Source organism: Actinacidiphila sp. bgisy145, assembly GCF_057708125.1.
Map to the genome: position 1 here is coordinate 1 of NZ_JBYIRL010000052.1, position 52,833 is coordinate 52,833.

Below are 52,833 nucleotides of genomic sequence, written 5' to 3' on the forward strand. Positions count from 1 at the left end.
GGTCGACGCCCGCAACGGCGTCGTCGAACAGACCCGCCGCCACGCCGCCGTCGCCGCACTGCTGCGCGTGCCGCACGTCGTCCTCGCCGTCAACAAGATGGACCTCGTCGACCACGCCGAACCCGTGTTCGCCGCCATCGCCGAGGAGTTCACCGCCTACGCCGACTCCCTCGGCATCCCGGACGTCACCGCCATCCCGATCTCCGCCCTCGCCGGGGACAACGTGGTCGAGCCGTCGGCGAACATGGACTGGTACGGCGGACCGACCGTCCTGGAGCACCTGGAGACCGTGCAGGTCGGCCACGACCCGGCGCCCGGCCCGGCCCGGCTGCCGGTGCAGTACGTGATCCGGCCGCAGACCGCCGAGCACCCCGACTACCGCGGCTACGCCGGGCAGATCGCCTCGGGAGCGTTCGCGGTCGGCGAGGAGGTCACGGTGCTGCCCTCCGGCCGCACCTCCCGTATCCGCGGCATCGACCTGCTGGGCACCCCCGTGGACACCGCGCGCGCACCCCAGTCGGTGACGCTGCTGCTCACCGACGACGTGGACGTCTCCCGCGGCGACCTGATCGCGCCGACCGCCCACGCCCCCGCCACCACCCAGGACATCACCGCCACCGCCTGCCACGTCGCCGACCGGCCGCTCACCGTCGGCCGGCGGGTGCTGCTCAAGCACGGCACCCGCATCGTCAAGGCGGTCGTCCGGGACATCCCCTCCCGGCTCCGCCTCGACGACCTCGCGCCGCACCCCGCCCCCGGCCGCCTGGCCGCCAACGACATCGGCCAGGTCGTGCTGCACACCGCCGAACCCCTGCCGCTCGACTCCTACGCCGCCTCGCGCCACACCGGCTCCTTCATCCTGCTCGACCCCCACGACGGCACCACCCTCACCGCATGCATGACCGGCCCCACGCAGGTGGCGGGCCGTCAACCGGCTCTCGACCGCCGCTAGAGACGCCGCTGGCACGCTCGTCGGGGACTGCGACAGAAGGGGGCCGGTGCGGATGGCTGACAACGGCGGGCGGGCTACGGCGATCGCGGGCGGCCGCGCACCGGCGGGGGCGGGACACGGCGCCGTACCGGCCGCGGGCCCGAAAGGCGCCGGCTCCGGCGGCCCGGACCTGCCGGCCGTCGAGAACCTGCCGGCGCAGCGGCTGCCGGTACGGGCCCTGTCGCCCGAACTGCGGCTGCGCCAGGGCGGGGTGGACCCCGCGCACGTCCAACTCCTCGCCGACGCCGCCGACCACGCGGAGCTGCCGCCGATCCTGGTGCGCAGGAACGGCTGGGGCGTCATCGACGGCCTGCACCGGCTGGAGGCCGCCAAGCTCCGCGGCGACCGCAGCATCTCCGCGTGCTTCGTGGAGTGCACCGACGCCGAGGCGCTGGTCCTGGCGATGCGCGCGAACAGCGCGCACGGGCTGCCGCTGTCGCGCGCGGACCGGATGGCCGGTGCCGCGCGCGTGCTCGCCGCCCACCCCGACTGGTCCGACCGCGCCATCGCCCGGCTCACCGGGCTGAGCGGCAAGACCGTCGCGGCGCTGCGCGGCCGGACGGCCGGCGCCGCGCCGCCCGGCGGCAAGCGGCTCGGCCGGGACGGGCGGCTGCGCTCGGTGGTGGCCGGGGAGGGCCGGCGAAGGGCCGCGGCCTACCTGCGGGACCATCCGGACGCCACGCTGCGGGAGGTCGCCCGGGAGACGGACGTGTCCGTCGGCACCGTCCACGACGTCAGGACCCGGCTGCGCGGCGGGGCACCGCCCGAGCCCGACGGGGGCCGGGCGCCCGCCGGCCCGCCGGATTCCGCGTCGGCCGCGCCCTACGCGGACCGCGCCCCGCACCCGGCGGACCCGGCGGAGGCGGCGGAGGCGGCGGACCCTGCGGAAGCACCGGACCGCGCCGCCGTACCGCTCGTACGCGCCCTGCCCGACCCGGACGTGTCCCGGGAGCGCTGCCGGGAGCCCGCCGGCATCCCGCTGGGCTGGGCGGCGGTGTCCGCCAAGGTGGCCAGCGACCCGTGCGTGCGCTACACCGAGGGCGGCAAGGAGTTCCTCCAGTGGATGGCCTTCCACGCGTCCGACCCGGACCGGTGGCAGGAGCTGATCGGCGCGGTGCCGCCGCACTGGCTCGGGGTGATCGCGCCGATCGCCGAGAGCATCAGCAAGGAGTGGAGCCAGTTCGCCGAGCGGCTCAGGAGCCGGCAGGAAGCGGTGTGAGGAGCGCGGCGCGGCCGGGCTCCGGCAAACCGGAAGGGGAATCCCACACGATGACGCTCCCCCCGCGGCGCGGCCGCGCGACGGCGGTGACGTCCGCGGTCGACGCGTTCCTCGCACAGCCGCACACGGCCGTGCTGACCACGCTGAGACCGGACGGCTCGCCCCACCTGGCACCGGTGCGGTTCACCTGGGACCCCCGGGCCCGGCTCGCCCGCGTCCTGACGGTGCGCACCACCCGCAAGGTCAGGAACGTGCTGGCCGCGCCCGGCGCCCGGGTCGGGCTCTGCCAGGTGGACGGCTTCCGCTGGGTCACCCTGGAGGGCAGCGCCCAGGTGCTCGACGCCCCGGAGCGCGTCGCCGAGGGGGTGCGCCGCTACGCGGAGCGCTACTGGTCGGCGCCGCCCGCCCCGCCGGGCCGGGTGGTCGTCGAGATCGCGGTGGACCGGGTGCTGAGCCTCAACTGCTGAGCTCCGCCCGGCAGGTGGGAAACGTCCCGCCTGCCGGGCGGCGCCGGTCTCAGCGAGCGGGCGGGACCGGGCTGCCCTGCCGCCAGACCAGGTCGAACGACAGGCGGGTGAGCTTCCAGCCGGCCGGGGTGCGGCGCGCCCGGCCGGCCACCGACGTGCCGGTGACGAACAGCGCGGCGTGCTCGTCGCCGGGGTGGTGAACGTGGGTGGAGACCAGCGCGGCGCGCAGCGTCGCCTGCGCGCCGGAACAGTCCACCACCGCCGGTGAATTCAGGTGCTGGGTGCGGGCGAATTTCTCCAGCGCGTGGCGGTGCCATTCCGCGAGCCCCACTATTCCCTCGTAGGTGCTCATCGGAAAGGAGACGACGGCGTCGGCGGTGAACAGTCCGTGCGCCCACGGGTCGTCGAGTTCTCCGCTGTCGAGCGCCACCAGGTAGCGGTCGAGCAGCGCGCCCACCGCGGCGGCGTCGGCGGTTTCCGGTGCGAATTTCTCCACGTGAGTCGAGGTCATGCCTGAGGATGGTCCGCCGCGACCGGTCCGACCAAGTGTGCCTGCGAAGATCTGACATTGGCGGCGCAATTCTGTAGTGGCGTGCAGAAGACCTGTCCTGAACTCCCTTTACCGCCCGATGCGGCGCTCCCCATACTCATGGGGACATCAACCAGAAGAGGGCGGATGGGCGACGATGGACAATTATGACGCGGACGTGATCGTCGTGGGCGCCGGTCCTACCGGACTGATGCTCGCCGGTGAACTCGGGCTGCACGGAATTTCCGTGGCCGTGCTCGACCGGCTCGCCGAACCGATGCGGCAGTCACGTGCGCTCGGCTTCTCCGCGCGCACCATCGAGGAGTTCGGGCAGCGCGGGCTGCTGGCCCGGCTCGGCGGGGTGGACGTCATCCCGGTCGGCCACTTCGGCGGTGTCCCGCTCGACTACCGGGTGCTGCCCGGCGGCTCCTACGGTGCGCGCGGCATCCCGCAGTCCCGCACCGAGGCCGTGCTCGCGGGCTGGGCGGCCGAACAGGGCGCGGTCACGCACCGCTCCGTGGAGGTCACCGGCCTGGAGCAGGACGCGGACGGCGTCACCGTGCACACCTCGGGCGGCGGCGCCTTCGACGGCGGGCGGCTGCGCGCACGGTACGTGGTGGGCTGCGACGGCGCCCGCAGCACCGTACGCCGCTGCGCCGGGATCGACTTCCCCGGCACGGAGCCGACGGTGGAGCTGCGCTTCGCCGACATCTCCGGGGTGCCGCTGCGGCCCCGGTTCTCCGGCGAGCGCGTCCCCGGCGGCATGGTCATGGTGCTGCCGCTCGGCCCGGACCGCTGCCGGATCATCTACTACGACCGCGACGAGCCGCTGCGCGCGAGCCGCGAGCCGATCACGTTCGCGGAGGTCGCCGCCGCCTTCCTGAAACTGTCGGGCGAGGACATCGGCGCGGCCGAGCCGTCGTGGGTCAGCTCGACCACCGACATCAGCCGGCAGGCCGCGCAGTACCGGCGCGGCCGGGTGTTCGTGGCGGGCGACGCCGCGCACGTCCACCTGCCGATCGGCGCCCAGGGCATGAGCGCGGGCGTCCAGGACGCGGTGAACCTCGGCTGGAAGCTGGCGCTCGTCCTGGCCGGGCAGGCCCCGGACGGGCTGCTCGACACGTATCACGCCGAGCGGCACCCGGTCGGCGCCCGCATCCTGACCAACACCCTGGCCCAGCGCACCCTTTACCTCGGCGGCGAGGAGATCACCCCGCTGACCGACGTCTTCGCCGAACTCAGCCGGTTCGAGTCGGTGCAGCGCAGCCTCGTCGGCATGGTCACCGGCCTCGACATCCGGCACGACGTCGGGCCGGGCGGCCACCCGCTGCTCGGCCGGCGGCTCCCGGACGGCGAGCTGACCGGCGAACCGGGCGGCGGCGGGCCGCGGACGAGCGTGCACGAACTGCTGCACACCGGCCGGGGCGTGCTGCTCGACCTCGGCGGCGACGGCACCCTGCCGACCGCGGCCAAGCCGTGGGCGGACCGCGTCGACACCGTACGGGCCGAGGGCGCCGCGCACCTGCCCGACGTCGAGGCCCTGCTGCTGCGGCCGGACGGCTACGTCGCGTGGGTCGCGCCCGACCAGGACGGCAGCGCGCTGCCCGAGGCCCTGGAGCGCTGGTTCGGCCCCGGCGCCTGAGCCGGCCGGCCCTGCCCACGCCTCCCCACGCCTCCCCACGCCCGCCCGCACCTTCCCGTTCTTCGACTGTTCCTCCCTTCTCCCAGGAAGTGACCACGCCATGCCCCGAATCTCCCCTGCCGACGACTACCTGACCGTGCTGAACCTCTTCTCCACCGACGAGCCGGCGAAGCAGGACACGCTGCTCCAGGAGATGAGCAAGATCGTCAACGCCGCGGCCTACGAGGGCTGGATCTCCTCCACGGTGCACGCCGGGCAGGAGAGCCCCGGCACCGCCAACTTCATCCAGTGGCGCAGCGGCGAGGACCTGGAGAAGCGGTACGCGGGCGAGGAGTTCAAGCACCGCACGATGCCGGTCTTCCAGGAGATCACCACCTCGATCCGGCTGCTCCAGTGCCGGATCGTCTACACCCACCGGCACCCGGCGCAGGGCGCGACCACCGAGATCTCGCCCGACCGCGACGACTACACCGTGATCGAGATCTTCAAGGTCGCCGAGGGCGACCACGAGGACCTGGTCACCGAGTTGGGCGAGGGCCGCGCCTGGCTGGCCGACGTGCCCGGCTACCGCTCGCACAGCGTCTTCAAGGGGCTGCGGGCCCGCTTCCTGGACGGTCCCTTCGCCGTCGTCTACTCGCAGTGGGACGGCAAGGACGCCTACGACGCTTTCCGCGCGGCGCCTGAGGCGGAGAAGTCCGAGGCCCGGCTGAAGTCCGAGGCGCGCGTGGCGGCGCTGACGACCGAGAGCGACTGGAACGGCTACCGCGTGGTGCAGACGCGCGCGGCCGGCGAGTAGCACCGGCGCTTCCCGGCGCCGCTCCCCCGGCGCCGCTCCCCCGCCGGGACCGGGCCGCACCCGTCCGGTCCCGGCGGCGGCCCGCCCCGCGCACCCCGCGCACCCCACCCGCACCCCCGCGCACCCCGTGAACGCCCAGAAACGCCCAGAAACGCCCAGAAACGTCCCGTGCCGACCGCAAGGAGCCAGGTATGCACAGCACGCTGATCGTGGCCCGGATGGCCATCGAGTCCAGCCGCGATGTCGCGCGGCTGTTCGGCGAGTTCGACGAGACCGACATGCCCCACCGGATGGGGACCCGGCGCAGGCAGCTCTTCGCCTACCGCGGGCTGTACTTCCACCTCCAGGACTTCGCGTCGGACGACGGCGGCCCGCGGATCGAGGCGGCCAAGGACGACCCGCGGTTCGTCGGGATCAGCGCGGACCTGAAGCCCTTCATCGGCGCCTACGACCCGGCGACCTGGCGCTCCCCCGCCGACGCCATGGCCACGCGCTTCTACCACTGGCAGGCCGGCGCATGACGGGGCGTCGGGTCGTCATCACCGGGCTGGAGGTGCTCGCCCCGGGCGGCCTGGGCCGGGCGGACTTCTGGGCGCTGATCAGCGAGGGGCGCACCGCCACCCGCGGCATCACCTTCTTCGACCCGTCGCCGTTCCGCTCCCGGGTGGCGGCCGAGGCCGACTTCGACGGGCTGGCGTACGGGCTCAGCCCGCAGGAGGTGCGGCGGATGGACCGCGCCGCGCAGTTCGCCGTGGTCACCGCGCGCGGCGCGGTCGCCGACAGCGGCGCCGAGCCGGCGGCGCTGGCGCCGCACCGGGTCGGGGTGGTCGTCGGCAGCGCGGTGGGCGCGACCATGGGGCTCGACGAGGAGTACCGCGTGGTCAGCGACGGCGGCCGGCTGGACCTGGTCGACCACCGCTACGCCGTGCCGCACCTGTACGACTACCTGGCGCCGAGTTCCTTCGCCGCCGAGGTGGCGTGGGCGGTGGGCGCCGAGGGGCCGGCGACGGTGGTCTCCACCGGGTGCACCTCGGGTATCGACGCCGTGGGCTACGGCGTGGAGCTGGTGCGCGAGGGCGCCGTGGACGTCATGGTGGCCGGGGCCGCGGACGCCCCGATCTCGCCGATCACGATGGCGTGCTTCGACGCGATCAAGGCGACCACCCCGCGGCACGACGACCCGGAGCACGCCTCGCGCCCCTTCGACGGCACCCGCAACGGCTTCGTGCTCGGCGAGGGTTCGGCGTTCTTCGTACTGGAGGAGCTGGAGCACGCCCGGCGGCGCGGCGCGCACGTGTACGCCGAGGTCGCCGGCTACGCCACCCGCTCCAACGCCTACCACATGACCGGGTTGCGCAAGGACGGCGCGGAGATGGCCGAGGCGATCCGGGTCGCGCTGGAGGAGGCGAGGACCGCGCCGGAGGACATCGACTACGTCAACGCGCACGGCTCCGGCACCCGGCAGAACGACCGGCACGAGACCGCCGCGTTCAAGAAGAGCCTGGGCGCGCACGCGTACCGCACGCCGATCAGCTCGATCAAGTCGATGGTGGGCCACTCGCTGGGCGCCATCGGCTCCATCGAGATCGCCGCGTGCGCGCTGGCGATGGAGCACGACGTGGTGCCGCCCACCGCCAACCTGCACACCCCCGACCCGGAGTGCGACCTGGACTATGTGCCGCTGACGGCACGCGAGCAGCCGGTCGGCTCGGTGCTGACGGTGGGCAGCGGCTTCGGCGGGTTCCAGAGCGCCATGGTGCTCACCGGCGCGCGAAGGAGCACCGTATGACGTCGGTCGTGGTCACCGGGATGGGCGTCGCCGCCCCGAACGGGCTGGGCGCCGCGGACTACTGGGCGGCCACCCGCGGCGGGAAGAGCGGCATCGGCCGCATCACGCGGTTCGACCCGTCGGGCTACCCGGCGCAGCTGGCCGGGGAGATACCGGGCTTCGAGGCCGCCGACCACCTGCCGGGCCGGCTGCTGCCGCAGACCGACCGGGTCACCCGGCTGTCGCTGGCGGCGGCGGACTGGGCGCTGGCGGACGCCGGGGTGGACCCGGCGTCGTTCGACCCGCTGGACATGGGGGTGGTGACCGCCAGCCACGCGGGCGGCTTCGAGTTCGGCCAGGGCGAGCTGCGCAAACTGTGGTCGCGGGGCAGCCAGTTCGTCTCGGCCTACCAGTCGTTCGCCTGGTTCTACGCGGTCAACAGCGGCCAGATCTCCATCCGGCACGGGATGAAGGGGCCCAGCGGGGTCGTGGTGAGCGACCAGGCCGGCGGCCTGGACGCGCTGGCGCAGGCCAGACGGCTGGTGCGCAAGGGCACGCCGCTGGTGGTGAGCGGCGCGGTGGACGCGTCGCTGTGCCCGTGGGGCTGGGTGGCGCAGCTGGCCGGCGGGCGGCTGGCCACCAGTGACGAACCCACCCGCGCGTACACGCCGTTCGACCGCGACGCGCACGGCTATGTGCCGGGCGAGGGCGGGGCGATCCTGGTCCTGGAGTCCGCCGCGGCGGCCGCGGCGCGCGGCGCGCGGGTGTACGGCGAGATCGCCGGGTATGGCACGACGTTCGACCCGCCGCCCGGCAGCGGCCGGGGCCCCACCCTGCGCACCGCGATCGGTGTCGCGCTTCAGGACGCGGGCACCGCGCCGGGCGAGGTGGACGTGGTCTTCGCCGACGGCGCGGGTGTGCCGGAGCTGGACCGCGCCGAGGCCGAGGCGATCAGCGCGGTCTTCGGGTCCGGCGCGGTCCCGGTGACCGTGCCCAAGACGATGACCGGCCGGCTGTACTCCGGCGCCGGGCCGCTGGACGTCGCCTGCGCGCTGCTGGCCATCCGCGCCGGGGTCATCCCGCCCACCGTCCATGTGGACCCCTGCCCGCAGTACGACCTGGACCTGGTGCTGCACCAGCCGCGGGCCGCGCGGCTGCGCACCGCACTGGTGGTGGCCCGCGGCCACGGCGGCTTCAACTCCGCCGTGGTGGTGCGCGCCGCGGCCTGAGCGGCCGGGCCGCCGGCCCTGCCACCCCGAGACGAAGGAGACATATCGACATGACGGACCGCCAGTTCACCTTCGAGGACCTCAAGCACATCCTCCTGAAGGCCGCCGGCGCCGAGGAGGGCCTCGACCTGGACGAGGACATCCTCGACACCACCTTCGAGGAGCTGGGCTACGAGTCGCTGGCGCTGCTGGAGACGGGCGGCTGCATCGAGCGCGAGTACGGCATCGCGCTCGACGACGAGATCCTCACCGACGCCCTGACCCCCCGCGAGCTGATCAGCACCGTCAACGAGCTGCTGGCCGCCGGCCGCGCCGCCTGAGAGGACCCACGCCATGGCACAGTCCACTTCCCGTGTCGCGCTCGTCTCGGGTGCCACCAGCGGCATCGGCCTGGCGACCGCCCGGCTGCTGGCCGCGCAGGGGCACCGGGTGTTCCTCGGCGCGCGTACCGGCTCCGACGTCGAGACGACCGTCAAGTCCCTGCGCGCCGACGGCTGGGAGGCCGCCGGCCAGGTGCTCGACGTCCGCGACGGCGCCTCGGTCGCCGCCTTCGTACAGGCCGCGGTCGACACCTACGGCCGGATCGACGTGCTGGTCAACAACGCCGGCCGGTCCGGCGGCGGGGTCACCGCGGAGATCGCCGACGACCTGTGGCACGACGTCATCGACACCAACCTCACCAGCGTCTTCCGGATGAGCCGCGAGGTGCTGACCACCGGCGGCATGCGGGAGCGCGGCCACGGCCGCATCATCAACGTCGCCTCCACCGCGGGCAAGCAGGGCGTCGTGCTGGGCGCCCCGTACTCCGCCTCCAAGCACGGCGTCGTCGGCTTCACCAAGGCGCTCGGCAACGAGCTGGCGCCCACCGGCATCACCGTCAACGCGGTCTGCCCGGGATACGTGGAGACGCCCATGGCGCAGCGGGTCCGGCAGGGGTACGCCGCCGCCTACGCCACCAGCGAGGAGGCGATCCTGGCGAAGTTCCAGGCGAAGATCCCGCTCGGCCGCTACAGCACCCCCGAGGAGGTCGCCGGCCTCATCGGCTACCTGGCCTCCGACACCGCCGCCTCCATCACCTCGCAGGCGCTCAACGTCTGCGGCGGCCTCGGCAACTTCTGACCACCGTCCGGACAGCGGACGAGGACCGGACAAGGAGCAGTGCCCGTGACGACACGCGAGGTCGAGCACGAGACCACCATCGCCGCGCCCGCGGCCACCGTCTACCGGCTGCTGGCGGACGTGCGCCACTGGCCGCAGATCTTCCCGCCCACCATCCACGTCGAGCAGGAGGACACCGGCCACGGCACCGAGCGCATCCGCATCTGGGCCACCGCGAACGGCGAGGCCAAGAACTGGACGTCGCGCCGCACCCTGGACCCCGACGCGCTGCGCATCACCTTCCGGCAGGAGGTCAGCACCCCGCCGGTGGCCGCGATGGGCGGCACCTGGATCGTCGAGCCGCTGGACGGGGCCGCCGCGCGGGTCCGGCTGCTGCACGACTACCGGGCGGTCGGCGACGACCCGGAGTCGCTGCGGTGGATCGACCGGGCGGTGGACACCAACAGCACCTCGGAGCTGGCCGCGCTGAAGGAGAACGTCGAGCGGGTGCACGCCGCCGAGGCACAGGACCTGGTCTTCTCCTTCACCGACACCGTCGAGGTCGAGGGCGCCGCCAAGGACGTCTTCGACTTCGTCAACGACGCCGCCCGGTGGCCCGAGCGGCTGCCGCACGTGGCCACCGTCCGCTTCGGCGAGCCCTCCCCGGGGTTGCAGACCCTGGAGATGGACACCCGCGCCAAGGACGGCTCGGTGCACACCACCAAGTCCTACCGGGTGGCGTTCGCACCGGACCGGATCGCGTACAAGCAGGTCACGCTGCCCGCGCTGATGACGCTGCACACCGGCCTGTGGACGTTCACCGACACCGGCCGGGGCACCACCGAGGCCGGCTCGCAGCACACGGTGTCGATCAACACCGCCAACATCGCCGCGATCCTGGGCGCGCAGGCCACCGTCGCGGACGCCCGGGCCTACGTGCACGACGCGCTGAGCACCAACAGCCGCGCCACGCTGGGCCACGCCAAGGACTACGCGGAACGGAAGAGCTGAGATGGCCGCCCCGCGCACGACGCGGACCGAGGTCATCGTGGTGGGCGCCGGGCCGGCCGGCCTGATGCTCTCCGCCGAACTGGCCCTGCGCGGCGTGCGGGTGGCCGTCGTCGAGCAGCGCCACCGGCCCAGCACCGAGTCGCGGGCCTCGACGCTGCACGCCCGCACCATGGAGATCCTCGACAGCCGCGGCCTGCTGCCGGACCTCGGCACCCCGCCGAACGAGCCGCGCGGCCACTTCGGTGGGGTGCCGCTGGACCTGACGCTGCCCTCGCCGTATCCGGGCCAGTGGAAGGTGCCGCAGACCAGGACCGAGTCGGTGCTGGAGGAGTGGGCGCTGTCGCTGGGCGCCGACATCCGCTGCGGGCACCGGCTGCGGCTGATCGACCTGGCCCAGGACCCGGACGCGGTCGAGGTGGAGGCCGTCGGGCGCGACGGGCGGCCGGTGCGGCTGCGCGGCAGCCACCTGGTCGCCTGCGACGGGCAGGACTCCACCGTGCGGCAGCTGACCGGGGCGGACTTCCCCGGCCACGGCGCCGCCCGCGAACTGCTGCGCGCCGACGTCGACGGCCTCGACATCCCCGACCGGCGCTTCCAGCGGCTGCCGCGCGGCCTGGCCATCGCCGCCCGCCGGGCCGACGGCGTGACCCGGGTGATGGTGCACGAGTTCGGCAGCGCGGCCCGCACCCGCACCGGCCCGGTGCGGTACGAGGAGGTCGCCGCGGCCTGGCAGCGGGTCACCGGCGAGGACATCGGGGGCGGCAAGCCGCTGTGGGTCAACCACTTCGACGACGAGAGCAGGCTGCTGGCCCAGTACCGGCACGGCCGGGTGCTGTACGCGGGCGACGCCGCGCACCGGCAGATGCCCACCGGCGGACAGGCCCTCAACCTCGGCCTCCAGGACGCCTTCAACCTCGGCTGGAAACTCGCCGCCACCGTCCGCGGCGAGGCGCCCGCGGGGCTGCTCGACACCTACCACCTGGAACGCCACGCCGTCGGCGCCGCCGTGCTCGGCAACATCCGTGCTCAGGTGGCGCTGCTGCTGGGTGGGGCGGAGGTGGAGCCGGTGCGCGCGGTGCTGGCCGAACTGCTCGCCGAGGAGCCGGCGCGCGCCCGGCTCGCCGGGATGGTCAGCGGCCTCGACATCCGCTACGCCACTTGCGGCGGCGGCCATCCGCTGGTCGGCGCGCGGCTGCCGTACGCCCGGCTGCGGGTCGGCGGCGCCGTGTGCACCACCTTCGAACTGCTCAGGTCCGGGCGGGGACTGCTGCTCGGCCTGGGGGCGCCGCCGCCGGCCGCCGGGGCGCGCTGGGACGACCGGGTCGACCTCGTCACGGCCGAGCCGGCGCGGGACGAGCAGGGCACCTGGGACGGGGTCGCGGCCGTGGCGGTGCGCCCGGACGGCCACGTCGTGTGGGTCGGCGGCGCACAGGACGGCGACGGCAACGGGGACGGCGACGGCTTGGACGCCGCGCTCGGCCGCTGGTTCGGCGCGCCCCGCCGCCCGCACGTGCGCCCCCGTGCGGGCGCGGCCGTCAGGGCCGTGTCCGACACCTAGCGTCGTCCCGCCCAAAGGGCGGGGGCCGACGGGGCCCGGTGCTCCCCCCATGGCCTCCGGCTTGGGAGGTCCCCCCGATCGCAAGGCGGAGGGTGGGGGTCCCTCCCAGGCGAGGCTCTGGGGAACAGAGCGCAGCGGGCCGTACCGACGGCCAGCAACGCCGGCGGCACCTTTCGCCGGAGGCAGGGGGAGAGCGTGCCTGCCGGCCCCCGCCGGCCGGGGGCGCTCCCATGCCCCTGGCCATGGGGGCGGGATGTGCCGGACCCGGCCCAGCACCGCACCGACCGGAGCGGGAACGGACGAGAAGAGGGAGGACAGCCATGGCACAGTCCGTGGTGGACACCGACGTCGTCGTGGTCGGCGCCGGACCGACAGGGCTGATGCTCGCGGGCGAACTGCGCCTGGGCGGCGCCCGCGTCATCGTCATCGACAAGCTGGCCGAGCCGTCCGGCCAGTCCCGGGGGCTGGGCTTCACCGCCCGCGCCATGGAGGTGTTCGACCAGCGCGGGCTGCTGCCGGCCTTCGGACAGGGCGAGACGCTCGCGACCAGCCCCATGGGGCACTTCGGCGGCGTGCAGTTCGACTACACCGCCCTGCCGGGCGCCCACTTCGGCGCCCGCGGCATCCCCCAGAACGAGACCGAGGCCGTTTTGGAGGCGTGGGCGCGCGCGCTCGGCGCGGACATCCGGCGCGGCTGGGAGGTCACCGGCCTGGCCGACGGCTTCCTCGACGGCGACACCGTCGAGGCGCTCGTCAGCACCCCGCAGGGCGCCGGCCGGCTGCGCGCCTCCTACCTCGTGGGCTGCGACGGGGGGCAGAGCCGGGTCCGCAAGGCGGCCGGCTTCGACTTCCCCGGGCTGCCCGCCACCCGCGCGATGTACCTGGCCGACGTCGTCGGCTGCGGGCTGCGCCCCCGGTTTTTGGGCGAACGCCTCCCGCACGGCATGGTGATGGCCGCGCCGCTGAAGGAGGGCGTCGACCGGATCATCGTCTGCCCGCACGGCACCCCGGCCCGCGAGCGTGCCGACGACGTCACCTTCGCCGAGGTCGCCGCCGCCTGGCAGCGCATCACCGGCGAGGACATCAGCGGCGGCAGCGCCGAGTGGGTCAGCTCCTTCAGCGACGCCAGCCGGCTGGCCGGGCAGTACCGGCGCGGCCGGGTGCTGCTGGCCGGGGACGCCGCGCACGTCCATCTCCCGGCCGGCGGCCAGGGGTTGAGCACGGGGGTGCAGGACGCGGCCAACCTCGGCTGGAAGCTCGCCGCCACCGTCCGCGGCACCGCGCCGGCCGGCCTGCTCGACAGCTACCACGACGAGCGGCACGCGGTCGGCGAGCGGCTGATGATGAACACCCACGCACAGGGCGTCGTCTTCCTCGGCGGCGAGCAGTCGGACTCGCTGCGCGCGCTGTTCACCGAACTGCTCGCGCACGAGGCGGTCCGGCAGCACCTGGCCGGGATCGTCAGCCACCTCGACATCCGCTACGACCTCGGCGACGCCCCCGACGATCCCGGCGGCCCGGGCGGCCCCGGCGGCATCGCGGCGGACGGCACCGGAGAGGCGCACCCGCCGCACCCGCTGCTCGGGCGCCGGCTGCCCAAGCGGCCGCTGAGCGGGGCCGGCGGCGAGAGCGACACCTTCCGCCCGCTGCGCCCGGGGCGGGGCGTGCTGTTCGACCTGGCCGACAGCGCCGTACTGCGTGCCGCCGCCGCTGCCTGGTCCGACCGCGTCGACGTGGTGACCGCCGCCGCCAAACCGGTCGAGGGCACCGCGGACCCGCTGGCCGGGCTGGCGGCGGTGCTGGTCCGCCCGGACGGGCACGTGGCGTGGACCGGCGAGGGCGCGCCCGACGGGCTGGCGGCCGCGCTCGGCCGCTGGTTCGGCGCCGGGCGCGCCGCGTAGTGGCCGCGGCCGGCCCGGTCCGGCCCGTCGTCCTGGAAGGCGCCGGGGTCACGCTGTCCGGGCTGCTGGGCGAACCGTCCGGCGCCCCCAGGGCGCTGGTCGTGGCGGTGCACGGCGGCGGCATGACCGCGGGCTACTTCGACACCCGGGTACGGCCGGGCCTGTCGCTGCTGCGGCTCGGGGCGGACCTGGGGTATGCGGTGCTCGCGGTGGACCGGCCCGGCTACGGCAGGTCGGCCGGGGCGCTCCCGGCGGGGATGGGGGTGGCCGAGCAGGCCGCGGTGCTGCGGGCGGCCGTCGCCGGATACACCCGCACCCACCCGGTGGGCGCCGGGGTGCTGCTGCTGGGCCACTCCTTCGGCGCCAAGCCGGCGCTGGCGTGGGCGGCCGGTGCCGAGGACGGCGACCGCCTGCTGGGCGTGGACGTCTCGGGCTGCGGCCTGCGGTACGCCGCGCCCGGCGGGGCGGCGGTGCCGTTCACCGGCCCGGGCGGGCGGCGGCTGAGCTGGGGGCCGCTGCGGCTCTACCCGCCGGGCGCCTTCCGGGCCTGCGCGGGCCTTCTCGCCCCGATGCCGGCCCGGGAGGCGGCCGAACTCGCCGGCTGGCCCGCGTCCTTGGCGCGGCTGGCGCCGCGGGTACGGGTACCGGTGCGCTTCACCTTCGCCGAGCACGAGCTGCTGTGGCGGCACCAGGACGCGGACCTGGCCGAACTCGCGGCGGCGTTCGGCGCGGCCGGGCGGGTGCTGGTGGACCGGCAGCCGGGCGCGGGCCACAACATCAGCCTGGGCTGGGCGGCCCGCGCCTACCACCTGCGGGCGCTGGCCTTCGCCGAGGAGTGCCTGCTCCCGGCCGCGGCACAGCGCCCGTAGGACCGCGGGGCCGTGCGCCCGTGGGACCCCGGGAGCGGCGCACCGCCCAGCCGAAGTCGACCGGTGGGCCGGTAGGCGGCGAGCGGTGTCAGTCGCCCAGCACCACGATGTCCAGCTCCTGGAGCCGGTCGGGGTCGCCCACCAGGTCGATGGCGGTGATCAGGCCGTCGGTGATGGTGAAGTCGAACGCCACGACCACCCGCTTCTTCGCCTTCCACACCGCGCCCACGCTGGTGTCGATGAGCGCCACCCGGGCGGCCTCGGCGCCGCCGGAGAAGATGCCCGCCACACCGCGGGCGCCGTGCGTCATCGGGGCGGCGCCGATCCGTACGGCGGTGTCGTCGGCGTGCATGGTGACGTCCGGCGCGAGCAGCGTCAGCAGCCGGTCGAAATCGCCGCTGCGCGCGGCGGTCAGGAAGGCGTCCACCACCTCGTGCTGGCGGCGCAGGTCGTGCATCGGGGAGGCCCCGTGCACCCGCCGCCGGGCCCGGCTGGCCAGCTGCCGGGTCGCTCCCGGGCTACGCCCGATGACCTGGGCGATGTCCGCGAACGGCACCGCGAACATGTCGTGCAGCACGAACGCGAGCCGCTCGTCGGGGTCGAGCGTGTCGAGGATCACCGACAGCGCCAGGCCGACCGAGTCGGCGAGCACCGCCTCCTGCTCGGGGTCGGCGTTCTCCTCGGTGGGCACCGGCGCGGCCGCCTCGGTGTGCTCCTCGAAGAACTCCTCGCGGCGGCTGCGGGCCCGCAGCATGTCCAGGCAGACCCGGCCGACGACCGTGGTCAGCCAGCCGTCCAGGTTCTCCACCGCGTCCGCGTCGCTGCGGTGCAGCCTGATCCACGCCTCCTGCACGGCGTCCTCAGCCTCGTCGGTGGAGCCGAGCATGCGCTGCGCCACCGCGTGCAGCCGGGGGCGCTTCTCCTCGAAGGCGCGCGCGAGCTCGTCGTTGTCGTCCATGGCCACCGTCGTTCCCCTTCGCCGTCCGCCGGTGCGTGACCGCCGCCGGGTCCATCTTCGCGCCCGGGGCCCGCACAACTGTGACGAACGGGGCCGTCCGCGTGTGACGGGCCCCGCTCCGCCGCCGGCGCGGTGTCACACTCGCCCGCCGCCGCTCGTCGTAGAAGTGGCGCACGCCGCCGAGCGTGCGCCGCTTGCGTTCCCGTAGAAAGGGATGAACATGGAAGCGCGCCTGACCAACCCCGCGGTGGTCCTCAACGCCACACAGCCCATCCAGGACCTGTACAAGGCGATCTACTCCGGCGGTGTGCCGAAGACGACCCTCGACCTGGTGCACCTGCGGGCCAGCCAGATCAACGGGTGCGGCCCGTGCGTCGACTCCGGCTCGCGCGGCGCCCGCAAGGGCGGTGAGACCGAGGAGCGACTGTTCGCGGTCGCCGCCTGGCGGGAGACGCCGTACTTCACCGAGGCCGAGCGGGCCGCGCTGGCGCTGGCCGAGCACGCGACCCGGCTGTCGGACCGCGGCGACCAGGTGCCGGACGAGATCTGGGACGCGGCCGCCGAGCACTTCGACGAGAAGGGGCTGTCCGCCCTGGTCCTGATGATCGCGCTGACCAACTTCTTCAACCGCCTGAACGTCACCACCAAGCAGGTGGCCGGCGACTGGGGCTGAGCGGCCCGGCACGACGTGGGCCCGGTCCGCCGCGGGGCGGACCGGGCCCTCGCCACGCAGGGGGGTGGTCAGCTGGTGCGCGGGCGGCGGGACGGGGCGAGGTTCAGCCGCCAGGACACCCCGAACCGGTCGGTCAGCCACGCGAACCGGGCGCTGAACTCGTAGGCGTCGGCCGGCATGATGACCTCGCCCTTCTCCGCCAGGGCGTCGTGGTAGCGGTCGAACTCCGCCGCGGTGTCGCACTGCACGTAGATCGCGGTCGCGGGCGAGAAGGCGTACGCGTCCCAGGACGCCAGTTCGTAGCCCTTCGCGCCGGGCGGCGGCATGTTGGTGCACATGAACGACTGGCCGCCGAGCGTGAACAGCGCGTGCTGGAGCACGCCCTCCGGCCAGCCGGCCTCCCCGGCGCGGGCCCGCACCACCCGGTGCACCGCGGAGTTCTCGAACAGCGAGGTGTAGAAGTCGAGGGCTTCCTCGGCGTCGTTCCTAAACGCCAGGAACATCATGAGCTTGGGCGCCGCAGTCAGGGGCATCGCGGGTGCTCCTCTTCGTCGTCGGTTCCCTGCCGGTCGGCCGGGCCGCGCGCGGCCGGGGCCGGTCGCCGCGGCGCGCCGCCACGGCGACGGTAGCCGCGCCGCGCGGTGTTCAACCGGCGCCCGCGGCGGTTGAACACGCCGGTCGAGCCCGCCACCACCGAAGCTCCGCGCGTGGTCCAGACGGCACCGCAAGCATGTGTCGACATCAGTGACGGACACCTCGAAGTGACCCGGAGGGTGAGTGCCCGTGAGCGAGAACGCACTGCCGGCGGACCGGTCCGCCCGATCCGAGCGGATCGCCGCGCGGACTCGCAGCAGCAACTGGCGGAAGCCGCCGCGCCGTATCGAGACCACCGAGTGCATCACCTGCGACAGTTGTCTGCGCGGCTGTCCGGCGGAGTTCGGCGCCATCGTGGACCGCGGCCTGGACGTGGTGATCATCCCGGAGCTGTGCTCGGGCTGCCCCGCCTGCGTGCTGGAGTGCCCGGTGGACTGCATCTACGTCGACGAGGACTGGAAGCCGTCCGACGACAGCCTGTGGAACCTCGTCGAGTTCCCCGCGGCGACCCGGTGAGCGGGTCGCCGGAGCGCGGCAGCCGCCGCGCGGCCAACGCGAGGAAGCGGATCAGCCGCCGCCCCAGCCGGCTCGGCACGCCCGCGGGCGCCGCCGCCGGCCCGGACCGGACACGCGAGGCGGCCGCGGGCTTCCCCGGGCTGCTCGGCCGGGTGTGGGAGCGGGCGCGGACGGCGGCCGGCCCGCGGGCGGCGGTGGAGGTCCTGCTCGGCCTCGACGGGCACGTGCCGCCGGACGTCCAGCTGCGGGCGCTGAGCACCTCCGACGAGGCCGCGGTCATGGCCCTGTGGGGGCTGACCTGGCGGACGCCCGACCCGGACGCCCCGGACGCCCCGACCGTCCCCGTCCCCGCCACCGCCACCGACGCGGAGACCGACACCGGCAACGGCACCGGCACCGGCACCGGCACCGGCGCTGCCGCCGACGAGCCGGTCTTCCTCGGCGAGTTGGGCCTGACCAAGGGCGGCCGGGTGGTGCTGCGCGCCCCGGCGCAGGGGCCGCTCGACCGCTCCGAACTGGTCGGCGGGGTGCTGCGGGTGCCGTGGTCGCGGCAGGCCGCCGACGCCTACCAGGACCGGCTGGACCGGGCCGCCGTCCGCACCGCCCGGACCCTGGCGGACTGCCGCGGCTGGCTGGACCGGCAGGGCGGCAAGGGCCGTGACGAACTGGTCGAGCAGGCGAGGGAGGCGGCCCTGCGCACCGCCCCGTTCGTGCTGTACCAGGACGACCGCAGGTACACCAACTTCCGCGACCAGAACACCATCACCGGCAAGACCCTGTGGCCGGGCCACCCCGACTGCGTGCTCAGCGGCCTGAAGGGCCTGCCGCTGGAGCTGTGGTCGGACAGCGACGTGCAGATGCTGATCGCGCTGACGCTGCTGATCCGCTCGGCCGGCTTCGGCCGCGTCGAGGAGGCCAACGGCACCCAGCTCGGCCTGGACCACGTCGCGGCGATGCTGGAGCGGGTCCGGGTGGCCTACGAAGCCGTCCCCGGCGGCACACCCGTCGCCGCGGCCGCCTCGCACCGGGTGGCGGACCTGGCCGCGCTCGCCGAGGCGCTGGGCGCCCGCCGCCGCCAACTGCTCGGCACCGCACGGCTCTACCGCGAGATCCACGGCCCGCTGATGCACAAGATCGAGCGCGTGGGCGCCGACACCGACGCGGTGCGCGAGCGCGACGCGCGGCTGGCCGCCCGCCTGGCCGGGCGGCTGCCGCTGGCCGGCGCGAGCCTCGGCGAGCTGGGCCTGCCCGGCGGGGCGGGCCCGCTGTGGCTGGCCGAACCGCACGGCTCCTTCGCCACCGGCCTGGAGTCGCTGCTGTACGAGACGGTGGCCGCCTGCGCCGAGGAGTTCCGTGCCGACTTCGCGATGAGCCGCGGGATGCGGTCGCTGCCCGACCTCGTGGAGCGGATGCGCGAGGAGCGCTGGGCGGAGATCTGCGACTGGGACATCACCCGCTACTTCTGCTGCGTGGTGCCGCGGGAGCAGGCCCGCGCCCACTTCGGCGGCTCGGCCGCGACGCTCGCGGACGCGGCCTGGGCGATGTCCTCGCGCATGCAGTACAACTCCTGGCACTTCGTGCCCGGCAACCTCCCCCGGGACCCGGCGGTGGTGGCCCGCGACCACTTCGTGCCGCCCACCGTTCCCGACGTCGCGTTCTTCTCCGACCAGCACCACCACGGGCACGTCACCAACAAGGTCCGCTTCTCCATCCGCTCGCCGCAGGCGGTCGAGGTGGGCGGCCGGGTCTTCAACGGCTTCATCGACCTGCGGCTGCTGCGCTGCGCGGGCGCCCCGTTCGACGAGGAGGACCTGCTGGTCGCCCACCGGGTGTCGGGCCTGCTCGCCCGCGCGACCGGACTGGCCGCCCGACTCGTCGCGAAGGGCGTGCCGTTGGCGGTGACGTCCTTCGACGCCGGGTGGCACTGGCGGACGATCGCCGGCCCGGCCGGCAGCGGCGCCGCGCTGTCCGACCCCGCGGGCGCCGTCCGATGACCGCCGCCGAGGCGTTCGGCGCCCTCAAGGACCGGCTGCGCAGGGGCGAGACCACCGTCGTGGAGCACGTCGGCTCGGTCCTGGCGGCCGCGCACGAGCGCGACACCCTGGGCGCGTTCGTCGCGGTGGCCGGGCAGGAGGCGCTACGCGCCGCCGAGGCCGCCGACCTGCGCATCGCCGAGCGCGGCGCCGACGCCTGGACGGGGGCGCCGCTGCTGGGCGTCACGGTCTCGGTGAAGGACCTGCTCCAGACCCGCGACCTGCCCACCGCCCGCGGCTCCTTCCTGGCCAACCGGCGGGAGCGCGCCGACGCCCCGGCCGTCGCGCGGCTGCGGGCGGCGGGCGCGATCGTCATCGGCAAGACGACCACCTCCGAGTACGGCTGGAGCGCGTCGACGGTCAGCCGGGTCGCGCCGCCGACCGGCAACCCGTACGACCCGGCGCGGACGGCCGGCGGCTCCAGCGGCGGCGCGGCGGCGGCGGTGGCCACCGGGCTCGGCGACGGCGCGCTCGGCACCGACGGGGCCGGCTCGGTCCGCATCCCCGCGGCGTTCTGCGGCGTGGTCGGCTACAAGCCGTCGTACGGGCTGATCCCCTACGTGCCCGGCTGCGCGGACCGGCTGTCCCACCAGGGCACGCTGGCCCGCGGGGTGGCCGAGGCCGCCGCGCTGGCCGCCGCGGCCGGCGGCCCGCACCCCGGCGACCCCGACTCCGGGCTCGGCTCGATCGAGGCGCCCCCGCGGGGCGCCGCCCGGCGCGTCGGCTGGATCGAGTGGGACGGCACCAGCGACGAGGTCCGCCGGGTCGCGGAGCGGGCCCGGTCCGCGCTGGCCGAACTGGGCTACCTCGTCGAGCCGGTGGAGGTGCGGTGCACCGACCTGTACCCGGCCCTGGTCGACATCCTGGCCGCCGCCGAGGCGGCCGGCACGGCGGCGCGGGACGAGGAGCTGTGCGACCCGGGCCGGCTGGAGGTGGTCCGCTACGGGCGGCGCCTGACCGGCGCGGCGGTGCTGCGCGCCGAGGAGGTGCGGCAGCGCACCCGGGTCCGGCTGCGCGCGGTCATGGCCCGCCACGAGCTGCTGGCCATGGCCACGGTGCCCGTCGAGCCGTTCGAGGCGGGCGCCATCGCGCCGACGTGGGCCGCCGACCCCCGTGACCTGCTGTGGCTGGCGTGGTCGCCGGCCACCTACCCGTTCAACCTGACCGGTCAGCCCGCCCTCACCCTGCCGGCCGGGCTGACCCGCGCCGGGCTGCCGGTCGGTGTCCAGCTCGTCGGCGCCTTCGGGGCCGACGAGCCGGTGATCGAGGCGGCCCGCCGGCTGGAGTCGGCCCTCGGACAGCTCCCCCCGCCCCGCGCGCCGCACGAACTGGTGGCCGCCACCGAAAGGACCCTGTGAACCGTGTACACCCGGTCTTGGCGCTCCGTGTCCGCCGAGGACAGCGTCGGAAGCCCGTGCTTCGTCGCCGCCCACGGGCTGTGGAGCGATGAGCAGTCCGCCGTCGCCGAACGGATCGAGGCCCGCCTCGGGGAGGTCGACCTCGTCCGGCTGGTCTTCCCCGACCCGCACGGCCTGGCCCGGTCCAAGACGCTCACCGCGGACGCCTTCCGCTCGGTGCTGCGCCACGGCATGAACTTCAGCCCCGGGCCCTTCGTCTTCGACACCGGCCACGCGGTCGCGGTGGACTTCCTCGGCGAGCCCGGCATCGGCGTGGCGGAGATCGCCGGCGCGGGCAACTTCATCCTGGTGCCCGACCCGCTGACCTTCCAGCTGCTGCCCGGCGACGGGCCGCGCACGGCCTGGGTGATCGGCGACGAGTACCTGCGCGACGGCACCCCGCACCCGCTGTCCTCGCGGGCGGTGCTGCGCCGCACGCAGGCCGCGTACGCCGAGCAGGGGTATGCGCCGGTGGTCGGGCTGGAGGTCGAGTGGTACCTCACCCGCCTGCTCGACGGCGCCCCGGGCAACGCGGGCAACGGGTTCGGCCGCCAGGGCGAGGCGCCGCGCGCCGCGGCCGTCAACGCCGGCTACCAGTTCAACCTGGACGCCCGCTACGACTCCGTCGCCCCGATCACCGACCCGCTCGCGCTGCACCTGCTCGAACTGGGGCTGCCGCTGCGCTCGGTGGAGCACGAGTCGGGCCCCGGCCAGGTCGAGTGCACCTTCAGCCCGATGTCCGCGCTCGACACCGCCGACGCGATGCTGCTGTTCCGCACCGCCACCAAGCGGTTCTGCGCGCGGCGCGGCCACCACGCCTCCTTCATGTCACTGCCGCTGCTGGACTCCTTCGACCCCAGCGGCTGGCACCTGCACCAGTCCGTGCGGGAGACCGCGACCGGCCGGGGCCTGTTCGCCGCCGAGGGCCCGGCCGGCGACCTGTCGCCGCAGACCAAGGCGTACGCGGACGGGCTGCTGGCCTGGAGCCGGGAGCTGTTCCTGCTGTCGGTGCCCACGGTCAACGGCTACCGGCGGCTCGGCCCGCGCCATACCCTGGCGCCCACCCGGGTCGACTGGAACCGGGAGGACCGCAGCGCCATGCTGCGCATGGTCGGCGGCGGCGCCGGCGCGCACATCGAGAACCGCGGCGCGGAGCCGTGCGCCAACCCGTACCTGGCCATCGCCGGGCAGCTGTTCGCGGGCCTGGAGGGGCTGGCCGGCACGGCCGACACCGGGCGCGTGCCCCGGGCGGCGGGCGCGGCGCCGGAGCTGGTGCCGCAGTCGCTGGCCGAGTCGCTGGCCGCCTTCCGCGCCGGCCGCGCCGAGCGGCTGCTCGGCGACCCGCTCAAGGCGTGCCTGGTCAAGCTCAAGGAGAGCGAGCTGCGGCGCTTCACCAGCTGGTGCGCGGCGACCGGTTCGGCCGGGGACGAGGTCACGCCGTGGGAGCAGCGCGAGTACTTCGAGGTGTACTGACCCGCCCGCACGTCCCCCGCACAGGCCCCCGCCAAGGGCCCCTGCGACGCCGCCGGCAACACCGCCTGCAAGACCCCCACCGGCCGTTCGAGCCCGACGCCCCACGGAGACGAGGTCGTGCCATGATCCCCCGTTACACCCTGCCCGAGATGTCGGACCTGTTCACCGACCAGGCCCGGTACGCGACCTGGGTCCGCGTCGAGATTCTCGCGACCGAGGCGCAGGTGCGGCTCGGCCGGGTGCCGCAGGACGCGCTGGCGGACATCCGCGCGGCGCGGGTGCCGCGCGCCGACCGGGTCGCGGAGTTCGAGAAGGAACGCGACCACGAGGTGCTCTCCTTCCTCGCGGCGTACTGCGAGGACATGCCGGCGTCCTCGGCCCGCTGGGTGCACCTCGGCATGACCAGCTACGACCTGGTGGACACCGCGCTCGGCCACACCCTGGCGCGGGCCACCGACCTGCTGGCGGCGGCCGGGCGGCGGCTGCGCGGGGTGCTGGTGGACCGGGCGCTGGAGCACTGGGACACGCTGATGATCGGCCGCACCCACGGGGTGCACGCCGAGCCGACCACCTTCGGCCACAAGCTCGCCGGCCACGCCTTCGCCGTCGACCGGTCGCTGCGGCGGCTGGCCGCGGCCCGGGAGGCCGTCGCGGTGGGGACGGTCTCCGGGGCGGTGGGCACCTACGCACTCATCGACCCGGCCGTGGAGGCCCACGTCTGCCAGGCGCTGGGCCTGGGCATCGAGCCCGCCCCCAGCCAGGTCGTCGCCCGCGACCGGCACGCCCAACTGCTCCAGGCGGTGGCGGCGCTGGGGGCGTGCGTGGAGCAGATCGCCCTGGAGCTGCGGCTGTTGCAGCGCACCGAGGTCGCCGAGGTGGAGGAGGGGCGGGCGGCGGCCTACCAGGGGTCCAGCGCCATGCCGCACAAGCGCAACCCCACCACCAGCGAGCGGCTGTGTGGCCTGGCCCGGCTGCTGCGCGGCTACGCCACCGCGGCGCTGGAGAACGTCGCCCTGTGGCACGAACGCGACCTGGCCCACCAGTCCGTGGAGCGGGTCATCCTGCCCGACAGCCTGTCGGTCGGCCACTTCCAGGCGACCCGGGCCGCGGAGCTGGTGGCCGGGCTGGAGGTGCACGCCGACCGGATGCGGGCGGCCGTCGACCGCACCGGCGGGCTCGTCCACAGCTCCGCGGTCCTCTACGACCTCCTCGGCGAGGGCGCCGACCGGGAGCGGGCCTACCGCTCGGCGCAGGCCGCGGCGAACCGTACGGCCGCCACCGGCCGGCCGTTCGCCGACACCCTGGCCGAGGAGGGCATCACCCTGCGGGACGCGCCGCGCCCCGAGCGCTTCCTGACCCATCATGACGTCATACGCCGGCGATTGGAGAAGCTGAATGAGCGGGACGACTGAACCGACCTGGAAGACCGAGCGGGTCGAGGGAGGCGACCTGGACCTGGACGAGGTGCTGGCGGTCTACCACTCCTCGGGCCTGGGCGAGCGGCGGCCGGTCGGCGACCGGGAGCGGATGGCCGCGATGGTGCGGCAGGCGAACCTCGTGGTGGTGGTCCGGGACGCCGACGGCGCGCTGATCGGCATCGCCCGCAGTGTCTCGGACTTCTCCTACGTCACCTACCTGTCGGACATCGCAGTTGCGGGCTCCCACCAGCGCGGCGGAGTGGGCCTGGCGCTGATGGAGGAGACCCGGCGGCAGGCCCCGGACGCAAAGGTGGTGCTGCTGTCGGCGCCCGCCGCGGTCGGCTACTACCCGCGGGTCGGCTTCACCCGGCACGACTCGGCGTGGGTCCTGAGCCCCGGGCAGCCGCTGTCGGCCTCCCGTCCGGAGTCGGCCGCGCAGCCGGCCACCCGTCCGTAGCCGCGCCCGCCCGGCCGACGGGACGGACCGGCCGCACCACCGCGGACCAGTGGACCAGTGGAGCACACCCCAGGGGGAAGGCATGCGTCAGACACCGTCACGGGCCCTGCTGGAACCCCACGGGCCCCTCCTCGCGGCCGGGCCCGTGGCCGTACCGGCGGCCGGGCCCGCGCCGGCGGCTCCCGCACCGGCCGGGCAGCGCGTCCTGGTGGTGGACGCGGACGCCGACCGCGCCGGGTCGCTCACCGCCCAACTGCGGCGCCACGGCCACGACCCGGTCGGCGTCGGCCACGGCAGCGCCGCCCTCACCGCGTACGAGGACGTCGAGATGGTGCTGCTCGACCTCGACCTGCCCGACCTCGACGGGCTGGAGGTCTGCCGCGCCCTGCGCGCGGTCAGCCGGGTGCCGATCATCATCGTCACCTCCCGCCGCTCCGAGCTGGACTGCGTGCTCGGGCTGCACGCGGGCGCCGACGACTACGTCACCAAGCCGTACGGGCTGCGGGAGTTGATGGCGCGGATGGAGGCGGTGCTGCGGCGCACCCGGTGGGAGCCGGCCGCGGCCCGGGACATCCGGCACGGGCGGCTGCACATCGACGTCGACTCGCGCGAGGTCAGCGTGGACGAGGAGCCGGTGGCGCTGACCCGCAAGGAGTTCGACCTGCTGTACCTGCTGGCGTCCCAACCGGACACGGTCATCCCGCGCAAGCAGCTGCTCCAGCAGGTGTGGGGCGACTCCTGGTCGCGCCGCACCATCGACACGCACGTCAGCAGCCTGCGCGGCAAACTCGGCGGCAGCGGCTGGGTGGTGACGGTGCGCGGGGTCGGCTTCCGACTCGGCACGGGCTGAGGCCCGGCCGGGTCCACCACGTGCACCGGCCCCGCGGCCTCAAGAAGAGGCCGCGGGGCCGGCTGCGTGCCGTGCGGGCTCAGCGTACGGACGCCTCCACCACCGACAGCGCCGACGCGGTCTGCACCACGCGCTCCAGCGTGAACCCGGCCTTGGCCAGCAACTCCGCGTACTGGGCGCGGGTGCGTTCCTTGCCGCCGACCAGCAGCATCAGCCACAGGTCGGTGAGCTTGCCGGCGTGCGGGCTGTTGCGCCGGTCGGGGACGACCATCTCCATCACCAGCAGCCGCCCGCCGGGGTTCATCGCCTTGCGCACGTTGGTGAGGATCTCCAGGGCCTGCGGCTCGGGCCAGTCGTGCACGATGTGCTTGAGCAGGTAGGCGTCACCGCCCGGCGGCACCGGGTCGAACAGGCCGCCGTCGGCGACGGCGCAGCGCTCGGACAGGCCCTGATCGGCCAGGAAGGCGGCGGCGCCGTTGGTGCCCACCCGCGGGTCGGACAGGATGCCGCGCGCCGAGGGCACCTTCTTCAGCACCCCGGCGAGCAGGTCGCCGCGGCCGCCGCAGAAGTCGACCACGGTGCCGAAGCGGCTGAAGTCGTAGGCGGCGAGCAGCGGTTCGGTCTCCGTGGCCGACATCGCCCCCATCCCGGCGGTGAAGACCGCCCCGTACTCGGGGTTGGCTTCCAGGTAGTCGAACGCGCCCATGCCGCGCAGCTTGGGCAGGCTGGGCTCACCCGTGCGCACCGCGTCGACCAGGCAGCCCCAGTCCTCCCAGTGGATGGGGTGGCCCATCAGCAGCGCGATGCCGCGCATCGACATCGGCGCGTCCTCGACCAGGGCCCGCGCCATCGGGGTGAGCGCGAACCGGCCGTCCTTCAGCTCGGTGAACACGTGGTAGCTCGCCAGCAGCCGCAGCACCCGGTGCAGGGTGTCGGCTTCGGCGCCAGTCCGCCGCGCCAGCTCCTCCGGCCGCAGCGGGCCACCGGTCAGGGCCTCCGCGACCCGCAACTCGGCGGCCACGTAGAGGGCTTGACTGACCATCGCGCCCTGCACCAGCTCCAGCAGGGCGAACGGCGGCGGTGCGATCTTGCGGGTCAGGCCCTGGAGGGCCGAGCGCACGCCTTCGACGGCGCGGACGACACGGGCGGGCGGCAGGGGCGGCATGGAATCCTCCGGCGGGGGCGATGGGATGCGGCAGGTGCGGCGGGCGGGCGCGGTGGCGCCGGCCCGGGTCGTACGGCACGGCGGGCGGGGGCAGGCGGAAGCGTGGGGGCTCGGTCGTGGCAGGGGCCGCGGGGTCACTGGCGGAGGGCCTGGTCGACCAGGGGGCCGGCGACGCCGGTGTACTGCTCGGGGTCGAGCAGTCCGGCCAGCTCGCCGCGGGTCAGGACGCCGCCGACCGCGGGCTGTTCGGCCAGTACGTCGCCGAGCGGGCGTCCGGTGCGCCGGGCGGCCAGGGCGGCCGCGGTGAGCAGGTCCCGGGCGGCGGCCCTGCCGAGCAGCGGCGCGAGGTGGGCCGCGAGGCGCTCGGAGACGATCTGCCCGGCGGTGGCGTCGAGGTTGGCGCGCATCCGCGCCGGGTGCACGCTCAAGCCCGCGGACAGCTCGGCGGCGGCGCGGGCGGCGCCGCCGGTCAGCCGCAGGCACTCGCGCAGCGGCTGCCACTCGGCGTGCCACAGCCCGGCCGAGCGCTCGTCCTCGGCCGACATGCACTGCGCCAGGACCGAGCTGAGCGCGGGCACCTGCACCGCGGCCGACCGGATGAGCGTCGCCAGCACCGGGTTGGCCTTGTGCGGCATCGCCGACGACGCGCCGCGCCCCGCGCCGCCGGGCTCGGTGGCCTCGCCGACCTCGGTGCGCGCCATCACCTGGACGTCCGCGGCCATCTTGCCCAGCGCGCCCGCGGTGTGGGCCAGGGCCGCGCCCAGGTCGGCGATCGGGGTGCGCAGCGCGTGCCAGGGCAGCACCGGCCGCGCGAGACCCGTCTCCGCGGCGAAGGCGTCCGTGAGGGCGCCCAGGGAGCCGAGCGAGCCGGCGCCGCCGTCGGCAGGCGCTCCCCCGCCGCCCGCCCGCGCCATGGCCGCGTACTGGAGGTAGCCCGCCAGCGTGCCGGCCGCACCGCCCAGGGAGACCGGCAGCCCGTGGTCGGCCACCGCCTCCAGGCGCGCGACGGAGTCCAGCACGAGCTGCCGCCACCCCGCGGCCTTCAGCCCGAAGGTGGTCGGCACCGCGTGCAGGGCGAGTGTCCGGCCGGGCATCGCGGTGTCCCGGTGCGCGGCCGCCAGCCGCGCCAGCGCGCCGGCCGCGGCCCGTAGGTCCGCCAGCACCAGGCGCAGCGCCCGTGCCGAGACCAGCATGGCGCCGGTGTCGAGGATGTCCTGGCTGGTGGACCCGCGGTGCACGTACTCCGCGGCTTCGGGCGCCCGCCGTGCGACCTCGGCGGTCAGCGCGGCCACCAGGCCGACCACCGGGTTTGCGGTGCCGCGTGCGGCCAGGGCGAGCCGGCGTACGTCGAACAGCTCGGCCCGGGCCGCGGCCGTGATCGCCTCGGCGGCGGCCGCCGGCACCGTGCCGCACCGGGCCTGCGCCCGGACCAGTGCGGCTTCCGCGTCCAGCATCGCCTGGAGCCAGGCGGTGTCACCGACCGCGGCCTCCACGGCGGTGCCCACGCGGACCGGGGAGAGCAGCCCGGAGTCCGGCTGCACAGCGGGGATCTGCTCCCGCGGCGCTACGGGGGCGGCGGGTTCCGTGCCGGGGTGCGCCGAACCGGCGCGCGCTGTGCTCACTGGTGCACCTCTTCCGTACGGGCGGCGGCCGGAGCAGCGGGGTCCGGCAGGACGGGCGGCGCGGGAACGGGCGATGCGGGAACGGGCGGCGCGGTGGACGGCGGCACCGGCGGCGCGGACAGCGCGAGGACGGTGCCCGCGATCGCGTCGGAGTCCTCCAGCGTCACGGACCCGACCCCGGGCCGTATCCCGGCGGCCGTGACCCAGTGCACGGACTCGGTGGGCACGCCGTAGGCGAAGCGCCGCGGGTGCGCGGTGCCGTCGGCGCGCAGCAGGTGGTAGGGGCGGGGGGAGACGGCCAGGCCGCCGGTCTCGTAGTCGCCGCCGTCCCGCCCGGGGATGCGGTAGGGGCGGCACTGCCCGGCGGCCAGCAGTCCCCGCAGCAGCGGGTCCTCCGTGCGGCGCAGGTCGGCGTCGCACAGCCGGGCCTCGATCAGCGCGGCGGCCCGGACCCGTACGCCGGGGATCTCGGCCGAGGTCGCGACGAAGCCCGCGCCGCGCACGCCGTCCCCCGGGTCGGGCGCCACCCGCATGCCGGGGCCGGTCAGTTCGAGCACGCCGGCGTCCAGCAGCGCGATCATCTCCTCCACCCGGCGGGCGGGCGGGCCGATGGACAGGTAGGCGTTCAGGGGCGTGTACCAGGCGGCCAGCTCGTCGCGGTAGGAGGCGCCGTCGAGGCCGCCGTGGTCGACGGCGAGCCGGATCTCGTTGCGCAGGTCCCGCAGTACGTCCAGGGCGGCCTTCAGTGGCCCGCGCACATTGCCGCGGCGCGCCTCGGCCACGTCCCGCACGAGGTGCGCGCGCAGCCAGCCGCGGAAGTCGGCGAGGTCGGCGAAGGCCCGGGTGCCGTACGGGCGGGTGATCGCCGCCCAGTCCCAGCGCTGTTCGGGCCCGATCCCGGCGGCGTCGAGCACGGCGTCCTCCGCCGCGCCCGGCGCGGCCCGCAGGAAGGCCGCGGCGAACCCCGCGGCGGCGCCTCCGCGGGCACCGTCACCCTCACCCTCCCGCGCGGCGAGCAGCGCCTCGTAGTAGACGGCGCGCACCTCCTTGGAGATCAGCGGCCACAGGTCGGTGCCGAAACGCAAGGGTGCCGTGCCCGGCGCGCGCAGCCGCGCGACGTGTTCGGCGGTCAGCAGCCGCGGGGTGTGCCGGCCGTGCGCGCCCTTCTCGTTCTCGCCCCGCGCGTGGTACGGGACGCCGCGCCGCGAACCGGCGTACATCCGCGGCTCCCGGCCCGAGGGCCGGTAGACCAGCCGGCCCTCGGCCCGCTCGAAGCGCCCGCCGCGGCCGTGGGTGAACAGCGCCATGTAGTCGAAGAAGTTCAGGCCGAGCCCGCGCAGCAGCACCGGCTCGCCCGGCGCGACGCCCGACAGGTCCACGTCGGCGGGGTTGGCGGGGCCGATGTGCAGCAGGCCGTTGCGGGCGGCGAAGTCCGCCAGGGCGCGCTGCGGTCCGTCCGGCCCGGCGGGCACGTGGCCCTGGGCGAGCACCACCGCGGACAGCGCCGTCAGCCGGGTGCCGTCCGCCAGCGACACGCGCTGCGGCCCGTACGGGGCGGGCGGGCCGTGCGCCGCCGGCTCGTCCTCCAGGGCCACCGCGCGCACCCGGTGCACCCGGATCGCCACGTGCGCGGGGGCGCCCGCCACGATCCGGTGGAAGGCCCAGGCCAGGTAGTGGCCGTACAGCGCGCGGGTGGGATACGTGTCCGGGTCCAGCGCGCGGGCCTCGGCCACCACCCTCGCGGCGGTGGGGGTGGCCGGTCCGGGCGGGAGCGTGCCGAGGCCCAGCGCCCTGGCCCACGCGTACAGGCTCGGCCCCTCCTCCAGCGGGCCGCGCATGTGCACGCTCTGGTCGGTGTAGACCGTGACCTGCGAGGCCACGGTGTTCATCAGCAGGTGCGGCGACTGCGCCGGGCGCCACACCCGCCCCGCGCCGGCCGGCTCCGGGTCGACCACGTGCACGGTCACCCGGTCCCACCGCGGGGACTTGCGCTCCTGGGCGCACAGCCGCTCCAGTACGGACAGCCCGCGCGGTCCGGCCCCGACGAGGCACACCCGCGTGTGCCGGCCGCTCACCAAGGCGCTCGGCCCGGCGCCGCGTCGTGCCCCGAAACACCCGTCGGCATGGTCGCGTTCTCCCTTGTCCCGGGGGGAGGCCGGGGGAACTCCCGCCGGCCCGCGGGCCGCGTCCTGCGGCCCGCTCCACCCTCCCGACCCCCCGGGGAGCACCACTCGACCAGCACTCGCGTCCCGCCTGAGACCCCGCGACCGGCTGCGCCGCCCCGGACCCCGGACACGAGTCCGGCCCCGACCGCCGGTGCCCGCGTTTCGCCTGCACCGCCGCCGGAACACCTGCATTTCCGCTAGAACAAAGGCATGACCGCGATCACGATCCGGGATGTCCCGGACGGCACCGTCAACGTCCTGAAGGTCCGTGCGGCACAGGCGGGCATACCGCTCGAGGCGTACGCGCTGGAACTCCTCACCAGGGAGGCCGCCAAGCCCACCCTCGCGGAAATGGCCGCCCGACTGGAGCGCGAAACCCGCACCGCGCTCAGTACGGCCGATGTCCTCGACGCCCTCGGGCACGGGCGGGAACAGCGTTGATCGCCGTCGACGCCTCCGGCCCCGTGCACGTCCTCCTCGATCACGGCACGACCGGAACCGCGATCCGCGAACGGGCGGCCCGCGGCCGCCGGGGCGGCAAGCCGAGGATCACCGGCGAGGAGGCGCAGCGGCGCGGCCCGCTGCCGGGTCGAGACGTTCCAGCAGTCCGCCCGCGCCTGACCGGGCGGCGGCGGGCCGCGGCCGGCCCGGGGGCGCTCAGCGGCGGCGCTGGTCGGGGCGCAGGTCGAAGTCGCCGTAGCTGTTGTCCGCGGGGTTGACGGTGACGCCGGGCGCCACGATCTCATCGATGCGGTCGAGGACGTCGGCGGGCAGGGTGGCGTCGGCGGCGGGCAGGAAGGCGTCGAGCTGCTCCATGGTGCGCGGCCCGATGATCGCGGAGGTGACGCCGGGGTGCTGGAGCACGAAGGCGACGGCCAGCTCGATCAGGGTCAGGCCGCTGGACTCGGCGAGCAGCGCGAGCTGCTCGACAGCGTCGAGCTTGCGCTGGTTGGCGGGGCTGGCCAGGTCGAAGCGGGCCCCGGGCCGCGCCGCGGAGGCCGGACCGGAGGTGGCGTCCTTGCGGTAGCGGCCGGAGAGCCAGCCGCCGGCGAGCGGGCTGTAGGTCAGCGTGCCCATGCCGTGGCGGCGCACGGTGGGCAGCACGTCCTCCTCGATGCCGCGGACCAGGATCGAGTACGGCGGCTGCTCGGTGACGAACCGCTCCAGGCGGCGTTCACGGGAGGCCCACTGCGCCTCGACGATCTGCGAGCCGGTGTAGGACGAGGAGCCGAGATAGCGGATCTTGCCCTGCCGGACGAGGTCGGTCAGCGCGCCCAGCGTCTCGGCGACGTCGGTGTCGGGGCTGGGGCGGTGGACCTGGTAGAGGTCGATGTGGTCGGTGCCCAGCCGCCGCAGGGAGTCCTCCACCTCGCGGATGATCCAGCGCCGTGAGCCGCCGCGCCGGTTGGGGTCGTCCTGGCTCATCGGCATGAAGAACTTGGTGGCCAGGACCACGTCCGCACGGCGGTCCTTCAGCGCCTTCCCGACGATCTCCTCCGAGACGCCGCCGGAGTAGACGTCCGCGGTGTCGACGAAGTTGATCCCGGCGTCCAGGGCGCGGTGGATGATCCGGACGGAGTCGGCCTGGTCCTCGTTGCCCCAGGGGCCGAACATCATGGCGCCGAGGCAGAGCGGGCTGACCTGGACGCCGGTGCGGCCGAGCGGTCGGTAGTGCATGGGGTGGTCTCCTCGTGGTTCAGGTGTCCCGGGCCGGGACGGCGGTGCCGGCGCCCGCCCAGGCGGCGAGCAGCCCCAGCGCCTCCCGTTCCGGCGAGTCCGGTTCGGGGGTGTAGGCGTTCAGCCGCAGGCCCGGGTCGGACGGCAGGTCCAGCGCCTCGTAGGGCAGGGCGAGGTCGCCGACCAGCGGGTGGTGCAGGCGCTTCAGGCCGCTGCGGTGGAACTTCACGTCGTGGCGGGCCCAGCGCCGGGCGAACTCGTCGCTCCTGGTGGTGAGTTCGCCGACCAGATCGGTCAGCGCCCGGTCGTGGGGCGCCCGGCCGGTCTCGGTGCGTAGGAAGGCCACGGAGTCGTCGGCGGCCTTCTCCCAGTCGGGCCAGAAGTCCCGCCCGGCCGGGTCGAGGAACAGGAAGCGCGAGGTGTTGACCGGGCCGCACCGGGCGAAGAGCGGGGAGTCGAAGACCGGTGCGTACAGGGCCCGGCCCAGGGCGTTGGCGGCGACGACGTCGAAACGCGCGTTGCGCACGTACGCCGGTACGCCGGTCATCGAGTCGAGCAGCCGCAGGATGGTGGGGCGGACGCGCGAGAGCGGTGGCGGACGGGCGGCGGCCGGACGGGGTGGCGGCGCGGGCCAGGTCGTACAGGTGGGCGCGCTCGGCCTCGTCGAGTCGCAGCGCGTGCGCGAGCGCCTCCAGTACGGAGTCGGAGACGCCGCCGAGGTTGCCGCGCTCCAGGCGCACGTAGTAGTCGACGCTCATTCCGGCGAGCAGCGCGACCTCCTCCCGGCGCAGTCCCGCGACCCGCCGGGTCCCGCCGCCGTGGACCGGCAGCCCGGCCTGTCCGGGGGTGATCCGGGCGCGGCGGGTGCTGAGGAACTCGCGGACCTCGGCGGCCAGGTTCTCCTTGGGCACGGGGCTCCTCGTGGTGGGCGGGTTCGGCGGTACCTGGCGACGTCGACGGTACGGCCGGTTGCTGCGGGTATCGGCCGGTTCGACGGGTTCGGCCGGCTCCTCCACCGTAGATCCGGCGCCCGGGCCCTGCGAGGTACTGCCGTTACCTGGAAGAGCAGTGACTCCCACCCCGGGGCGGGTGCGCGGTTGGCTGGAGGAGTCCGGGGCACCCGCACGGCGCGAGCACCACGCAGGCACCACCGAGCGCGCCCCGAGACCGCCCCCGAGACCGCCCCGCCGTGCCCCGCCTCCCACCCCGGGCCCCGGGCGCCCGCGACGAAAGGACCGCGTGATGGAGTACCTCACCCTCAACAACGGCGTCCGGATGCCCGCCCTCGGGCTCGGCGTCTTCCAGACCCCGCCCGAGGAGACCCGGGCCGCGGTCGCCGCCGCGCTCGACCTCGGCTACCGCCACATCGACACCGCCGCCGCCTACGGCAACGAACACGAGGTCGGGCAGGCCCTCCGCGACTCCGGTGTGCCGCGCGGGGAACTGTTCGTCGAGACGAAGATCTGGATCAGCGACTACGGCTACGACGAGACGCTGCACGGCTTCGACAAGAGCGCCGCCAAGCTCGGGCTGGACCGGATCGACCTGCTGATCCTGCACCAGGCCCTGCCGTCGGACTTCGAGCGGACCACGGCCGCCTACCGCGCCCTGGAGACGCTGCTGGCCGACGGCCGGGTCCGGGCGATCGGCGTCAGCAACTTCATGGTGGAGCACCTGACCGCGCTGCTCGATGCGACCTCGGTGGTCCCCGCGGTGAACCAGCTGGAGATCCACCCGTACTTCCAGCAGCGCGCCGTGCTGGACTTCGACGACGCGCACGGCATCGTCAACCAGGCGTGGTCGCCCATCGGCGGGATCACGTTCTACCCCGGCTACGGCGAGGACCGCCGCAGTGTCCTCCAGGACCCGGTGGTGACGCGCATCGCCGCGGAGCACGGCCGGAGCCCGGCCCAGGTGCTGCTGCGCTGGGGGCTCCAGCAGGGCCGCTCGGTCATCCCGAAGTCCACCCGGCGGGAGCGGATCGCGGAGAACATCGACGTCTTCGGCTTCTCCCTCGACGCCGGGCAGCTCGCCGCCCTCGACGGGCTCGAGACCGGCCGGCGCGGCGGCCCCGAGCCGGCGGACGTCACGCTCGCCACGTACGGGCGCGCCATCCCCGAGGCGGCCTGAGCGCCGCCCCCGCCCCGGAGGGCCGACCGGCCCTGCGGAGGGGGCCGACCGGCCCCCCGGGGCGGCACCACCGGACCGCTGCGCCGCTGGCGGCGGGCGAGTTCGATGGGCCGCAGGGGCGGTGAGAGGAGGAAGGCTCGTGGCAGCACACAGCGCTTCCGGCGCGCACGGCCCTGCTCCGGACCGGCTCCGGCGCCGCATCGCCGAACGCCAGCGCCAACTGGGCGTCAGCGACGCGGTACTGGCGAAGCGGGCCCGGATGTCGCCGCACTACCTGCGCCAACTGGCCGCGGTCGGCTTGGACTTCGACCCGGACGGGCTGCGCCGGGTCGCCGCCGCGCTGGGCATGACCTTCCAGGACCTGATCGACGACCGCACCGACATCCCGCCCGGGCAGCCAGGCCCCGGGGAGCGCCCTGTGCTCATCCGCCTGACCGGCACCGAGTGCTGGGACCGGGTGGGCCCGCACGGTGTGGGCCGTGTGGTGCTGCCGGCCGAACCGGCGCCCGTCGCCTATCCGGTGAACTACGCCGTCGACGCGGAGACCGTCGTCTACCGGACCGCGCGGGAGGGCGAGGCCGCGCCCGGGGAGGGCACAGTCGTCTCGTTCGAGGTGGACCGGATCGACGAGGAGACCAGCCAGGGCTGGAGCGTCCTGCTCACCGGCCAGGCCGAACGCGTCGGCGCCGCCGAGTCCCGCCACCTCGCCGAGGAGGAGCTGATCCGGCCCTGGGCCGGCGGCGACCGCCCGCAGTGGGTGCGTATCCACCCCGACCGCGTCACGGGGCGCCGCATCGGGGCGCTGTGAGCCGGTCGCGCCGCGGCGGCCCGCCCTCCCGCCCGCCGGCCGGGTGGACCTGGGCCTACGAAGGCTACGATCCGGCGCGGGAGCGGCTGCGTGAGGCGCTGTGCACGCTCGGCAACGGCTACTTCGCGACCCGTGGCGCGGCCGCGGAGTCGGCCGCGGACGACGTCCACTACCCAGGCACGTATGCGGCGGGCTGTTACAACCGCCTCTCGTCGCAGGTGGCGGGCCGCGAGGTCGACAACGAGGACATGGTCAACCTGCCGAACTGGCTGCCGCTGCGGGTCCGTGTGCCGGGTGGGCCGTGGTTCGGCCCCGACACGTGCGCGGTGGCGGCGTACACGCAGGTGGTGGACATGCGCCGGGCCACCATGACCCGCCGGATGCGGCTGCGCGGCCCGGACGGCCGGGAGGTCGCGGTGACCGAGACGCGCATCGTCCACATGCACGACCCGCATCTGGCCGCCCAGCGCGTGCAGGTCACCGCGGACTGGGCGGGCGAGGTCGAGATCGAGGCGGGCCTGGACGGACACGTCGCCAATGACGGCGTCGAGCGGTACCGCGCGCTGGCGGGCCGGCATCTTGTCGACCTGCGGGCGGGCGTTCCCGGGCCGGACACGGTGACGCTGAGCTGCCGGACGTCCTCCTCGGGCATCGGCGTCGCCATGGCCTGCCGCGTCCGTGTGGAGGGCGCACCGGCGGGTGCGGCGGACCGGGCCGCCGGCGAGGGGCGTGCGATGCTGCGGCTGACCGTGCCGGTCCGCGCCGGGCGGCCGGTCACCGTGGAGAAGACGGTGGCCCTGCACACCACGCGGGACCCGGCGATCGGCAACCCGGCGGACGCGGCGCTCGCCCGCGCCGGGCAGGCCCCGGACTTCGCGGCACTCCTCGACTCCCACACCACCGCGTGGAAGCGGCTGTGGGAGCGGGCAGCGCTGGAGGCGCCGGGCCGGGCCGGTCACGTGCTGCGGCTGCACCTCTTCCACATCCTCCAGACGCTGTCCCCGCACACCGCGGTCCTGGACGTCGGTGTGCCCGCCCGCGGGCTGCACGGGGAGGCGTACCGGGGGCACATCTTCTGGGACGAGCTGTTCGTCCTGCCCTTCCTGAGCCTGCACCTGCCGGAGGTCGCCCGCGCGCTCCTGCTCTACCGGTACCGCCGGCTGGGAGCGGCCTGCCGCAGCGCGGCGGACGCCGGGCGGAAAGGCGCCATGTATCCGTGGCAGAGCGGGAGCGACGGACGCGAGGAGACCCAGCGCCTGCACCTCAACCCCCGGTCCGGACGCTGGCTGCCGGACAACTCCCGGCTCCAGCACCATGTCGACTCCGCGGTGGCGTACAACATATGGCAGTACTACCGGGCCACCGGCGACGCGGCGTTCCTGCACGGGCAGGGCGCCGAGATGCTCTTCGAGATCGCCCGGTTCTGGGCGGACACCGCGCGCTTCGACCCGTCGTACGGCCGCTACCGCATCGAGCGGATCGTCGGCCCGGACGAGTACCACGACGCCTATCCGGGCGCGGTCGAGCCCGGGGTGGACGACAACGCGTACACGAACGTCACGGCCGCGTGGGTGCTGTGCCGGGCCCTGGAGACGGCCGACCTGCTGCCCACGCCGCGCCGCGACGAGTTGTTCGAGCGCATCGGGCTGGACCGGGCGGAGCTGGAGCGCTGGGAGGACGTCTCCCGGCGGTTGCGGGTGCCCTTCCACCAGGGCGTGGTCAGTCAGTTCGACGGCTACGGCGAGCTGGCCGAGCTGGACTGGGCCGACTACCGGGACCGCTACGGGGACATCCGCCGCCTCGACCGCATCTTGGAGGCCGAGGGGGACAGCGTCAACCGCTACCAGGCGTCCAAACAGGCCGACGTGCTGATGCTCGGCTACCTGTTCCCGATGGACGAACTGTCCGAGCTGTTCCGGCGGTTGGGCCACCGGCTCGATCAGGAGACGTGGACCGCGACCGTGGACCACTACCTGGCCAGGACGAGCCACGGCTCGACGCTGAGCGAGCTGGTCCACGGGTGGGTGCTGGCGCGATCCGGCCGGCGCGAGGCATGGAGCCATGTGCAGCAGTCGCTGCTGGGCGATGTCGCCGACCTCCAGGGCGGCACCACCGGCGAGGGCATCCACCTCGGTGCGATGGGCGGCACCCTCGATCTCGTCCAGCGTTGCCTGACCGGGCTCGAACCACGCGGCGGGGCGCTGCACGTCGACCCGGTGCCGCTGCCGGGGCTGTCCCGGTTCCGTGTCTGCGTGCACTACCACGGCCACTGGGGCGTGGGGCTGACCCTCCACTCCGGCCGGCTGCACGTGACCGTCCCGGACTCCGACCGGGCACCGGTGCGGATCGTGGTGGGCGGGCAACTGCACATGGTGGCCCCCGGGACCGGTCTGACCGTCGAAATATAAATCGGATCAAAGGAGTCCGCGCCCCGAGGCGGCACGCCGGACCCCGGCGCTGCACGTCGTCGGCCCGGCCGGCTCCGGGCTCCGAATCCGCCCACGCCCCGCGCGGCCGCAGCGAATTGAAGCTCTGACGGGACAGCCGAAAGCCGCCCGGGATTTTCGTCCTGTCAGGACGAAAAGAATGACCTGTGAATGCGTATTGACCGGCCATTTCCCGGCTCTGTAGCTTGCAGATGCCCAAGTGGGGCCGGTCGGGCAGGAGTCCGCCGGCCCGCTCGACTTCATTTGTCGAACACACGTGGAAGGGCGCCGCGCGAGGGCGCCCATTCCTTTCGGAGGAGACTCGATGACGAGTTCCGCTTTTTCCCGCAGAAGGCTGACGATGAGTGCCGTGGCCGTCGCGGCGGCCGTCGTGGCCGCCACCGCGGGAACCGGCACGGTGGCCGCCGCCTCTCAGCCGCCCCGGGTGACCGGCGACGCGCGGGTGGACCGGCTGCTGTCGCAGATGACGCTCGACGAGAAGCTCACCATGATCGAGGGCAGCGCCGAGGCCGCCTCGACCAACCAGTACGAGGCCGGCTACCTCACCGGCGTACCGCGCCTGGGCATCCCCTCGCTGCGCCTGAGCGACGGCCCGCCCGGGGTCATCACCCGGCAGGACTCCACCGGCATGACCTCCACCATGGGCGTGGCCGCGACGTTCAGCAGCGCCGACGCCCGGGCCAACGGCAAGGTGATCGGCTCCGACGCGAAGGCGCTGGGCCAGGACGCGGTGCTGGAGCCGTTCGTCAACATGGACCGCGACACCAGTTCCAGCCGCGGCTACAACACCTTCGGCGAGGACCCCCTGCTGACGGCGAACACCGGCGCGTCGGAGATCACCGGCATCCAGAGCCAGGGCGAGATGGCCCAGGTCAAGCACTACATCGCCTACGACGGCGGCAACAACGTCGAGGTCGACTCGCAGACCCTCCATGAGATCTACCTCGCGCCCTTCGACGCCGCCGTCAAAGCGGGCGTGTCGTCGGTGATGTGCTCCTACAACACCCTCAACGGCCCCCAGTCCTGCGACAACGCCGACACCCTCACCACGGTCCTGCGCGACGAGCTGGGCTTCAAGGGCTTCGTCACCTCCGACTGGGGTGCCAACCACTCCACCGACTCCCTCAACTCCGGCCTGGACATGGAGATGCCCGGCAACGGCGGCCCGGCCGGCGCCCAGATAGCCGCCTACTTCACCCCCGCCAAGATCAAGGCCGCCATCGCCGCCGGCCAGATCAAGGAGTCCCGGGTCACCCAGGCCGCGGGCCGCGTCCTGTACGAGATGGACCGCTTCGGCCTCCTGACCGGCGCCTCCAAGCACAACGTCACCCCCGAGCACACCAAGGCCGACGAGCAGACCGTGCTGCGGACCGCCCAGGACTCGGCGACGCTGCTCAAGAACACCGGCTCCGCGCTGCCGCTGGACGGCAAGGACCTCTCCTCGCTCGCCCTCATCGGCCCCGGCGCCGGGCAGACCATCGCCACCAACAGCGGCGGCGAGGCGGCGGGCGGCCTGGTCGACCAGCAGACCAGCGCCCTGTCCGAGCTGAAGAGCGAGACCGCCGGGCGCGCGAACATCTCCTACCAGGCGGCCGACGACCTCACCGGCACACCCGTGCCCGCCTCCGCGCTGTCCAGCGGCGGAAAGCCCGGCCTGACCCGCACGCAGAACGGCGCCACCAGCACCGACGCCACCGTAAACTTCACCACCAAGGGCGGGAACGCGCTCCCGGCCGGCACCACCGCCACCTGGTCCGGCACCCTCACCGCCCCCACCGCGGGCGGCTACTGGCTGAACATCCAGTCCCTCGGCGGCACCGGCACCCTCGTGGTCGACGGCAAGACCCTCACCACCGTCGGCGGCGGCTTCAGCACCGCACCGCGCTACGGCGTCGTGCACGCCACCGACGGCAACGCCCCCACCGCCACCACCGACGGCCTCGCCAACGGCCGCACCCTGGTCCAACTGACCGCCGGCGCCCACACCCTCAGCATCGCCGCCGCCCCCGACGTCTCCGGCAAGCCCGTCCAGCTGCGGCTGAACTGGGTCACCCCCCAGCAGCAGCAGGCGAACCACGACGCCGCCGTGGCAGCGGCGAAGAAGGCCGGGACCGCGGTCGTCTTCGTCTGGGACACCAGCTCCGGCGACCTGTCCACCGCCCTGCCCGACGGCCAGGACCAGCTCGTCGAGGACATCGCCGCCGTCAACCCGAACACCGTCGTCGTCCTCCAGGCCAACCAGCCCGTCGCGATGCCGTGGGAGAACAAGGTCAAGGCCGTCCTGGACACCTACTACGGCGGCGACCAGGCCGGCGTCGCGGCGGCACAACTGCTCACCGGCGAAGTGAATCCCAGCGGCAAGCTCCCCTTCACCTGGCCGAAGTCCCTCGACCAGGAAGTCGCCCACGACGCCTCCCACCCGGAGCGCTCCAGCGCCGGCGTGAACGGCACGACCACCTACTCCGAAGGCGTCGACATCGGCTACCGCCACTTCGACGCCACCGGCGAGACGCCGCTGTACCCCTTCGGCTACGGCCTGAGCTACACCGACTTCCGCTACTCCGCGCTGCGCACCACAGGCGCCGCCGACGGCGGGGTGAACGCCGCCTTCACCGTCACCAACGCCGGCCGGACCGCCGGCACCGAAGCCGCGCAGGTCTACCTCGGCGCACCCGACCACGGCCCCCAGGGCGTCCAGTTCGCCCCCAAGGCGCTGGCCGGCTACGACCGGGTCACCCTCAAGGCCGGGCAGTCCAGGACCGTGACCGTCCACATCCCGCTGCGGCAGTTGCAGTACTGGAGCGACACCACCGGCTGGACCCTGGCCACCGGCACCCGCCAGGTCACCGTCGGCGGCGACGAGCGCACCACCGCACTGGCCCGCACGATCCGCGTCACCGCCGCCCCCGGCCACGCGGCGCACTGACCGCGGCAGGGTCCGGGGGCTCGGCCCCCGGACCCGTCGGCGGTCGGGGTGTCCCGGACCCGGTCAGGGGGTTCGGGACGCCTCGCCCCCGGGGCGGGCCGGGCCACGCGCCCGGCCGTACGGTGGGGGTCCGCCCCCACGAGCCCGGCCGTACGGTGGGGGTCCGCCCGGCGCACCGGGTCGGCCACGACCGCGGGAGCGCGAGCACAGCACGGCCCACCGCGGCGCACCAGGAGCACACGGCACCAGCACAGGGACATGCCATGACAGCGGCCCGCGGCCCCCGAAGCACCGCCCCCGTCCTGGGACGCGCCCTCCTCGCCGCCTTCGAAGGGCACGACCGCCTCCGCCGTGTCGACCTCATGGCGGCCACCGGCCTGTCCCGTCCCGTCGTCACCGCACTGCTCGGCAAGCTCGTCGCCGACGGACTGCTGACCCCCGTACCCCCCGAGGACGGCCCCGCCCCGGTGCGCGGCCGCCCCTCCCCCGCCTACCGCCTCGCCCGCGCCGCCACCTGCGTCGCGCTGCTGCGCCTGTTCCGCGGACCCACCGCCTTCACCCTCGTCACCACCGACGGACCCACCGCCCACCGCACCCTCGACGTCCCCTGGACCGGTCCCTGGCAGGAGTGGTGCGCGGCGGTCCGCGACGTCCTCGGTGCGGCCGAGGCCGCCACGGGCCTGCACGCCCGGCACGTGGTCCTGGCGCTGCCGCTGCCCGTCGACGCCTCGGGAGACGGCCCGGCCCGGATCGGCCGGCCCTTCGGTCGGCAACTCCCGCCCGGGGCACCGGCCCCGCTCGCCGCCCTGCTGCGCCGCTGGCGGCAGGAGGACCCCCGCGACCAGCTCAGCCGCACCCTCGGCCGGACCGTCCACCTGGTCAACGACGCCAACCTCGCCGCCCTCGGCGAAGCACACCACGGCGCCGCGGCCCACGCCTCCTCCAGCCTCCACCTGTCCGTACGCGACGGCCTCGGCGCGGGCATCGTCATCGGCGGCCGCATCCACCACGGGGCCCTGGGCACCGCCGGGGAGATCGCCCACATCCCCGTCGTCGAGGACGGGCCCTACTGCCTGTGCGGCAAACGCGGCTGCCTGGCCACGCAGACCCTCGGCGCCGACCTCACCACCGCCTTCAGCGCCCTCTACCGCCGCGCCCTCACCCGGACCGACGTCGACGCCATGCTCCGCGCCCCGGACGCCACCGCGAACCGCTACCTCGACGACCTCGGGCGCCTCCTCGCCCGCCCCCTGGCCAGCACGATCACCATGCTCAACCCGGACGTCCTGGTCATCGACCCGGAACTGCGCGCCGGCCACGAGGCGTTCACCCGCGGCCTGGCCACCCGCATCGCCCCCTTCACCGACCCCGACCCCGCCGGCACCCTCCGCATCGTCCCCGGCGCCCTCCCCGAAGCCCACGCCTACGGCGCCCTGTCCCTCCCCCGCACCACCCCCGCCACCCCACTCTGACCACAGCCCCCTCCGCCGCCGGGTCCGGGCGGCGGCCGCCGTGCGCAAAACCCCGCCTTCGCCGACCTTCCCCCCGCCGACGGACAAAACACCGCCACGTTCGGCAAGGCCGACAACTGCCCCGAATTCGTGCCGCGTTCTCCCGCGACGAGCGGTGGAGCACCGCAGCAAAACGGCACCAATACGACTTTGCACAGCCATTGCACAGGGGTAGACGCCGTTCCCACCGCCCTGCTTTCATTCTTCTCGGCCTTCTTTCCAACGTTGGAAAGAAGGCGAGCGCAAATCCCTCCGGCGTTCTCCGAGCGCCGACTTCTCCCACGGAGAGGTGTATCCGCAGTGAGATCAGGCAGATTCCGCTCACCGAACCGACGCCGACTTGCCGCCCTGGTGCCGCTCCTGCTCGGCGCGGCACTGCTCGTCCCGACCGCCGCCGGCGCCACCGCCGCCGGCGCCGCCACCGGCAGCGCGAGCCCGTCGTCCGCCGCAGACACCCCCCAGGGCCTGCGCGCGGACTACTACCTCAGCTCCGACGCCACGTCGCTGGACTTCGCGCAGTACAGCAGCACCGGCGTCGAGAACTCCCTCAACGTCCCCGACCTGCTGCCCACCCTGCGCGACTACGCGGGCTCCACCCTGAACGTCGCCGCGCACTGGACGGGCCAGCTCGACGTCCCGGCCGGCGGCTCGTACACCTTCTACATCAAGGGCGACAACGGCTTCCGGATGTCGCTCGACGGCGCGAGCGTCATCGACCACTGGACCACCGACTGGGACGTCCAGACCCAGTCCGAGCCGATCACGCTCACCGCCGGCCTGCACACCCTGGCCTTCGACTACAACCAGGGCAACGGCGGCGCCTACATCACCACCGAGTGGTCCGGCCCCGGCATCAGCCGCCAGGCGATCCCGGACTCCGCGCTGCGCCTGCCGGAGGGCTTCACCGCGCCCACCGTCGACGCCGCGGTCACCTCCTCGGGGAAGTCCGCGACCGTGCAGCTGCCGGGCGCGGTCACCTCGCTGCCGACGGACATCGGCAAGCACCTGGCGGTCATCGCCGGCAGCAGTCGGTGGACGCCCGACATCGTTGTCAACCCCGCTGACCGGACGCAGCTGCTGCTCACCGCGGGCACGTCCGACATCCCCGCCTCGCTGAAGTCGGACGTGCGGATCAGCTATGACGGGCAGGGCGGCCTGACCACCGCCGCCGGCCCCGTCCCGCTCTTCTCGGGCCTGGCGACCAACAACTCCACCTGGTACTTCGCCACCAAGTGGGCCAAGGACGTCAGCCCGAAGAACGCGCTGCCGGACTACCCCCGGCCGCAGCTGACCCGGGACAAGTGGCAGAACCTCAACGGGACCTGGCAGTTCCAGGGCACCGCCGAGGACGCCGCGCTGCCCCACGGCAAGCTGAGCGGGTCGATCCTGGTGCCGTATCCGATGGAGGCGCCGCTGTCCGGCGTCGCCGAGCACCACGACTGGTCGCTGTACCAGCGCACGTTCACCGTTCCGCAGAACTGGCGGGTCGGCTCGGGCAACCGGCTGAACCTCAACTTCGGCGCGGTGGACTACGAGGCGTGGGTCTACGTCAACGGCAAGCAGGTCGCCCACCACGTCGGCGGCTACGAGGCGTTCACCGCCGACGTCACCGACGCGCTGGCCGGCCGCGGGACGCAGACCCTGACGTTGAAGGTCAAGGACACCATCGACCCGAACACGCCGACCGGCAAGCAGTCGAGCGACCCCAGCGGCATCTGGTACACCCCGTCGTCCGGCATCTGGCAGACCGTCTGGATGGAGCCGGTGGCCCAGGCGAGCATCGACTCGCTGGTGCTGACGCCGAACCTGTCGAACGACACGCTGTCCGTCACCGTGCGCCCGTCGGCGACCACGCCGGCCTGGTCCCTGGTGAACGCCACCGCGTTCGCGGGCAGCAAGCCGGTGGGCACGGTCACCGGCGTGGTGGGCCGGAAGCTGACGCTGCACGTGCCGCACCCGGAGCTGTGGAGCCCGGACCACCCGTACCTGTACAACCTCAAGGTCTCGCTGACCGACGGCCGCTCGTCGGACTCGGTGGGCTCGTACTTCGGGATGCGGTCGGTGTCCGTGGCGAAGGTCGGCGGGGTGAACAAGGTCGAGCTGAACGGCAAGCCGACCTACCTGCTGGCCAACTTGGACCAGGGCTTCTGGCCCGACGGCATCTACACCGCGCCGACCGACGAGGCCCTGAAGTCCGACCTGCTGCTGGACAAGCAGCTCGGCTTCAACACAGTGCGCAAGCACATCAAGGTCGAGCCGGCGCGCTGGTACTACTGGGCGGACAAGCTCGGCCTGATGGTCTGGCAGGACATGCCCAGCCGCAACGTGGGGCCCGGCGCGAGCCAGGCCAGTGACCAGGCGTTCAACGACCAGGCCCACGAGATCGTGGACCAGCACCTCAACGACCCGTCGATCGTGGTCTGGACGATGATCAACGAGGGGTGGGGCGAGCAGTCCAGCCAGGCCACCGGCGATCTGGCCGACTCGATCAAGCAGCAGGACCCGAGCCGGCTGGTCGACGCCGCGTCCGGCGTCAACTGCTGCGCCTCGCAGGGCGACTCGGGCAAGGGCGACCTGATCGACTACCACGTCTACCACGGTCCGGCGTTCCCGTCCCCGGACGCGACCCGGGCCGCCGTCGACGGCGAGCACGGCGGGTACTCGCTCAACATCCCCGGCCACATCCTGGGCGTCGCCGGCGGCCAGAACTACGGAGGCGACGCCTCCACCATCGCGGAGCTGACGCAGGACTACGTCGACAACACCAGCCAGCTGCTGTCGGCCGCCGCCGGCAACCTCTCCGGTTCGGTGTTCACGCAACTCAGCGATGTCGAGGGCGAGTTGAACGGGCTGATCACCTACGACCGCGCGGTCGTCAAGGTCGAGCCAGGACCGGTGCGGGACATCAACCGCAAGCTCATCGCGGCCGGCGCCGCGGCGGGCACCTCCTGAACGGTCCGATGATCTGACTCCCCACCCGGGCCCGGCGGCACCCCAGTGCCGCCGGGCCCGGCGCGTATGGCGGCCAACGCGGCACAACGTCAGCCCCATCACGGTGAATTGGTGCGCGTTGCGCCGTGGGTGGGCGAAGTGCGCGGCGATGATGCATATGACCTCGGTACGTGATCTGTGACAGGAGGAGTCATGCGTCGTTCCCTCGCGCTGCTGGGTGCCGCCCTCGGCACCGGGCTGGCGGTTCTGGCCGGTGCCGGGACCGCGGCGGCCGCCGCCGTACCCGGCTCGGTCCCCGCGGTCCAGCAGGCCCAGTCCGGCTGCGTCAACGCCAAGACCTGGCCCTTCATCGTCAAGAACGACACGGCCGCGCCCGCGTTCGTGTTCGCCGAGCGCGACTGCAGCGGGCCCGTGGTGTCCCTGGTGGCGCCGGGCCAGACGGAAGTCTCCGAGTTCGGCCAGAGCGCCTTGTTCCCGTCCTGACCCCGGGCCGGCGGCCACGACAGGCCGCCGGCCACCACACTCCGCCCGCCCCCGAGAGATGAGGAGAGCCCGTGTCCAGGGCGCTGGTCGTCGTCGACGTACAGAAGGACTTCTGCGAGGGAGGGTCCGTGCCGGTCGCGGGCGGGGCCGACCGGGCCCGCGCGATCGGGGAGCTGGTGAGCGGCCCGGCCCGCGAGGAGTACGCGCACGTGGTGGCCACGCGGGACCACCACGTCGATCCCGGCGGCCACTTCTCCGACCACCCCGACTTCCGGGACTCCTTTCCGGTCCACTGCGTGGTCGGGAGCGAGGGCGGGGAGTTCCACCCGGACTTCGCTCCGGCCGCGGCCTCGCCGGCCGTCAGCGAGGTCTTCTACAAGGGCGCCCACTCCGCCTCGAAGAGCGGTTTCGAGGGCGCGACCGCGGACGGGGAGGCGCTGGCGGACTGGCTGCGCCGGCGCGGGGTCTCGGACCTGGACGTCGTGGGCATCGCCACCGACCACTGCGTGCGCGCGACAGCGCTCGACGGCGCCCGGGAGGGCTTCGCCGTACGGGTCCTGCTCGACTACACCGCGGGTGTGGCCGCCGACACCACCCGCCAGGCGCTGGCCGAACTGCGCGCGGCGGGCGTGGAGTTGTCCGGGACGCCCGTCGTCCGTCCCTGATCCCCGCCGGCGCGCCCCGCGGCCGCGGGGCGCGCAATCGTGTCGCCCGGGGGGCGTCAGGGGCGGAAGGGCAGGCGCCACCTGCGGCGACCGGGCCCCGCGGCGTCCTTGCGGGCGGCCGCGAGGTTGCGGCGGCTGTGCTCGGTGTCGGGGTGCCCGCGCCCGAGGACGCGTTCGAGATGGGCGAGGTTGGCCTCGTGGAGCGCGACCGACAGGTCGTGGTGGCCGGCCGCACCGCTGGCGACCGCGAAGTTGTTGCGGCAGGTCATGGTCGCCTCGTGGTCCGCCCCGAACGCCGACTGGTAGCCGGACAGGGTGGCCTCGTACAGGTCGAGGGCCTCCTGGTGGCGGCCGGCCGCGGAGTACGCGCCGGCGAGGTGGCTTTGGCACTTGAGGGTCTCGGGGTGCTCCGCCCCCAGGACCTTGACGTGCTGGACCGCGGCGACCTGGTACAGCGGGACCGCGCGGTCGAGATCGCCCATCTCGGCGTAGGCGTAGGCGAGGAGATGGCGTCCCAGCACGGTGTCGGGATGCTCGTCCCCGAGCATGGTCCGTCGCTGGTCGACACAGACCTCGAGGAGCCCGGCCGCGGCCTCGACGTCGCCCGCGGCCACCAGGGCGGAGGCCAGGTTGCCGCGGATGCTGAGCGTGCCGCGGTGCTCCGCGCCCAGGGTCCGTTCGGCGCTGACGAGAGCGTCCCGGTGCAGTGCGACGGCCCGCTCGACGTCACCCGCGTCGTCGACCGCGAGGGCGAGGTTGCTGCGACAGGTGAGCGTGTCGGGGTGGTCCTTTCCGCGGACCCGTTCCAGCCGGTCGACGACTTCCTCCCAGAGCTGGACCGACCGGCCCAGGTCACCGGTCTTCCGCGCCACGTCGGCCAGTTGGGCACGGCATCTGATCGTCTCCGGGTGCTCGGCGCCCAGCAGCCGCCGGTACTGCTCGAGGGCGGTCTCGAGCATGGGGACCGCCCGGTCGGCGTCGCCCGCCTCGACGTACGCGCCGGCCAGGTTGCTGCGGGACTTGACGGTCTCCGGGTGCTCGGCGCCGAGCACCCGCAGGTTCTGCTCGAGGGCGGTCTCGAAGAGCGCGACCGCCTGACCGATCCGCCCGGCCTGGAGGTAGGAAGCCGCGAGGTTGTTGCGGCTCGCGTTGGTGTCGGGGTGCTCGGCGCCGAGCACGCGTCTTCGTCGGCCCAGCGTGGCCCGGTGGATCGGGAGCGCGCGATCGGGCGCGTCCATCGCGTCGAGAGCGCAGGCGAGGTTGCTGCGGGAGGTGAGGGTGAACGGATGGTCCGCTCCGAGGGCGGCCTTGCAGAGCGCGAGGTTGGCCTCGTGCAGGGCGACCGCCCGGCTCGGCGTTCCTGCGGCGGAGTAGGCGTCGGCGAGGTTGTTCCGGCACATCAGGGTGAGTTCGTCGTCCCTGCCGAGTGCCCGTTCCATGGCGGCCAGGGCCTCCTCGTAGGCGGGGACCGCCTGCCGGAGGTCTCCCGCCTCCGCCCGGGCGAGCGCCAGGTTCATGTGGCTCGCCATGGTGTCCGCGTGGTCGGGGCCGAGGACCCGCAGGCGCAGCGCCAGCGTCTCCTCCAGCAGCGGAAGCGCGCGCCGGAGGTCCCCGGCGTCCATGAAGGACAGCGCGAGCAGGTTGCGCAGGGTCAGGGTGTCCGGCTCCTCCGGGCCGTCCTCCCGTTCGCTCTGGTCGGCCATCGCCTCGAGCAGCGGGAGTGCCCGGGCCCGTTGGCCCTCGTCCAGGAGGTGGGCCGAGGTGGCGAGGGCCGCTCCCCAGAAGTCGTCCGAGACCGGGCCGAGCCGGGCGGTGGCGGTGAGGGCCAGGACCTGCGGTACGAGGGCTGCCAACCTGTCCTTGTCGACGGTCTCCTGGTGCCGCCCTTCGGGGAAGACCGCGTGCGCGACGGCCTGCTCGGCGTCCGCTCGTCCTGGCAGCGGGCGATCGGCGGGGTGGCCCGGTGGGGGCGTACGCAGGACGGCTTGGACCAGGCGGTGGACGCCGACCGCCTCCGCGCTCAGCGTGACCATGCTGTAGGCGTGGAGCCGTCCCAGGGCCCGGTCCACCTCGGTGACGCGCGGTGCGAGGTGGTGGAAGAGGGCGCGGGGGCATCCGTCGGGGTCCAGCCAGGCCAGGGCTGCCAGGATTCTGACGGCGAGGGGGTCCCGCTCGGTGAGGGTGTCGAGCGTGACGGCCCAGATCCGGCCGACCGTCCGCTGCGGAGCGATGTCCTCGGCCGGTTCGGCCAGCAGGTCACCGAGGTACTGGCGGTAGGTCGAGATGTCGGCCCGGGTCTCGGCCAGATACGCACCCGCCTGTTCCAGGGCCAGCGGCAGGAACCCGAGGGTGCCGGCGAGCGCCACCGCCTGCTCGCGGTCCGACGGCGTGGGCGCCGGCCCGTCCCACGCACGCCGGCACAGGAGGTCGACGGCCGCCTGCTCGGACAGCACCTCCACCGGGACGGTGCGCGCGAGGTGGCGCCAGCCCGTGGCACGGCGGCTGGTGGCCAGATGGTGGCCGTCGGGCAGAGCGCCAAGGTGGCGGCGCAGGTCTGACGGGTTCTCGACGTTGTCGTGGACCAGCAGCCACCCCGGATGGTGCTGGAGCCAGAAGGTCGCCCAGGCGGTGCGCTGCGCGGCGGACGCGGTCCCGGCCCAGTACGGCACCAGGAACCCGGCGAGGTCGGCGAGCGCGGCGTCGATGCGTTCGGGTGAGGACGCGTCGATCCACCAGACGAGGCGGTAGGAGGTCCGGTGGGTGTGGGCGTAGTGGAGCGCCAGCGCGCTCTTGCCGACGCCGCCCAGCCCGTGGACGGCCACCGCCGGCGGCCCCATGGGCCCCGCGGTCTCCCACTCGTGCCGCAGCCGCAGGAGTTCGGCCTCCCGGCCCAGGAACAGGTCGGAGGACGGTGCCGGAAGGTTCCCCGAGCCGGGCGGCGGCAGGACGGTGGCGGCGGAGTTCAGCGCCTCGGGGGTCAGGAGCACGTTTCCGTCGCCCGTGATCGCCATGCCGAGGTCGCCGCCGACCGCGATGGACCGTTCGCCCGAGGCGATCACCGACCGCAGCCCTCTGGACGGGCGCGGGTGGTTCACCGGCCCACCGTGTTGTTGTCGCCGGTGACCGCCGTTCCGATGTCACCGCCCGCCGCGACCGCGCGCGCACCCGAGGCATCGACACGGTTCGGCCCGGCGGGCGTCGCCGGCAGGAGCGCGGCCAGTTCGTCGAGCAACTCGGCATCCCCGGCCAGGGCCCGCCGGATCTGCGCTCGCAGCACCTGCGCCGCGTCGTCGTCGGACGGGTGCTCCGCCGCGTTCTGCACGGCGTCCTCCAGCACCACCTGGGCCCGCGGCGCGCCACGCCGCCAGATCCGGGCGAGCACCCGCCGCCCCAGATTCGCGGTGGCACCGACCGCCGCCTCCTCGGCGCGGGTCAGCACCGCCGTGCCGTACGCGGCCAACGCGGCGTCGATCGCCGGGCCGACCTGATCGGTGAACTCAGTGATCTCCACGCGCCCAACCCCCAAGAACGCCGGCCCACATGAACGGTCCACCGCCAGCCTACGCGGAGCCGGACAGCCGCCGAAGCCGTTCCGCCTCGGTCGGTACCGCACGTCGGCACGTCCCGGACCGCGGTGATCGCCGCCCCCGCGGTCCGGGGAGTCCGGACGGACATCTACCATGGCGCCATGATCGATATGCCGTCTCTTGCCATTGATGATGTCGTTATGCGTCCTCTTGAGGCAGGGGATGCGCGTGCGCTGTGCCGGGCGTATGTGCGCAATCGCGATCACCTGCGTCCGTGGGAGCCTCGTCGGAGCGACGGCTTCTTCACCGAGCAGGGGCAGGCGGAACGCGTGAGCGGCCAGTTGGAGGAGCGGGAGGCGGGGCGCTTCGTCGCATGGGTACTGGCGGACGGGGACGAGGTGGTCGGGTGGACGGCGTTGTCCAACGTGTCGCTCGGGCCCTTCCGCAGTGCGAATCTCGGGTACTGGGTGGATGCCGGGCGCGCGGGGCGCGGACTGGCGACGGCGGTGGTGCGGGAGGCATGCCGCGCGGCCGACGAACTCCTGGGCCTGCACCGGGTCGAGGCGGGCACGCTGGTGGACAATGTCGCCTCGCAGCGCGTGCTGGCGAAGTGCGGCTTCACCCGGATCGGTACGGCGCCTGAGTTCCTGCACATCGACGGCGAGTGGCGCGACCACGTGATCTTCCAGAAGATCCTCAACGACCGCGCCCCCCAGTAGACCGCGGGCTCTTCGGCCTGCCGAGGGGCCGGGGTGGTCCGCGTCGACCACCCCGGCCCCGGGGCACCTCGCGGCCTCGGCCCGGAGGATCTGCCGGGGGCCGCTCACATCGGTGTCAGGATGCGGTGGGGATGTTCCACTTCTGGTTGGCGCCGCCGTTGCAGTCCCAGATCTCCAGTTGGGTGCCGTTGGCGGTGTTGGCGGCGGGTATGTCCAGGCAGCGGCCGGAGGCGGGGTTGACCAGGGCTCCGTTACTGACGGTCCACTGCTGGTTGCCCTGGCCGTTGCAGTTCCACAGGTCCACCAGGGAGCCGTTGGCGGTGCCGGCACCGACCACGTCGAGGCACAGGCCGTTGATGGTGACCGCGCTGTTGCCCACGGTCCACTGCTGGGCGGACGAGCCGTTGCAGTCCCAGACATCCGCGATCGCACCCGCGGTGCTGGATGCCTGGTAGTCGTCCAGGCACTTGGAGGTGTTCGCCGCGGAGCTGACCTGACCGGTCGCGGTGCCACCCGCGCTGCCGGAACCCGGGGTGATGGACAGGTTGTCGAACTGGTCGGTGCGGTAGCCCTGGATTCCGAGGCCGGCCTGCCCGGACTGGAACGAGGTGTCGGTGACCGAGCCGACCTGCCTGCCGTCGACCTCGGCGCTGATGGTCGAGCCCTGGAAGGTGAAGGCCAGGTGGTGCCAGGTGCCGGTGCCCAGCGCGGTGGTGGTGCCGGTGGCCAGGGTGTGGTTGGAGCCGTCGGTGTACATCTTCTCGATCCACCACTGCCCGGTGTCCCTGATCCGGAAGTAGTAGGCGTTCATGTGCGACTGCGGGCGCAGCTGGGTGTTGGCGCGGCCGAGCAGTTCGGTGGTGCCGGCGCCGCGCAGCAGCACGTCGGAGCTGACCGTGTAGTTCGACCAGCCGGTGTCACCGATCAGCGCGTAGGAGTCGGAGTCGTCCTGCCACTCGATCGGCTTGACCGGCGCCATCTGCTGCACGCACTGCCCCGACCGGCCGGTGCAGGGCTGGACCTCGAAGGAACCCTGCATGTCGGACAGGTACTTCGCCTCGGTGCCGCTGGCATCGGCGTCGAAGTTGTCGCTGTAGGGCAGGGCGAGGGCGTGGGCGGCGGGCGCGGTCGCGGTTCCCTTGCCCGCGGTGTTCAGTGTGCTGACGGTGTAGACGTAGCCGGGCTGCATCGTCAGCGAGTACGTCCCGTTGCTGGGGGTGATGTCCTGGGTGTGGAGGAACGACGTGGCGTCGCTGGGCGAGTCGACCTTGGTGGCCCACACGTGGACGGTGCCGGTGGACAGGCCGCCCTTGACGGTGAAGTTCGCGGTCTGGGTGGAGTTGGAGGTCGTCGTCTCCAGGATGGTGGAGTAGTCCGAGGAGGTGTTGGACCTGATCGTGACGTAGCTGCCGTTGGACTCCGAGCCGCCGAGGTAGCCGGACGCGGAGTCGATGAACTTCCAGCCGGGCTGGGTGAACTGGGTGACCTGGGCGGTGGCCCAGGTGTTGGCGCCGATCGTGTAGTTCCCCGACCACGGGGAGCTCGCCGTGGCCAGACCGACGGTGTCGAAGGGAAGGTTCGGGTAGACCGAGGCGATCAGCGGCCAGTTGAAGAAGCTGGTGAACCTCGCGTCGGTGTAGCCGCGGACGATGGCGCGGATCAGTGCCGGAGCCCCGCCGTTCATGTCCTGCGAGCCGTTCTCACTGTCCCACAGCGGCTTGCCGAGGTTCCGGCCGTTCTGGGTGCTCTGGCAGGACGTCGCGTCGCCGCCGTCACCGCCGTTGCAGGAATAGTGCACGCCGACCACGGACACCGCGTTGTCGAACGCCGAGTTGGTCGTCATGTCGTCCGCGACGCTCCAGCCGGAGTCGTCCCCGACGATCTGCACGCCGCCGTAGCCGGCGGTGTTCAGCGCGGCACCGCCCTGAACCAGTCCGGCCACACCATCCACTTCCAGCTGTCCAACTCCCTGGACGTCAAGAACGCCGCCGTGTGGAAGGACAACTCCAACGGCTGGCGCATCGACGGCGACGTCGAGTGCTACCGGGTCTCATCGCAGTGCACCGGGCTTCAGCCCGGTGGTGAGGCGATTCTGAGAAGTGCTCTGACTCGCGCTGTGCGCACGGGTCCGCACTGTCGGCCTCTGCTCGGACGGGCCGGTTCTGCTGCTCGATGTACTGCTTCACGATCGACAGTGGAGCCCCGCCGACCGACCCGGCGAAGTACGAGCCGGACCACAGCCTCTGTGCCCGCCGGTAGTGTCGGACCAGCTCCGGATACTCCTGGCGGAGCCTGCGGGAACTGACGCCCTTGAGGCCGTTGACCAGCTTGGACAGGGCAACTTTCGGCGGGAAGTTCACGAGCGGGTGGACGTGGTTGTTCTCGCCGTTGAACTCGACCGGCTCGCATGCGAACTCGGCGCAGACGGCCCGCATGATCTCTTCCTTGCGCGTCAGGTGGGCGTCCTTGAAGACCTTGTGCCGGTACTTCGTCACGAAAACCAAGTGGGCGTGAAGAACGAAGGCACAGTGTCGGCCAGTACGGATGTTCTGATACTCGGCCATAAACCAACTGGAGTAGGATGATCGA

43 protein-coding genes and 2 pseudogenes are annotated in these 52,833 nt (G+C 74.1%); 32 read left to right on the forward strand and 13 right to left on the reverse strand.

Annotated features, from left to right (window positions below; genetic code table 11):
• The 3 genes from AC3ERT_RS32425 to AC3ERT_RS32435 form a co-directional block, all read left to right on the forward strand.
• A partial coding sequence (locus AC3ERT_RS32425) for an elongation factor 1-alpha C-terminal domain-related protein (protein ID WP_435178423.1) occupies nt 1–952 on the forward strand: 952 nt, incomplete at its 5' end.
• A 52-nt stretch (nt 953–1,004) separates the two neighbouring features.
• Nucleotides 1,005–2,210: a ParB/RepB/Spo0J family partition protein gene (locus AC3ERT_RS32430; protein ID WP_435178425.1), complete on the forward strand. Its 1,206-nt coding sequence runs from the start codon at nt 1,005–1,007 to the stop codon at nt 2,208–2,210.
• Between the two features lie 50 nt (nt 2,211–2,260).
• Complete coding sequence (locus tag AC3ERT_RS32435; RefSeq protein ID WP_435178427.1) at nt 2,261–2,677, forward strand: pyridoxamine 5'-phosphate oxidase family protein; 417 nt, start codon at nt 2,261–2,263, stop codon at nt 2,675–2,677.
• Nucleotides 2,678–2,726: 49 nt separating this feature from the next.
• On the opposite strand, the gene AC3ERT_RS32440 is transcribed toward AC3ERT_RS32435, so the two are convergent.
• Nucleotides 2,727–3,188 carry a nuclear transport factor 2 family protein gene (locus tag AC3ERT_RS32440; RefSeq protein ID WP_335983967.1) on the reverse strand — a complete coding sequence of 154 codons (462 nt, stop codon included), beginning with the start codon at nt 3,186–3,188 and terminating at the stop codon, nt 2,727–2,729.
• Between the two features lie 175 nt (nt 3,189–3,363).
• Here AC3ERT_RS32440 and AC3ERT_RS32445 point away from each other — a divergent pair, with 175 nt between their 5' ends.
• The 11 genes from AC3ERT_RS32445 (at nt 3,364) to AC3ERT_RS32495 (ending at nt 15,078) form a co-directional block, all read left to right on the forward strand.
• Nucleotides 3,364–4,848: an FAD-dependent monooxygenase gene (locus AC3ERT_RS32445; protein WP_435178429.1), complete on the forward strand. Its 1,485-nt coding sequence runs from the start codon at nt 3,364–3,366 to the stop codon at nt 4,846–4,848.
• Nucleotides 4,849–4,948: 100 nt separating this feature from the next.
• A complete protein-coding gene (locus tag AC3ERT_RS32450) occupies nt 4,949–5,644 on the forward strand; it encodes an antibiotic biosynthesis monooxygenase family protein (RefSeq protein WP_435178431.1) in 696 nt (231 codons plus the stop codon).
• 191 nt (nt 5,645–5,835) lie between these two features.
• Nucleotides 5,836–6,165 (forward strand): TcmI family type II polyketide cyclase, encoded by a 330-nt coding sequence (locus tag AC3ERT_RS32455; RefSeq protein ID WP_335983963.1) that lies wholly within the window; start codon nt 5,836–5,838, stop codon nt 6,163–6,165.
• A complete protein-coding gene (locus AC3ERT_RS32460) occupies nt 6,162–7,433 on the forward strand; it encodes a beta-ketoacyl-[acyl-carrier-protein] synthase family protein (RefSeq protein WP_435131735.1) in 1,272 nt (423 codons plus the stop codon). Before AC3ERT_RS32455 ends, AC3ERT_RS32460 begins: the two co-directional genes overlap by 4 nt.
• Nucleotides 7,430–8,641 carry a ketosynthase chain-length factor gene (locus tag AC3ERT_RS32465; protein WP_335983960.1) on the forward strand — a complete coding sequence of 404 codons (1,212 nt, stop codon included), beginning with the start codon at nt 7,430–7,432 and terminating at the stop codon, nt 8,639–8,641. The genes AC3ERT_RS32460 and AC3ERT_RS32465 overlap by 4 nt, the downstream gene beginning before the upstream one ends.
• A gap of 50 nt (nt 8,642–8,691) precedes the next feature.
• Nucleotides 8,692–8,961 carry an acyl carrier protein gene (locus tag AC3ERT_RS32470; RefSeq protein ID WP_335983958.1) on the forward strand — a complete coding sequence of 90 codons (270 nt, stop codon included), beginning with the start codon at nt 8,692–8,694 and terminating at the stop codon, nt 8,959–8,961.
• Between the two features lie 13 nt (nt 8,962–8,974).
• A complete protein-coding gene (fabG, locus tag AC3ERT_RS32475) occupies nt 8,975–9,760 on the forward strand; it encodes a 3-oxoacyl-ACP reductase FabG (protein WP_435178434.1) in 786 nt (261 codons plus the stop codon).
• A gap of 45 nt (nt 9,761–9,805) precedes the next feature.
• On the forward strand, nt 9,806–10,750 hold the full coding sequence (locus AC3ERT_RS32480; RefSeq protein WP_335983954.1) for an aromatase/cyclase: 945 nt from the start codon (nt 9,806–9,808) through the stop codon (nt 10,748–10,750).
• A gap of 1 nt (nt 10,751) precedes the next feature.
• The gene (locus tag AC3ERT_RS32485; RefSeq protein WP_435178436.1) at nt 10,752–12,308 is read left to right on the forward strand and encodes an FAD-dependent monooxygenase; all 1,557 of its coding nucleotides are present in this window, start codon (nt 10,752–10,754) and stop codon (nt 12,306–12,308) included.
• Nucleotides 12,309–12,628: 320 nt separating this feature from the next.
• Entirely contained in the window at nt 12,629–14,209 is a 1,581-nt protein-coding gene (locus AC3ERT_RS32490; protein WP_435178438.1) for an FAD-dependent monooxygenase, read from the forward strand.
• Complete coding sequence (locus AC3ERT_RS32495) at nt 14,209–15,078, forward strand: alpha/beta hydrolase (protein WP_435178440.1); 870 nt, start codon at nt 14,209–14,211, stop codon at nt 15,076–15,078. The genes AC3ERT_RS32490 and AC3ERT_RS32495 overlap by 1 nt, the downstream gene beginning before the upstream one ends.
• 88 nt (nt 15,079–15,166) lie before the next feature.
• On the opposite strand, the gene AC3ERT_RS32500 is transcribed toward AC3ERT_RS32495, so the two are convergent.
• The gene (locus tag AC3ERT_RS32500) at nt 15,167–16,036 is read right to left on the reverse strand and encodes a sigma-70 family RNA polymerase sigma factor (RefSeq protein ID WP_335983947.1); all 870 of its coding nucleotides are present in this window, start codon (nt 16,034–16,036) and stop codon (nt 15,167–15,169) included.
• A gap of 220 nt (nt 16,037–16,256) precedes the next feature.
• On the opposite strand from AC3ERT_RS32500, the gene AC3ERT_RS32505 reads away from it, so the two are divergent.
• Complete coding sequence (locus AC3ERT_RS32505; RefSeq protein ID WP_335983945.1) at nt 16,257–16,709, forward strand: carboxymuconolactone decarboxylase family protein; 453 nt, start codon at nt 16,257–16,259, stop codon at nt 16,707–16,709.
• Nucleotides 16,710–16,777: 68 nt separating this feature from the next.
• Here the strand turns inward: AC3ERT_RS32505 and AC3ERT_RS32510 are convergent, their stop codons facing one another.
• Nucleotides 16,778–17,242: a VOC family protein gene (locus tag AC3ERT_RS32510; protein ID WP_435178442.1), complete on the reverse strand. Its 465-nt coding sequence runs from the start codon at nt 17,240–17,242 to the stop codon at nt 16,778–16,780.
• A gap of 250 nt (nt 17,243–17,492) precedes the next feature.
• On the opposite strand from AC3ERT_RS32510, the gene AC3ERT_RS32515 reads away from it, so the two are divergent.
• The 7 genes from AC3ERT_RS32515 to AC3ERT_RS32545 all read left to right on the forward strand — a co-directional run bounded on the left by AC3ERT_RS32515 (nt 17,493) and on the right by AC3ERT_RS32545 (nt 25,447).
• Nucleotides 17,493–17,819 carry a 4Fe-4S dicluster domain-containing protein gene (locus tag AC3ERT_RS32515; RefSeq protein ID WP_435178444.1) on the forward strand — a complete coding sequence of 109 codons (327 nt, stop codon included), beginning with the start codon at nt 17,493–17,495 and terminating at the stop codon, nt 17,817–17,819.
• A complete protein-coding gene (locus AC3ERT_RS32520) occupies nt 17,816–19,813 on the forward strand; it encodes a hypothetical protein (RefSeq protein WP_435178446.1) in 1,998 nt (665 codons plus the stop codon). Before AC3ERT_RS32515 ends, AC3ERT_RS32520 begins: the two co-directional genes overlap by 4 nt.
• A complete protein-coding gene (locus tag AC3ERT_RS32525; protein ID WP_435131722.1) occupies nt 19,810–21,210 on the forward strand; it encodes an amidase in 1,401 nt (466 codons plus the stop codon). The genes AC3ERT_RS32520 and AC3ERT_RS32525 overlap by 4 nt, the downstream gene beginning before the upstream one ends.
• Before the next feature lie 3 nt (nt 21,211–21,213).
• The gene (locus AC3ERT_RS32530) at nt 21,214–22,722 is read left to right on the forward strand and encodes a type I glutamate--ammonia ligase (RefSeq protein ID WP_435178448.1); all 1,509 of its coding nucleotides are present in this window, start codon (nt 21,214–21,216) and stop codon (nt 22,720–22,722) included.
• 122 nt (nt 22,723–22,844) lie between these two features.
• Nucleotides 22,845–24,134: an adenylosuccinate lyase gene (purB, locus tag AC3ERT_RS32535; protein WP_435178450.1), complete on the forward strand. Its 1,290-nt coding sequence runs from the start codon at nt 22,845–22,847 to the stop codon at nt 24,132–24,134.
• Nucleotides 24,118–24,597 carry a GNAT family N-acetyltransferase gene (locus tag AC3ERT_RS32540; protein WP_435178452.1) on the forward strand — a complete coding sequence of 160 codons (480 nt, stop codon included), beginning with the start codon at nt 24,118–24,120 and terminating at the stop codon, nt 24,595–24,597. Before purB ends, AC3ERT_RS32540 begins: the two co-directional genes overlap by 17 nt.
• Before the next feature lie 82 nt (nt 24,598–24,679).
• On the forward strand, nt 24,680–25,447 hold the full coding sequence (locus tag AC3ERT_RS32545) for a response regulator transcription factor (protein ID WP_435178454.1): 768 nt from the start codon (nt 24,680–24,682) through the stop codon (nt 25,445–25,447).
• Between the two features lie 79 nt (nt 25,448–25,526).
• Here AC3ERT_RS32545 and AC3ERT_RS32550 read toward each other — a convergent pair whose 3' ends face one another.
• The 3 genes from AC3ERT_RS32550 to AC3ERT_RS32560 all read right to left on the reverse strand — a co-directional run bounded on the left by AC3ERT_RS32550 (nt 25,527) and on the right by AC3ERT_RS32560 (nt 30,309).
• Entirely contained in the window at nt 25,527–26,612 is a 1,086-nt protein-coding gene (locus AC3ERT_RS32550; RefSeq protein WP_435178456.1) for a methyltransferase, read from the reverse strand.
• 134 nt (nt 26,613–26,746) lie between these two features.
• Nucleotides 26,747–28,162: a nitrosuccinate lyase gene (locus tag AC3ERT_RS32555; RefSeq protein ID WP_435178478.1), complete on the reverse strand. Its 1,416-nt coding sequence runs from the start codon at nt 28,160–28,162 to the stop codon at nt 26,747–26,749.
• A gap of 68 nt (nt 28,163–28,230) precedes the next feature.
• Nucleotides 28,231–30,309, reverse strand: coding sequence for an FAD/NAD(P)-binding protein (locus AC3ERT_RS32560; protein WP_435178458.1), 2,079 nt, complete (start codon nt 30,307–30,309; stop codon nt 28,231–28,233).
• A gap of 300 nt (nt 30,310–30,609) precedes the next feature.
• Between AC3ERT_RS32560 and AC3ERT_RS32565 the strand changes: the two genes are divergently transcribed.
• Nucleotides 30,610–30,840: a FitA-like ribbon-helix-helix domain-containing protein gene (locus AC3ERT_RS32565; RefSeq protein ID WP_435131710.1), complete on the forward strand. Its 231-nt coding sequence runs from the start codon at nt 30,610–30,612 to the stop codon at nt 30,838–30,840.
• Nucleotides 30,841–31,056: 216 nt separating this feature from the next.
• Here the strand turns inward: AC3ERT_RS32565 and AC3ERT_RS32570 are convergent, their stop codons facing one another.
• The 3 genes and pseudogenes from AC3ERT_RS32570 to AC3ERT_RS32580 all read right to left on the reverse strand — a co-directional run.
• Nucleotides 31,057–32,076 carry an aldo/keto reductase gene (locus AC3ERT_RS32570; protein ID WP_435131708.1) on the reverse strand — a complete coding sequence of 340 codons (1,020 nt, stop codon included), beginning with the start codon at nt 32,074–32,076 and terminating at the stop codon, nt 31,057–31,059.
• A gap of 19 nt (nt 32,077–32,095) precedes the next feature.
• On the reverse strand, nt 32,096–32,623 hold the full coding sequence (locus AC3ERT_RS32575; RefSeq protein ID WP_435178460.1) for an MmyB family transcriptional regulator: 528 nt from the start codon (nt 32,621–32,623) through the stop codon (nt 32,096–32,098).
• Between the two features lie 154 nt (nt 32,624–32,777).
• A pseudogene (locus AC3ERT_RS32580) lies at nt 32,778–32,834 on the reverse strand (hypothetical protein); the annotation flags it as partial.
• Between the two features lie 484 nt (nt 32,835–33,318).
• Between AC3ERT_RS32580 and AC3ERT_RS32585 the strand changes: the two are divergent.
• The 8 genes from AC3ERT_RS32585 to AC3ERT_RS32620 all read left to right on the forward strand — a co-directional run bounded on the left by AC3ERT_RS32585 (nt 33,319) and on the right by AC3ERT_RS32620 (nt 45,998).
• Nucleotides 33,319–34,206 carry an aldo/keto reductase gene (locus AC3ERT_RS32585; RefSeq protein WP_435178462.1) on the forward strand — a complete coding sequence of 296 codons (888 nt, stop codon included), beginning with the start codon at nt 33,319–33,321 and terminating at the stop codon, nt 34,204–34,206.
• A 139-nt stretch (nt 34,207–34,345) separates the two neighbouring features.
• Complete coding sequence (locus AC3ERT_RS32590) at nt 34,346–35,014, forward strand: pyridoxamine 5'-phosphate oxidase family protein (RefSeq protein ID WP_435178464.1); 669 nt, start codon at nt 34,346–34,348, stop codon at nt 35,012–35,014.
• A complete protein-coding gene (locus AC3ERT_RS32595) occupies nt 35,011–37,422 on the forward strand; it encodes a glycoside hydrolase family 65 protein (RefSeq protein ID WP_435131701.1) in 2,412 nt (803 codons plus the stop codon). Before AC3ERT_RS32590 ends, AC3ERT_RS32595 begins: the two co-directional genes overlap by 4 nt.
• A 379-nt stretch (nt 37,423–37,801) precedes the next feature.
• The gene (locus AC3ERT_RS32600; RefSeq protein ID WP_435178466.1) at nt 37,802–40,387 is read left to right on the forward strand and encodes a beta-glucosidase family protein; all 2,586 of its coding nucleotides are present in this window, start codon (nt 37,802–37,804) and stop codon (nt 40,385–40,387) included.
• A gap of 263 nt (nt 40,388–40,650) precedes the next feature.
• Nucleotides 40,651–41,859, forward strand: a complete 1,209-nt coding sequence (locus tag AC3ERT_RS32605; RefSeq protein ID WP_435178468.1) for an ROK family transcriptional regulator — start codon at nt 40,651–40,653, stop codon at nt 41,857–41,859.
• Nucleotides 41,860–42,198: 339 nt separating this feature from the next.
• Complete coding sequence (locus tag AC3ERT_RS32610; protein ID WP_435178470.1) at nt 42,199–44,850, forward strand: PA14 domain-containing protein; 2,652 nt, start codon at nt 42,199–42,201, stop codon at nt 44,848–44,850.
• Nucleotides 44,851–45,042: 192 nt separating this feature from the next.
• On the forward strand, nt 45,043–45,333 hold the full coding sequence (locus tag AC3ERT_RS32615) for a hypothetical protein (protein ID WP_435131695.1): 291 nt from the start codon (nt 45,043–45,045) through the stop codon (nt 45,331–45,333).
• Between the two features lie 71 nt (nt 45,334–45,404).
• Complete coding sequence (locus AC3ERT_RS32620) at nt 45,405–45,998, forward strand: isochorismatase family protein (RefSeq protein ID WP_435131693.1); 594 nt, start codon at nt 45,405–45,407, stop codon at nt 45,996–45,998.
• 56 nt (nt 45,999–46,054) lie between these two features.
• Here AC3ERT_RS32620 and AC3ERT_RS32625 read toward each other — a convergent pair whose 3' ends face one another.
• Nucleotides 46,055–49,093, reverse strand: coding sequence for a tetratricopeptide repeat protein (locus tag AC3ERT_RS32625; RefSeq protein ID WP_435178472.1), 3,039 nt, complete (start codon nt 49,091–49,093; stop codon nt 46,055–46,057).
• Nucleotides 49,090–49,509 carry a hypothetical protein gene (locus AC3ERT_RS32630; RefSeq protein WP_335983906.1) on the reverse strand — a complete coding sequence of 140 codons (420 nt, stop codon included), beginning with the start codon at nt 49,507–49,509 and terminating at the stop codon, nt 49,090–49,092. The genes AC3ERT_RS32625 and AC3ERT_RS32630 overlap by 4 nt, the downstream gene beginning before the upstream one ends.
• A 177-nt stretch (nt 49,510–49,686) precedes the next feature.
• On the opposite strand from AC3ERT_RS32630, the gene AC3ERT_RS32635 reads away from it, so the two are divergent.
• Nucleotides 49,687–50,244, forward strand: coding sequence for a GNAT family N-acetyltransferase (locus AC3ERT_RS32635; protein ID WP_435178474.1), 558 nt, complete (start codon nt 49,687–49,689; stop codon nt 50,242–50,244).
• Between the two features lie 115 nt (nt 50,245–50,359).
• On the opposite strand, the gene AC3ERT_RS32640 is transcribed toward AC3ERT_RS32635, so the two are convergent.
• Both AC3ERT_RS32640 and tnpA read right to left on the reverse strand, forming a co-directional pair.
• Nucleotides 50,360–52,186 carry a ricin-type beta-trefoil lectin domain protein gene (locus AC3ERT_RS32640; protein ID WP_435178476.1) on the reverse strand — a complete coding sequence of 609 codons (1,827 nt, stop codon included), beginning with the start codon at nt 52,184–52,186 and terminating at the stop codon, nt 50,360–50,362.
• Nucleotides 52,187–52,397: 211 nt separating this feature from the next.
• Nucleotides 52,398–52,808: pseudogene (gene tnpA / locus AC3ERT_RS32645) on the reverse strand (IS200/IS605 family transposase); the annotation flags it as partial.
• Nucleotides 52,809–52,833: the final 25 nt, after the last annotated feature.

Bases quoted from the DNA above. Each gene is read 5' to 3' on its own strand.
- AC3ERT_RS32430 (WP_435178425.1), top strand. From the start codon at position 1,005: ATGGCTGACAACGGCGGGCGGGCTACGGCGATCGCGGGCGGCCGCGCA.
- AC3ERT_RS32435 (WP_435178427.1), top strand. From the start codon at position 2,261: ATGACGCTCCCCCCGCGGCGCGGCCGCGCGACGGCGGTGACGTCCGCG.
- AC3ERT_RS32440 (WP_335983967.1), bottom strand. From the start codon at position 3,188: ATGACCTCGACTCACGTGGAGAAATTCGCACCGGAAACCGCCGACGCC.
- AC3ERT_RS32445 (WP_435178429.1), top strand. From the start codon at position 3,364: ATGGACAATTATGACGCGGACGTGATCGTCGTGGGCGCCGGTCCTACC.
- AC3ERT_RS32450 (WP_435178431.1), top strand. From the start codon at position 4,949: ATGCCCCGAATCTCCCCTGCCGACGACTACCTGACCGTGCTGAACCTC.
- AC3ERT_RS32455 (WP_335983963.1), top strand. From the start codon at position 5,836: ATGCACAGCACGCTGATCGTGGCCCGGATGGCCATCGAGTCCAGCCGC.
- AC3ERT_RS32460 (WP_435131735.1), top strand. From the start codon at position 6,162: ATGACGGGGCGTCGGGTCGTCATCACCGGGCTGGAGGTGCTCGCCCCG.
- AC3ERT_RS32465 (WP_335983960.1), top strand. From the start codon at position 7,430: ATGACGTCGGTCGTGGTCACCGGGATGGGCGTCGCCGCCCCGAACGGG.
- AC3ERT_RS32470 (WP_335983958.1), top strand. From the start codon at position 8,692: ATGACGGACCGCCAGTTCACCTTCGAGGACCTCAAGCACATCCTCCTG.
- fabG (WP_435178434.1), top strand. From the start codon at position 8,975: ATGGCACAGTCCACTTCCCGTGTCGCGCTCGTCTCGGGTGCCACCAGC.
- AC3ERT_RS32485 (WP_435178436.1), top strand. From the start codon at position 10,752: ATGGCCGCCCCGCGCACGACGCGGACCGAGGTCATCGTGGTGGGCGCC.
- AC3ERT_RS32490 (WP_435178438.1), top strand. From the start codon at position 12,629: ATGGCACAGTCCGTGGTGGACACCGACGTCGTCGTGGTCGGCGCCGGA.
- AC3ERT_RS32500 (WP_335983947.1), bottom strand. From the start codon at position 16,036: ATGGACGACAACGACGAGCTCGCGCGCGCCTTCGAGGAGAAGCGCCCC.
- AC3ERT_RS32505 (WP_335983945.1), top strand. From the start codon at position 16,257: ATGGAAGCGCGCCTGACCAACCCCGCGGTGGTCCTCAACGCCACACAG.
- AC3ERT_RS32510 (WP_435178442.1), bottom strand. From the start codon at position 17,242: ATGCCCCTGACTGCGGCGCCCAAGCTCATGATGTTCCTGGCGTTTAGG.
- AC3ERT_RS32525 (WP_435131722.1), top strand. From the start codon at position 19,810: ATGACCGCCGCCGAGGCGTTCGGCGCCCTCAAGGACCGGCTGCGCAGG.
- purB (WP_435178450.1), top strand. From the start codon at position 22,845: ATGATCCCCCGTTACACCCTGCCCGAGATGTCGGACCTGTTCACCGAC.
- AC3ERT_RS32540 (WP_435178452.1), top strand. From the start codon at position 24,118: ATGAGCGGGACGACTGAACCGACCTGGAAGACCGAGCGGGTCGAGGGA.
- AC3ERT_RS32545 (WP_435178454.1), top strand. From the start codon at position 24,680: ATGCGTCAGACACCGTCACGGGCCCTGCTGGAACCCCACGGGCCCCTC.
- AC3ERT_RS32550 (WP_435178456.1), bottom strand. From the start codon at position 26,612: ATGCCGCCCCTGCCGCCCGCCCGTGTCGTCCGCGCCGTCGAAGGCGTG.
- AC3ERT_RS32565 (WP_435131710.1), top strand. From the start codon at position 30,610: ATGACCGCGATCACGATCCGGGATGTCCCGGACGGCACCGTCAACGTC.
- AC3ERT_RS32570 (WP_435131708.1), bottom strand. From the start codon at position 32,076: ATGCACTACCGACCGCTCGGCCGCACCGGCGTCCAGGTCAGCCCGCTC.
- AC3ERT_RS32575 (WP_435178460.1), bottom strand. From the start codon at position 32,623: ATGACCGGCGTACCGGCGTACGTGCGCAACGCGCGTTTCGACGTCGTC.
- AC3ERT_RS32585 (WP_435178462.1), top strand. From the start codon at position 33,319: ATGGAGTACCTCACCCTCAACAACGGCGTCCGGATGCCCGCCCTCGGG.
- AC3ERT_RS32600 (WP_435178466.1), top strand. From the start codon at position 37,802: ATGAGTGCCGTGGCCGTCGCGGCGGCCGTCGTGGCCGCCACCGCGGGA.
- AC3ERT_RS32605 (WP_435178468.1), top strand. From the start codon at position 40,651: ATGACAGCGGCCCGCGGCCCCCGAAGCACCGCCCCCGTCCTGGGACGC.
- AC3ERT_RS32615 (WP_435131695.1), top strand. From the start codon at position 45,043: ATGCGTCGTTCCCTCGCGCTGCTGGGTGCCGCCCTCGGCACCGGGCTG.
- AC3ERT_RS32635 (WP_435178474.1), top strand. From the start codon at position 49,687: ATGATCGATATGCCGTCTCTTGCCATTGATGATGTCGTTATGCGTCCT.